The sequence below is a fragment of the Stenotrophomonas sp. CASM101 genome (assembly GCF_049384845.1).
In the GTDB taxonomy this organism is placed as follows: Bacteria; Pseudomonadota; Gammaproteobacteria; order Xanthomonadales; family Xanthomonadaceae; genus Stenotrophomonas; species Stenotrophomonas hibiscicola.
This window is the reverse complement of sequence record NZ_JBMRFR010000021.1, coordinates 1-57,671: the sequence shown is the minus strand read 5'-3', so window position 1 is coordinate 57,671 and position 57,671 is coordinate 1. Positions and strand designations below refer to the sequence as shown.

Here is a 57,671-nt window from a genome sequence, read left to right as displayed (position 1 = left end):
GGTGGCCAGCAGCAGACCGGTCGCGCCCTGGATGTGATGGTCAACGGCCGCGGCTTCTTCGAAGTGCAGATGCCCGACGGCAGCTCGGCCTACACCCGTGATGGCTCGTTCAAGATCAACCAGGACAGCGAGCTGGTCACCAACAGCGGCTACCCGGTGCAACCGGGCATCCAGATTCCCGAGGGCGCGCAGTCGGTCACCATCGGCAGCGACGGCACCATCAGCGTGAAGATGGCCGACAACGCCGCGTCGGTGGAAGTCGGTGCGCTGACCCTGACCGACTTCGTCAATCCGGCCGGCCTGCAGGCGCGCGGCGAGAACCTGTTCCTGGAAACCACGGCCTCGGGCCCGGCCCAGAACGGTAATCCCGGCCTGAACGGCCTCGGCACCGTGGTGCAGGGGGCGCTGGAAGGCAGCAACGTCAATGTGGTGGAAGAGCTGGTGTCGATGATCGAAACCCAGCGCGCCTACGAAATGAATGCCAAGGCGATCTCCACCACCGACTCGATGCTCGGCTATCTCAACAACAAGATCTGACCGGCCCAACCGGGAAACCGCCATGTCGCCCATTTCCAACTTTTCCCGCACTGCCCTCGCCTGCACCGTGGCCGCCCTGCTCGGTGGCTGCGTGATCGCGGGCGACGTGCGCCCCTACCCGGCGATGGCGCCGATCCAGCCGATCATGCCGCCGCAGGCCGCGCCCACCGCCGGGGCGATCTATGCCGCCGGCCCGACCCTGCAGCTGTATTCAGACCGCCGCGCACGCGATGTCGGCGACCTGCTGACCATCACCCTGCTGGAAAGCACCACCGCGCAGACCAGTGCAAACACCGCCACCAACAAGGAGTCCAACCTGAGCCTGGGCAGCCCGAGCATCTTTGGCGCGCCGGTCACCCTGGGCGGCAAGGACATCCTCGGCGCCAGTGCGGAAGGCAAGCGTGATTTCACCGGCAAGGGCAACAGCGCGCAGAGCAACCGCCTGCAGGGCAGCGTTACGGTCACCGTGATCCAGCGCCTGCCCAACGGCAACCTGGTGGTGCAGGGGCAGAAGAACCTGCGGCTCAACCAGGGCGATGAACTGGTGCAGGTGCAGGGCATCGTGCGCCCTGGCGACATCAGCCAGGACAACACCATTCCCTCCAGCCGCGTAGCCGAGGCCCGCATCGTCTACGGCGGCCGCGGACCGGTCGCGCAGTCCAACGCGATGGGCTGGCTGAGCCGCTTCTTCAATTCCGGCCTGACGCCGTTCTGAGTATGGCCATGAAACTCCTCCCCTCTTCTTCCTGGCAGCGCCGCGTGGCGTCGTTCGTCGCGCTGATGCTGATGGTCGTGGCAGCCCCGGCCAGCGCCGAGCGCATCAAGGACCTGGCCCAGGTCGGCGGCGTGCGTGGCAATGCCCTGGTGGGCTACGGCCTGGTGGTCGGCCTGGATGGCAGCGGCGACCGCACCAGCCAGGCGCCCTTTACCGTGCAGAGCCTGAAGAACCTGCTCGGCGAGCTGGGCGTGAACGTGCCGCCGAACGTCAACCCGCAGCTGAAGAACGTGGCCGCCGTTGCGATCCATGCCGAGCTGCCGCCGTTCGCCAAGCCCGGCCAGCCGATCGACATCACGGTGTCCTCGATCGGCAACGCGGTGTCGCTGCGCGGCGGCTCGCTGCTGATGGCCCCGCTGCGCGGGGCCGACGGGCAGATCTACGCCATCGCCCAGGGCAACCTGATCGTGGGTGGCTTCGGTGCGCAGGGCAAGGATGGTTCCCGTGTCTCGGTGAACGTGCCCAGCGTCGGTCGTATCCCCAACGGCGCCACCGTGGAGCGTGCCCTGCCCGATCCGCTGGCCAACGGCGGCGACATCACCTTGAACCTGCACAACAACGATTTCACCACGGTCTCGCGCATGGTCGCCGCGCTCAACAACGCCTTCGGCGAAGGTGCGGCTCGCGCGATCGATGGCGTGACCGTCGCGGTCACCGCGCCGACCGACCCGGGCGCACGCGTCGGCCTGCTGGCGCGCATCGAGAACCTGGAACTGACCCCGGGCAGCGCCCCGGCCAAGGTGGTGGTCAATTCGCGCACCGGCACCGTGGTCATCGGCCAGCAGGTGCGCGTGGGACCGGCGGCGATCTCGCACGGTTCGCTGACCGTGACCATCCAGGAAAACACCAACGTCAGCCAGCCCAATGCCCTGTCCGGCGGCCGCACCGTGGCCAGCCCGCAGTCCACCATCACCGCCACCAACGACGGCAGCCGCATGTTCAAGTTCAGCGGCGGCACCACCCTGGACGAGATCGTGCATGCGGTGAACGCCGTAGGTGCGGCACCGGGCGACCTGATCGCGATCCTGGAAGCCCTGAAGCAGGCCGGCGCATTGAGTGCCGAGCTCGAGGTGATCTGACATGCGCATCAATCCCGCATTCGACCTGCACCCGGCGCAACAGAACGATCCGGCAAGGATCGACAAGGTGGCGCGCCAGCTGGAAGGCCAGTTCGCGCAGATGCTGGTCAAGAGCATGCGTGACGCCAGCTTCGGCGACTCGCTGTTTCCCGGCGAGAACAAGATGTTCCGCGAGATGTACGACCAGAAGATTGCCGAGGCGATGACCCGCGGCAAAGGCCTGGGACTGTCCAGCATGATCAGCCGGCAGCTGTCCGGCCAGGCCGCCGATGGCCCGGCGCTGGATACCCGCGTGGATCCGGCCAAGGCCAGCCGTGCTTACCAGCTCAATGCACCGGCCAGGCCGGCACCGTCGCTGCCACTGGAAGACGGCAGCCAGGCGGTGCGCCTGCTGCAGCAGATGGCCGCCGGTGCGCAGCACGGTGCGCAGGCGGCAGTGGCGCCGATGGAGCAGGCCCTGGATCTGATCGCCGGGCGCGAGAGCAGCAGCATGCACCGCTCGCTGGGCACCGACGATCCGTACATCGGCAGCCTGCAGGGCGAGGACTGGGCCGCCAACAGCGACCAGTGGTCGGCCACCGCCAGCAACCGCGGCACCGCGATCAGCCCGGCCGATGCGATGGCGACCCGCACCGCTGTCGCCCAGCTCGGCGAGCACACCCCGGAAGGCTTCGTCGCCAGCATCTGGCAGCACGCGCAGCGTGCGGCCAAGGAACTGGGCGTGGATGCCCGCGCCCTGGTCGCCCAGGCGGCGCTGGAAACCGGCTGGGGCAAGCGCCACATCAAGCATGCCGACGGCAGCACTTCGCACAACCTGTTCGGCATCAAGGCCAATGGCTGGAACGGCCAGCGCGCCGTAGCCGGCACCCATGAATATGTCGATGGCGTGCGCCGCAACGAGACCGCCAGCTTCCGCGCCTACAGTTCGCCGGCCGAGAGCTTTGCCGACTACGTGCGCCTGCTGAAGACCAGCCCGCGCTACCAGCAGGCCCTGCAGGCCGGCACCGACGTGCAGGGCTTCGCCCGTGGCCTGCAGCACGCCGGCTATGCCACCGATCCGCGCTACGCGGCCAAGATCGCCGCGATCGCCGGCGGCCCGACCATCGAGCGCGCCGTCGCCGCCGTGGCAGACGCCGGCTCGCGCCTTGGCCAGACCTTCGCCAGCACCGCGACCGCGGCGCTGGGTATCACCCGTCGTTGAGGAATCCCATGTCCAGCGTACTTTCCACCGGTACCGGTGCCCTGCTCGCCTTCCAGCGTGCGTTGGCGACCACCAGCCACAACGTGGCCAACCTCAATACGCCCGGCTACAGCCGGCAGAAGGTCAACTTCGCCACCGCCGATCCGCAGAACTATGGCTACGGCACGGTCGGCAACGGTACCCGCATCACCGACATCCGCCGCACCGCCGACCAGCTGGCCATCTCGCGCCTGCTCGACAGCAGCGGTGAACTGGCGCGCCTGAAACAGCTTTCGGGCATGGCCGACCGGGTCAACGCGCTGTTCTCTGATGCGGCCACGAATGTCTCTGGTGTGTGGTCGAACTTCTTCGACTCGGTCAGTGGCCTGTCCTCCAATGCCTCCGGCACGGCCGATCGCCAGAACATGCTCGATGGCGGCAAGGCCCTGGCCAACCGCTTCGTGCAGCTCAACACCCACCTGAACAACCTCAACAGCGAGGTCAACAACGGCCTGCTGGCCGGTGCCACCGAGGTCAACCGCCTGGCGCAGGAGATCGCGCAGATCAACGGTGCGATCGGCACCAACATCGCCACCGCCGCGCCCGACCTGCTCGATCGGCGCGACCAGCTGATCACCCAGCTGATCGGCTACACCGGCGGCACCGCGGTGATCCAGGACGGCGGCATCATGAATGTCTACACCGCCGGCGGCAACGCGCTCGTGGTGGGCACCACCGCGACCAAGGTCACCACCGTGGCCGACCCGTACCAGCCCGAGCGCCTGCAGCTGGCCCTGGAAACGCAGGGCAACACCATCCGCCTCGACCCGAAGGCAGTAGGCGGCCAGATCGGCGGCCTGATGGAGTTCCGCGACACCGTGCTGACCCCGGCCCAGGCCGAACTGGGCAAGTTGGCTGTCGGCCTGGCCGAGACCTTCAACCAGGCCCACCACCAGGGCGTGGACATGTATGGCCAGCTCGGGGGCGACTTCTTCAACATCGGCAACCCGCGCGTCACCGCCAACAACGCCAACACCGGCACCGCCAGCCTCAGCGCCACCTATGGCGACCTGGGCAAGCTGGACGCGCAGAACGTGGTGCTGCAGTTCGATGGCAGCAACTGGAAGGCCAGCCGGGCCGACACCGGCGCCAGCGTTCCGCTGGCCGGCACCGGCACCGCCGCCGATCCGCTGGTGATCAACGGCGTCACGCTGGTCGTGGGCGGCACCCCCGCTGCCAACGACCGATTCCTGCTGCAGCCCACCGCAGGCGTCGCCGGCAGCATGGAGATCGCCATCACCGATCCGTCCCGGATTGCAGCCGCTGCCGCGGTCAAGGGCGCCGCCGCGACGGCCAACACGGGCACCGGCAAGCTGAGTGGCGTGACCGTGACCGATTCGAGCAACGCCAACCTGCGCAATCCGGCCGCGATCGTGTTCACCTCGGCCACCACCTACACCATCGATGGTGGCCCGCCGCAGACCTACACGCCCGGCCAGACCATCAGCGCCAATGGCTGGAGCTTCGTGCTGGACGGTGCGCCGAAGGTCGGCGACACCTTCAACATCACCCCGACGCCGGCCGGCTCCTCCGACAACAGCAACGCCTCCAGGCTGGCCAAGGTCGAGAGCGCCAAGGCCTTCAATGCCGGCACGGTGACGCTGAACGGCGCGCTGGGTGGCCTCACCACCCAGGTGGGTGCTGCGGCCCGTTCGGCCGAGTACTCGCTGGAAGCGCAACTGGTGATCAACGACAAGGCGCAGGAAGCGCGCGATGAAGTGTCCGGCGTCAACCTGGACGAGGAAGCGGCCGACATGCTGCGCCTGCAGCAGGCCTACCAGGCCGCCTCGCAGCTGATCTCCACCGCCGACAGCATGTTCCAGACCATCCTGGGAGCCGTCCGCCGATGAGCAGCCGCATCTCCACCAGCATGATGTACAACCAGTCGGTGTCGCTGATGATGGCCAAGCAGGCCAAGCTCAGCCACCTGGAGCAGCAGATCGCCACTGGCAGCAAGATCGTCTCCGCAAAGGACGATCCGGTCGGGGCCGGCGCAGCGGTCGGACTGGACCGCAGCCTGGCCGCACTGGAACGGATGAAGCTCAACGCCGGCAACGTGCAGAACCGGCTGGGCGTGCAGGAAAACACCCTGGCCCAGGTCAATGATCTGATGGGGCGCGTCAACGACCTGACCATCCAGGCCAGCAACCCCGCCCTGAGCGCGTCCGACAAGAAGACGCTGATCACCGAACTGAATCAGATCCGCGACGGCCTGCTGTCGCTGGCCAACGCCGAGGACGGCACGGGTCGCTATGTATTCGGCGGCACCAACGACGGCGATCCGCCGTTTGCCAGGATCAATGGCAAGGTGGTCTACCGCGGTGACCAGACCCAGCGCCAGATCGAGGTCGGCCCCGATACCTACGTGCGCGATGCCCTGCCCGGCAGCGAGATCTTCATGCGCATCCCCACCGGCGATGGCTTCGTCGATGGCGGTGCCGCAGCGGGCAACACCGGTAACGGCGTGCTGACCAACATCACCCGCGATGGCAGCGACAGCTGGAACGGGCAGTCCTTCAGCATCCGCTTCACCGCTGCCGACCAGTACGAGGTGCTGGATGGCGCCGGCAACGTGACCGGCACCGGCACCTTCAAGGCAGGTGACAACGTGGAAGTGAACGGCGTGCGGCTGCAGATCACCGGTGCGCCTGCCGCAGGCGACAGCTTCAACGTGAAGCCGGCGAGCAGCCGCGACATCTTTGACACCATGGACAAGCTGATCGCCGCACTGGATGCCGACACCGGCACCACCGCGAAGATGAGCGCCCAGCAGAACGAACTGCAGAGTGCATTGCGTGACGTGGCGCGCGCGTCGGAGCGGATGATCGATTCGCGCGCGGCCGGTGGCGCGCAGCTGAAGGCACTGGACAACGCCGCCGACATGCGCGAAGCCAACAGCGTGACGCTGAAAACCACGCTGTCGCAGATGCGCGACCTGGACTACGCCGATGCGCTGAGCCAGTACCAGTTGCAGAGCACCGCGCTGCAGGCGGCACAGACGATCTTCTCGCAGATGCAGTCGATGTCGCTGTTCAACAAGATCGGCTGACAGCGCCCCCGCCTCAGCCCCGAAAGGCCGCGATGCTTGCATCGCGGCCTTTTTCGTTTCCGTGGCCCGTCGCCGCGAAGCATTCCAGACAGCGCTCGGCGGATTTTCCGTGATTACCCATCAAGCCCGGCCCCACCCCGCCGATACCTTCATCAGCGCTGGTTGGGCCTGCCCAACCGCCCCTTCCGGGGGGCGCCTTCACGCCCCTTCGGGGCTGGAAACCCCGGAAAAACAGCCTCCGGCAACGAATTACGGCTTCAACGGAATTCACGGCTAAAGGTTGTTGACAAAGCGCCGTTATTCATTTGGCAACAGCGAAGCACACAGCCACACAAAAAAACAGGCGGCGCTTCGTTTCATTCACCAACGGGTTCCATATAAGAGGAGACGACCCCATGGCACAGGTAATCAACACCAATACGATGTCGCTCAACGCTCAGCGCAACCTGAGCACCAGCGGTAACTCGCTGGCCACCACCATCCAGCGCCTCTCGTCCGGCCTGCGCATCAACAGCGCGAAGGACGACGCCGCCGGACTGGCGATCTCGGAGCGCTTCAGCACCCAGATCCGCGGCCTGGACGTGGCCATCCGCAACGCCAACGACGGCATCTCGCTGGCCCAGGTCGCCGAAGGCTCGCTGAGCGAAGTCGGCAACAACCTGCAGCGCATCCGCGAACTGGCCGTGCAGGCCTCCAACGCCACCAACTCCAGCAGCGACCGCAAGGCCCTGCAGGCCGAAGTGACCCAGCTGGTCAGCGAAATCGACCGCGTCGCCAAGCAGAGCGACTTCAACGGCACCAAGCTGCTGGATGGCTCGTTCACCAGCCAGCTGTTCCAGGTCGGCGCCAATGCCGGTCAGGCAATCGCGATCAACAGCGTGGTGGATGCAAAGGCTGAATCGCTCGGCACGACCACCTTCGTCAATGCCGGCTCGATCAACATGACCGATGCGCGCGTCGACACTGCGAAGGGCACTCTCGCGAACGTCACTGTAGGTGGCGTAAGCCTTGGCGATGTCAAGTTCGACTACACCACCCCGCCTGGCGCGCCAGCTACCGCACCTGAGATCGCTGCAGTTCGTGCAGCCAATCAGCAGAACGCAACCAAGGCGCTCGCCGCTGCCCTGAACGGGAAAATTGGTGAGACGGGCCTCCATGCTGCCACCACCACTACCGCAGGCGAGATTGCACTCACTTCGGTGAAGGCCGACAACACCACGACGGCCGTAGAGGTGACCATCAACACCGCAACCCCTGACAAGTTGAACAATCCGGCCGCCGGCACCACTGCCGCGCATGTCGCAGACATCAAGATCGACTCGGTTGCCGGCGCCCAGCAGGCGCTGGAAATCGTCGACAAGGCCCTGGAATCGGTCAACAGCGTGCGCGCCGACCTCGGCGCGATCCAGAACCGCTTCACCTCGGTGGTTGCCAACCTGCAGACCTCCTCGGAGAACCTGTCCGCCTCGCGCAGCCGTATCCGCGATACCGACTTCGCCAAGGAAACCGCCGAACTGACCCGCACCCAGATCCTGCAGCAGGCCGGTACGGCCATGCTGGCCCAGGCCAACCAGGTGCCGCAGAACGTGCTCAGCCTGTTGCAGCGCTGACATGAGCCGCCCCCGGGGCACGTCGGGGGCGTCTAACCCAACTCTCGTGCAACCGCTCAAGGACCTCTCCTCATGGCACAAGTCATCAACACCAACACGATGTCGTTGAATGCTCAGCGTAACCTGAGCACCAGCGGCAGCTCGCTGGCCACCACCATCCAGCGCCTGTCCTCCGGTTCGCGCATCAACAGCGCCAAGGACGACGCCGCTGGCCTGGCGATCTCCGAGCGCTTCGGCACCCAGATCCGCGGTACCGACGTCGCCATCCGCAATGCCAACGACGGCATTTCGCTGGCCCAGGTCGCCGAAGGTTCGCTGACCGAGATCGGCAACAACCTGCAGCGCATCCGTGAACTGGCTGTGCAGTCATCGAACGCTACCAACTCGACCAGCGACCGCAAGGCTCTGCAGGCCGAAGTAACCCAGCTGAAGTCGGAAATCGATCGCGTCGCCAAGCAGTCCGAGTTCAACGGCACCAAGCTGCTGGACGGTTCCTTCACCAGCCAGCTGTTCCAGGTCGGCGCCAATGCGGGTCAATCCATTGCCATCGACAAGGTGATCGACGCAACCGTCTCGAAGCTTGGAACCTCCAGCTACGCTGGTGGCGCACTTACCCCTGTAGCTGCCGCGCTGGCTGCTGATAGTGACCTCACGGGCACAATCAAGGTGGGAGGGAAAGACATCAAGCTTGATACCGTCGCACTGAAGAAGGATGCGACTGCAGATGAGCAGAACCAAGCCATCATTACCGCAATCAATGCCAAGATCGGTGAAACCGGTGTTCTGGCAGTCATGGACAAGACTGCCGGCAAGATCAATCTGACCCAGGTCAAGGATGGCGTCGCGATGGCGACCGCCGACATTGATGTCAAGATCGGTGCGACCGCAGTCACATTCGCTGCCGGAACGACATCGACCGAACACATCTCGGATGTTGACGTTTCAACCCTCGCCAGTGCCCAGAAGGCGCTGTCGACCATCGATAATGCTCTGGGTTCGATCAACAGCACTCGCGCCGACCTCGGTGCGATCCAGAACCGCTTCACTTCGGTGGTCGCGAACCTGCAGACCTCTTCGGAGAACATGTCGGCTTCGCGCAGCCGCATCAAGGATACGGACTTCGCCAAGGAAACCGCCGAGCTGACCCGCACCCAGATCCTGCAGCAGGCCGGCACGGCCATGCTGGCCCAGGCCAACCAGGTGCCGCAGGGCGTGCTCAGCCTCCTGCGCTGATCCTAAACCGATGATATGAGGCCGCGTGGCAACACCGGCCTCCAATCCCGGCACTTGAGTACTTAGCCAAAGGAAAAATGATCATGGCACAAGTCATCAATACCAATACGATGTCGTTGAACGCTCAGCGCAACCTGAGCACCAGTGGCAGCTCGCTTGCCACCACCATCCAGCGCCTGTCGTCGGGTTCGCGCATCAACAGCGCCAAGGACGATGCCGCCGGCCTGGCAATCTCCGAGCGCTTCGGCACCCAGATCCGTGGCACCGATGTTGCGATCCGCAATGCCAACGACGGCATTTCGCTGGCCCAGGTCGCCGAAGGTTCACTGACCGAGATCGGTAACAACCTGCAGCGTATCCGTGAACTGGCCGTGCAGTCGTCGAACGCCACCAACTCTGCCAGCGATCGCAAGGCACTGCAGTCGGAAGTCACCCAGTTGAAGGCCGAAATCGATCGCGTTGCCAAGCAATCCGAGTTCAACGGCACCAAGTTGCTGGATGGCTCGTTCACCAGCCAGCTGTTCCAGGTTGGTGCCAACGCCGGCCAGGGTATCGCGATCGACAAGATTGTCGACGCGCGCTCTACCGCGCTTGGCGCCACCGATTTTGCTTCGGGTAAGATCACGGTCGCAGCGGTTGCTACGACTGCTGCAGCCGCACCTGCCACGACCTTTGGTTACAACGAGGTCAGCATGGCCGGCCTGAAGATCAATGGCACTGATATTGGCGACGTCACCGTCGCCGCGAGCTCCACCGATGCCTATGCAAACACGGGCGACGCTGCCGCCGCTGGCAAGCTGGCAGTCGGCAATGCGCTGGCAGCATCGATCAATGCCAAGACCGGCGATCATGGTGTAACTGCAACCGTCGACAGCGCAGGTGACGTGGTGCTGGATGCCTGGAAGGAAGGCACCACAGCAATCACGGCAAACATGGCAACCGGCGCAACCTATGCTGCCAGCACTCCGGCATCCTCGCCGAAGCGCGTGGGTGACCTGGACATCAGCACCTTCGCTGGAGCCCAGCAGGCCCTCCAGATCGTCGACAACGCACTGGGTTCGATCAACAGCACCCGAGCCGACCTCGGTGCGATCCAGAACCGCTTCACCTCGGTGGTGGCTAATCTTCAGACCTCCTCGGAGAACATGTCCGCCTCGCGTAGCCGCATCAAGGACACCGACTTCGCCAAGGAAACCGCCGAGCTGACCCGCACCCAGATCCTGCAGCAGGCCGGTACGGCCATGCTGGCCCAGGCCAACCAGGTGCCGCAGGGCGTGCTCAGCCTGCTGCGCTGATCCACGGCAAGAAGGCGCCGCTACCGTCGAAGTGAATCGACGGTAGCGGCAACCTGGAAGCCATGGTGCTCGAAGGCGCGGGCCATGCCCGGCCCGGGAAACCTCCCGAACCGGCTCGGCATCGCCCGCTCCTGCGGACCTCTCTTTCAGCGCTGTACCTTTGACTGTACGTACCGGGCGGCTTCGTCTCCCCCCGATTGTCAGTAGCCTGATCCCTCCCCTGCATTGGGGGAGGGCTTTTTGCAGACCCCCGACAGCCTGCGGTGAATGTCCCCGCACCCTGCCCCAACCCTCCTGCAATCTGCGTGCCAGAACCTGCGCCAGACCATTGGCACGGCGCATGCATCAACGAAGTCCTCAAGACCCAGCGGCGCAGGCCGCTATTTTCGTTGACGACGGGCCGCCGCACGACGGCCAGGCCCGGATACCAGGAGAAACGACGTGGCAGACTTTGGATACGGTGGCATTGGCTCAGGGCTGGACATTTCCAGCATCGTCAACCAGCTGGTCGCAGCTGACCGCAAGCCCGCCGACAATGCGCTGAACCTGCAGCAGTCCAAGGCCAAGATGCAGCTGTCGTCGATCGGCACCGTTACGGCGGCCTTCGACAAGCTGAAGACCGCGCTGACGGCCCTCAAGGCCACGACGGCCTTCGATACCCGCACCGTCACCGCCACCGGCAAGGCCGGTCCGAACAATGCAGATGATGTGCTGACGGCGTCGGTCGCGTTGTACGACGTGGGCACGACCAAGGCAGCGGCCTCCAACGGCACGCACCAGGTGGAGGTGAAATCCCTCGCCACGGCACACAAGCTGATCGCCGATACCTCGGTGCCCAAGACCGACACCTTCGGTGCCGGAACCTTGACGCTGACCGTTGGCGTGGGCGACAAGGCCAAGACCATGAACGTGACGGTGGAGGACGGCGACACGCTGACCACCATCCGCAACAAGATCGATGCCGCCGGGCGCAAGGAAGGCGTGCAGGCCACGCTTATCAGCTCGGGCGACAACCAGTATCTGTCGATCGCCCAGGAAAAGACCGGTGCCGCCAACGCGATCAAGCTGGAGTATGCCGGCAGCGACCCGAAGCTGGGTGCACTGGTAGGCAGCCTGAAAGAAAACACGGCCGCTGCGGACGCCGAACTGACCATCGACGGCGTCAAAGTGGTCAGTGCCAGCAATACGGTGACCGATGCGGTACCGGGCCTGACCCTGAACCTGAAGGTTCCCGGCAAGAGTACCGTGGTGATCAGCACCGACACGGCCGCCGCGACCAAGGTCATGCAGGAATTCGTGACCGCCTACAACGCGGCGATCGCGGCGATCAACACGGAGACCAAATACGACGCCAAGACCAAGGAAGCCGCCACCCTGACGGGTGACGCGCAGATGCGCGGCGCCTCCAGCCAGCTGCGTTCGATGATGTCGAGCGTGTTGAAGGAGCTCTCGGCCGACGGCCTGGATCCGAAGGTGCTGGGCCTGCAGACCCGCGGTTATCCCAACGCCGACGGCAGCCTCGTTCTCGATACCACCAAGTTTGCCGCCGCACTGGCCAGCCAGCCTGAGAAGATCCGCTCGGCCATCACCGGCGACACCGGCGGTGCTGGCACCCTGTACACCATGGTCGACGGCTATGTCAGCACCACCGTCGGCAAGGAAGGGGCGTTCGTCGCCCGCACCAAGGGCCTGAACACCACGCTGGACAACATCGACAAGCGCCGCAAGGACCTCGACACGCGCATGAAGAACGTCGAGGAACGCTACAAGAAGCAGTTCCTGGCGCTCGACAGCCTGATGGGCAAGCTGCAGCAGAGCAACACCGCACTGCAGCAGCAACTGGCACAGCTGAACCGCTAAAGGACGGCGTGCAACGCTCAAGTTTGGCGTGGTTCGCACCGATAACGGACGCAACAGCAATCAACGCCGCACCGCCGGCCACGGTCCCCACGACCACCCGACGGCACCCAGCGCAAGGAGAATCACGAATGTACGGTTCCAGCCGTCAATATGCCGAGCAGTACCGCCAGGTAGGAGTGACCAGTGCGGTTGCCGACGCCGATCCGCACAAGCTGGTGGCGATGCTGCTGGCGGGCGCGCTGGAGCGCGTACGCCGTGCCCAGGCCAGTCTTGAGCGTGGCGACCAGGCCGGAAAGGGCAAGGCGATCGGCGAAGTCTGCGCGATTGTCGGCCACCTCAACGGCTCGCTGGATCACGAAGCCGGCGGCGAGATCGCCGGCAATCTGTCGGCACTGTACGACTACGTGTTGCAGCGCCTGACCGAGGCCAACCTGCACAACGACCGTGCCGCGCTGGATGAATCGCTGCAGTTGCTGGGCGAGATCGACAGCGCCTGGAACGCGATCCCGCACGAGCAGCGCCGGCCGGCGGCGGTGGCGCCATGAGCCTGCACGAACTGCACGCCCAGCTGGATGCCTTCGAGAAGGCCCTGGGCGAAGACGCCCTGGACCAGGCTGACAGCCTGCTCGATGGCCACGACAGCACCCTGCACGCCCTGCTCAGCCAGCCGCTGACCACGGCCGACCACGCGCCGCTCAGCGCACTGTTCGAACGCCAGCAGAATCTGCTCGGCCTGCTGAGCCAGCGCCGTGATGCGGTGGCAGCACTGATGAATGACGGTCAGCGTTCCCTTCGCGCAGCGCATGCCTACCTGCAGGCAGAATCGCTGGCATGACCCAATTGCCGACCACGTCACTGCACCACCCGGCTGAAAGCGAGCTGTTCGACGAGACGCTCAGCTGCGAGCTGGCCCTGCCGGCCGAGTTCCAGGCAGGCAGCGCGGCCGGTCGCACCAGCAGCGCCGAAGGCCTGCTGCGCAGCCTGGCGCTGGTTGAAGACAGCCGCGTTGACGAACATGACGACCGCAATGAGGCCAGCCTGCAGTTGCAGCGGCTGGAGGCCAAGCTGGATCTGGCGATGGTGCTGCTCGGCCGGCTGGTACGCCAGCAGGGCCAGGAACTGACCCTGCGCCCCGTGCGCTGGTCGCGCCGCGGCATCCGCCTGCAGCTGGGCCCACGCAGTGGCGCCAGCCCCGGCCAGGCCGGCGTGGTGCGCCTGCAGCCCAGCGATTGGCTGCCCGACCATATCGACCTGCCGGTGGAAGTGATCGCCGAAGCGGCGGACGGTGGCGGCGGTCACTACCTGTGGCTGCGTTTCCAGCGTCTTGGCGATGGCCTTGAGATGGCAATGGAGCGGCACTTGTTCCGCCTGCACCGCCGCCAGGTGGCCGAGGCGCGCCGCGCCCGCTGAAACCTGCCACCATCACGCTTTGCGGGCAAGCCTTGGCGCGCCCGTTCAGCTAAGTTAAGGTGGACTCCCCTACACGGATCTGTTGCGTGCCTGTGCGAGTTCTCATCGTCGACGATCACACCCTCGTCCGCGCCGGCCTGGCGCGGCTGCTGCAGGGGTTTGCCGACGTGCAGCTTGTTGCCGAGGCCAGCAACGCCGAGCAGGCACTGCAGCTGGCCCTGCAGCACGCACCGGATGTGGTGCTGATGGACCTCTCGCTGCCGGGCCGCACCGGCCTGGAAGCACTCAGCGACATCCGCCTGCGCGCGCCCGGTACCCGGGTGGTGATGATGACCATGCACGACGATGCCGCTCACGTGCGCGATGCGCTGGATCGGGGCGCGGTCGGGTTCGTGGTCAAGGATGCAGCACCGCAGGAGTTGGAACTGGCGCTGCGCGCCGCGCACGCCGGCCAGGTGTTCCTGAGCCCGCAGATCTCCGCCAAGATGCTGGCACCGATGCTGGGCCGCGAGAAGCCCACCGGCATCGCCGCGCTGTCGCCGCGCCAGCGCGAGATCCTGCGCCGCATCGGCAAGGGTGAGAGCAACAAGGAAATCGCCGCCGACCTCGGCATCAGCGTCAAGACGGTGGAGACCCACCGCGCACGCATGATGGAATCGCTCGGCTGCCGCCGCGCCAACGATCTGCTGCTGCTGGCCGCGCGCCACCAGCACGAGCTGGAGTAAGCGCGAGCCTCGGCGGCGCGAAACGATGGCTGGGTAGAGTGGGCTGTTGGTAGAGTCGACTGCCAGTCGACTTGCGCGCGGAGCGCGGGACTTTCCTTGGTCTGATCGGAGAGCAGTCGACTGACAGTCGACTCTACCGGTGATCGTCTCTATCGACAGCCGACGCAGCCAACCCGCACCCAGCGACGAATTCCCGTCGCCCTGACACTCCCCGACAGGAATCCGTACACGGCGCAGCCCGATCAATCCGGGCCTTGCACCGGAAATCAGCTACTTAGCAGCGATCATCGTCAACAATCCGCGTCGATGTAGGGAATACCCCTACACCCTGTCAGGACATTCACCAAGCCCCTCAGGAACCCCCCGATTCCGCCCCCGCCGGATCAAAAGCAAGATGCGTTCCACAAGGCGCCGGGGAGCGGCGCCGGGGAACCACGATGAAGGCTGCACTCTCGACCCAGCTGGGCCAACAACTTCACCTCACCCCGCAGTTGCTGCAGTCGATCCGGCTGCTGCAACTCGACGGCCTGCACCTGGAACAGGAAATCCAGCGCCTGCTGGACTCCAACCCGCTGCTCGAAATCGAAGAGGCCGAAGCGCCTGCCGCCGAAGCCACCGAGGCCAGCGCGACCACGCTGGAAACCGCCGCGTTCGACGAGTTGCCCGAGTCTTCGATGTGGGACGTGGCCGGCGCCAGCTGGCAGGACGGCGACGACGATCGCATGGCGCGCATCGCCGCCGGCGAATCGACCGACCCGCAATTGCGCGTGCTGCAGCGCCTGTCGCTGGACATGGATGACCGCGAACTGGCAGTGGCCGCGTTCTGGCTCGACCACTGCGATGAGGCCGGCTACCTGCAGGCGCCGCTGGCACAGCTGCAGCTGCTGGCCAGCGCCCAGTTCGACATCGCCGCCGCTGGCGTGGAAACCATCCGCCAGCAGCTGCTGCACGGCGAGCCCGCAGGCATGGCCGCACAGGACCTGCGCGAAGGCCTGCAGGCGCAGCTGCGCAGCCTGCACGGCGTGGTGCCGGCCCGCCATCTGGCTGCGCGCATCCTGGACGGCGCGCTCGACGCACTGGCTGCCCACGACTACCCCGCCCTCGCCCGCCAGCACGACGCCGAGATCGACGACGTGCGCGAGGCGGTGCGCCTGATCCTGTCGCTGCAGCCGCGCCCCGGCGACAGCCTGCTGCCCGAGCGCAACGCGGTGGTGGTGCCGGACGTCGTCGCCTGGCACGCCGACGGGCAGTGGAAGGTCGCCCTGAACCCGGCCACCAGCCGCCGCGTGTCGATCAACAGCCAGTACGAACAGGTGCTGGCCGAAACCAGCGACGCCGCCCCGGCGCTGCGCGAGATGCTGCAGGAGGCGCGCTGGTTCAGCCGTGGCCTGTCGATGCGCTACGACACCCTGCTGCGTACGGCGCGGGTGATCGTCGAGCGCCAGGCCGCCTTCCTGGTGCGGGGCGAAGAGGCCATGGCGCCGTTGACCCTGAAGGAAGTGGCCGAGGAAATCGGCATGCATGAGTCCACCGTCTCGCGCATCACCACCGGCAAGTTCCTGCAGACCCCGCGCGGCACCTTCGAGCTGAAGCACTTCTTCGCCGTGCGCCTGGAGGGCGCCAGCGTCTCCGGCCAGGCGGTGAAGGCCATGGTCCGCCGCCTGATCGACGCCGAACCGGCCGGCCGCCCGCTGGCCGACGAGGCCATTGCCGGCCTGCTGTCGCGCCAGGGGGTGAACATTGCCCGCCGAACCGTCGCAAAATACCGAGAACAACTGGATATCGCCCCGGCCCGGGAACGGCGCCGGCTCAGCGCCAGGCAACCCCAGCTGGCCCGGGTGGGCTGAAAAGGATGTTGGACATGAACAAGCTCACGGTCCTGCTGGTCGATGACCACGAGGGCTTCATCAACGCGGCGATGCGCCATTTCCGCAAGATCGACTGGCTGCAGATCGTCGGCAGCGCCGGCAACGGCCTGGAAGCGATCGAGCGCTCGGAAACGCTGCGCCCGCAGGTGGTGCTGATGGATCTGGCCATGCCGGAAATGGGGGGGCTGCAGGCCACCCGCCTGATCAAGTCGCAGGACGATGCGCCGTACATCGTGATCGCCAGCCACTTCGACGACGCCGAGCACCGCGAACACGCGCTGCGCGCCGGCGCCGACAACTTTGTCAGCAAGCTGTCCTACATCCAGGAAGTCATGCCGATCCTGGAAGGCCTCAGGGAGGAACAGTCGTGAGCGAATCGCGCATCCTGGTGCTGGACAACGACGCCGTGCGCGCGGAGCGCACCGTTGCCCTGCTGGAATTCATGGACTTCAACCCGCGCTGGGTGTCCGACGCAGCCGACTTCGACCTGGGCCGACAGCGCCAGAACGACTGGATGGCGGTGATCGTCGGCAGCCTGGACGACAGCCCCGCCAGCACCGCGCTGTATCACTGGCTGGGCGGCAGCAGCCTGCCGCCGCCGGTACTGCTGGCCGACGGTGATGCCGCTGCGTTCGCGCAGCAGCATGGCCTGCACGAAGCCAACATCTGGCCGCTGGAAACCCCGCTGCGCCATGCGCAGATGGAAGCGCTGCTACGCCGCGCCAGCCTCAAGCGCCTGGATGCCGAGCACCAGGCCGGTGCCGCGCAGGAGCAGGGACCGACCGGCAACGGCCCGGCGGTCACCGCGCTGCGCACCATGATCGAACAGGTGGCCGCGTTCGACACCACCGTGCTGGTGCTGGGCGAATCCGGCACCGGCAAGGAAGTGGTGTCGCGCGCGATCCACCAGCGTTCGCCGCGCCGTGATGGCCCGTTCGTGGCGATCAATTGCGGCGCCATTCCGCCTGACCTGCTGGAAAGCGAGCTGTTCGGCCACGAAAAGGGTGCCTTCACTGGCGCACTGACCGCGCGCAAGGGCCGTTTCGAAATGGCCGAAGGCGGCACCCTGCTGCTCGACGAGATCGGCGACATGAGCCTGCCGATGCAGGTGAAGCTGCTGCGCGTGCTGCAGGAACGCAGCTTCGAGCGCGTCGGTGGCAACCAGACCATCCGCTGCAACGTGCGCGTGGTGGCCGCGACCCACCGCGACCTGGAGACCCGCATCGCCGAGGGCAAGTTCCGCGAGGATCTGTTCTACCGCCTCAACGTGTTCCCGATCGAAGTGCCCGCGTTGCGCGAGCGCCGTGAGGACCTGCCGGCGCTGGTGGAAACCATCGCCGCGCAGCTGGCCCGCACCGGCCGTGGCGAAGTGCGCTTCACTCCCGAAGCGCTGCAGGCGCTGTCCAGCTACGAATGGCCGGGCAACGTGCGCGAGCTGACCAACCTGGTCGAGCGCCTGGCGGTGCTGCATCCGGGCGGTTCAGTACGCGTGCAGGACCTGCCGGCCCGCTACCGTGGCGATGCCGCACTGGCAGCGGTGGCTGCACCGGCACCGGCAGCTACGGTTGCCAACGAAGAACGACTGGACCTGCGCAGCTTCTCGTTCCACACGCCCGGCAGCGGCAACCAGCCGGCGCTGGAGCACGGCATCGCCGTCAATCGCCCGGCGGCACCGGCCGCCCTGCCCGACGAAGGCATGGACCTGCGCAACCACATGGCCAACATCGAACTGGGCCTGATCAACGAAGCACTGGAACGCACCCAGGGCGTGGTCGCCCACGCCGCCCAGCTGCTCGGCCTGCGCCGCACCACCCTGGTGGAAAAGCTGCGCAAGTATGGTATCGAACGCGAGCAGGCCGAACTGGCCGGCTGAAGCGCGCTGTCAGCATGAAGGGGGCACGAACGCCTGGGCTTGCCCAGGCGTTGGTGTTTTTGGCGCCGCTGCACGACGTCAGTAGATCCACGCCATGTGTGGATAGAGACCGTGGCCGCGCGCTGACAACGCCGCGCATTTGCACAAGTTCCTACAGACAACGTTGCCGCGTTCCGGAGGATGGAGTGAGACCTCCCAACGAGGCTCCACCATGCATCGCCTCACCCTGCTCGCCGCCCTGCTCTGCCCCGGCATTGCCGCCGCCACCGGCTGCACCCTGCCCAATCCAGATGACTGAAAGCCACCCAGCCGGTCCCGCCCACTACACCCTCGTGCTGACCTGCCAGACAGACCGCCAGGGCCCTTTCATCTACACCCGGCACGACGGCCCCATCGCCCCGCGCCAGCGCCAGAATTCCGGCCGATGGACCCTGCAGCCCTAGGCCAGAAAACCGACGCCGGTTAGATGGCGCCACGACCGGAGTCAGAGCCGGTTGCGTTACAACGGGATCCGACCCCGTGCCGACCAACGGTCGGCACCCACCACCATCAGAAGCACCATCAGAAGCACCATCAGCAGCAGGTTCCAACAGATCGCGGCCAACTGTCGAAGGCGGGGTGGGTCCGGTTGCGGGGGCGTGAGCGCCATGGATGGCGCGGCCGAGCCTACAGGGACGTATTCACGGCGTCCCCGCAACCGGACCCACCCCGCCACCCCACGGATAGCCCGATTTTGACGTTGATGTTGACGTCGCGTCGGCGGGTGCAGGGCGCAGCCCTGCCACCAAACACCCCCCACCCTCACTTCACTGAATCGAAAACCGGTTTCGGCACGGCACTTGCACTGGCTCCAGCAGACAACCCCATCCCTGTTTCTGGAACCGTTGCAGATGTCCCACTCCGTCACTTCGATCCTTTCGCAGATCCGCTCCTATCAGACCCAGATGGGACAGCCGGCGCTCAACCCGCTGGGCGAAACGCCGCGCAGCAACGCGCTGCCGGGCACGGTGCTCGATGCACCGCAGGCCCAGCCGGCCAGCTTCACCGAAACCCTGCGTGGTGCGATTGCCGGCGTCAACGATGCGCAACAGAAGTCCGGCGCCCTCGCCAAGGCCTTCGAAATGGGCGACCCCAGCGCCGACCTGGCCAAGGTGATGGTCGCCTCGCAGCAGTCCCAGATCGCCTTCCGCGCCACCGTGGAAGTCCGCAACCGTCTCGTCCAGGCTTACCAGGACGTGATGAACATGCCGCTGTAAGGAATAGAGACGCATGGCACTGACGCTCTCCAAGGACAGCCTGAACGCCGAAAAGGCCGGGCAATGGTTCGACCGCCTGCAGAGTCTGCAGATCACCCGTCGGCTGGGCCTGATGGCGATGATCGCGGTGGCGGTGGCGGCAGGCCTGTCCGTGTTCTTCTGGTCGCAGAAGCCGGGCATGGTCCCGCTGTACACCGGCCTGGACCAGAAGGCGACCGCTGAAGCGACCGACCTGCTGCGCGCCGCACAGATTCCGTTCGCACTCGACCCGGCCACGGGTGGCATCACCGTGCCGGAAAAGAACCTGCACGACGCGCGCCTGAAGCTGGCCGGCTCCGGCTTGACCGACAGCGGCAAGCTCGGCTTCGAGCTGATGGAGCGCGACCCGGGCTTCGGCGTCAGCCAGTTCGTGGAAAGCGCGCGCTACCAGCATGCGCTGGAAACCGAGCTGTCGCGCACCATCAACACGCTGCGCCCGGTGCGCGATTCGCGCGTGCACCTGGCCATTCCCAAGCCCAGCGCCTTCACCCGCCAGCGTGACGTGGCCAGCGCCTCGGTGACCCTGGAACTGCGTGGCGGCCAGCAGCTGGAACGCAGCCAGGTGGACGCCATCGTGCACATGGTCGCGGCCAGCATCCCGGATCTCGCCCCGGAACGGGTGACCGTGGTTGACCAGAGCGGGCGCATGCTCAGCGTCAGCGACCCGAACAGTGAGGCGGCGGTCAACGCTGCCCAGTTCGAACAGGTGCGCCGCCAGGAAACCTCGTTCAACCAGCGCATCCGCGAACTGCTGGAACCGATGACCGGCCCCGGCCGGGTCAACCCGGAAGTGAGCGTGGACATGGATTTCTCGGTGACCGAGGAAGCCCGTGAGCTCTACAACGGTGAACCGCAGAAGCTGCGCAGCGAGCAGATGAGCGAGAACACCACCAGCACCCCGGGCCCGCAGGGCGTGCCGGGTGCCACCAGCAACAGTCCGCCGGGCCAGCAGGCCACGCCGGCCACCGCGCAGGCCCCGACCGAAAGCAGCAAGAACGCCACCCGCAACTACGAGCTGGACCGCACCCTGCAGCACACCCGCCAGCCGGCCGGCCGCATCAAGCGCGTGTCGGTGGCGGTACTGGTGGACAACGTGCCGCGCGCCGGTGCCAACGGCAAGGTCAGCCCGCAGCCGCTGTCGGCCGCGGAACTGACCCGCGTCGAGGCGCTGGTGAAGCAGGCCGTCGGCTTCAACGCCGAGCGTGGCGACACCGTGTCGGTGATGAATGCCCCGTTCGTGCGTGACACCACGCCGGTCGAAGGGCCGGCCTGGTGGGAACTGCCATGGGTGCACGATGCCGGCCGCATGCTGCTCGGCGCGGTGGTGGTGCTGGCGTTGTTGTTCGGCGTACTGCGCCCGGCGCTGCGCGCGATCACCGGCCAGAACAGGAAGGACGACCCGCAGGCACTGGAGCCGCACACCGCGGACGTGCAGCTGGTGGATGACGATGGCATGCCGCTGCCGGCGCTGGGCGCCGACCGGGCGAGCCTGGCCGGGCCGGAGGCCCTGGCCCTGCCGGTGGATTCATATGAGGAACGACTGCGGATGGCGCGTGAAGCCGTAAAGACCGACTCCAAGCGCGTGGCCCAGGTGGTCAAGGGATGGGTGGCCAATGACTGAGGTACAACTGACCGGCGTACAGCGCGCGGCCGTGCTGCTGCTGTCCCTGGGTGAGCTGGACGCGGCCGAAGTGCTGCGCCACATGGAACCCAAGGAAGTGCAGAAGATCGGCATCGCCATGGCCACGATGACCGACATCACCCGCGAGCAGGTGGAACGGGTGATGGACCAGTTCGGCCAGGAGCTGGGCTCGAAGACCTCACTGGGCGTGGGCTCGGACGACTACATCCGCAACATGCTGGTGCAGGCGCTGGGCAGCGAGAAGGCCGGCAACCTGATCGACCGCATCCTGCTGGGCCGCAACACCACCGGCCTGGACGCGCTGAAGTGGATGGACCCGCGCGCGGTGGCCGACCTGGTGCGCAACGAGCACCCGCAGATCATCGCCATCGTGATGGCGCACCTGGAAACCGACCAGGCCGCCGACGCGTTGAAACTGCTGCCGGACCGTACCCGCGTGGACGTGCTGCTGCGCATCGCCACCCTCGACGGCATTCCGCCGAACGCCCTCAATGAACTCAACGAGATCATGGAGCGCCAGTTCGCCGGCAACCAGAACCTGAAATCGTCCAACATCGGTGGCGTGCAGTGCGCGGCCAACATCCTGAACTTCATGGACAGCGGCCAGGATCAGGCCATCCTGGGCGAGATCGCCCGCATCGATGCGCCGCTGAGCAACCGCATCCAGGACCTGATGTTCGTGTTCGACGATCTGGTCGACCTGGATGACCGCGAGATGCAGCTGGTGCTGCGCGAAGTGAGCGGCGAGCGCCTGGGCCTGGCCCTGCGCGGTGCCGACATCAAGGTGCGCGACAAGATCACCCGCAACATGTCGCAGCGCGCGGCCGAGATTCTGCTGGAAGACATGGAGGCCCGCGGACCGGTGCGCCTGTCCGACGTGGAAGGCGCCCAGCGCGAGATCCTGGCCATCGTCAAGCGCATGGCCGATGAAGGCACCGTCACCATCGGTGGCAGCGCGGAGGCCATGCTGTGAGCAACGTCGTGCGCTGGCTTGCCCCGGACCTGCTGGCCCAGCCCGAACCGGTGCTGGAGCAGGAGGATGCGTTCGAACTCACCGAGCCGGACCCCGAACACGAGCCGGAGCCGCCGCTGCAGCTGCCGACCCTGGAGGAAATCCAGGCCATCCAGGACAGCGCCGAGAAGGAAGGCTTCCAGCACGGCCATGCCGAAGGTTACGGCCAGGGCCAGGCCGAAGTGCGTCGCCTCGCCGCGCAGATCGAAGGCATCCTCGACAACTTCAGCCGACCGCTGGTGCGGCTGGAAAACGAAGTGGTCGGCGCGCTCGGCGAGCTGGCCGTACGCATCGCCGGTGCGCTGGTCGGCCGTGCCTACGAAGCTGAGCCGGCACTGCTGGCGCAGCTGGTCGGTGAGGCGATCGACGCGGTGGGTGGCAGCACCCGCGAGGTCGAAGTGCGGCTGCACCCGGACGACATCGCCGCGCTCGCCCCGCTGTTGAGCCTGCCGCCACAGCAACGCCTGGTGCCGGATACCAGTCTCAGCCGCGGCGATCTTCGCGTGCACGCCGAAGCGGTGCGCATCGACGGCACCCTGGAAGCGCGCCTGCGCGGCGCGCTGGACGCGGTGATCCGCCAGACCGGAGCCAATACATGAATCCCGATCCGCAGCCGACGCCGCCACCGGCCGACTGGGCCATGGCCCGCAACCTGCGCCTGGCCCGTCGGCTCGACGGCCTGCGCGTGGATACCGCCCATGGCCGTGGCCTGATCCGCGAAGGCGTGCTGCGCCGCGCGGTCGGACTGACCCTGGAAGCGGTCGGCTGCGAGGCGCCGCTGGGTGCCAGCTGCAAGGTGGAAGTGGTCGATGGTGGCTGGGTCGATGCCGAAGTGGTCGGCTTCGCCGGCGAGCGCACTTACCTGATGCCGAGCGCGGAACTGCACGGCCTGCTGCCCAACGCACGGGTGGTGCCGTCTGCGCGCCGTGGCGGCGTTGAAGTGGGCGAAGGGCTGCTCGGCCGCGTCATCGACAGCGATGGCGTGCCGCTGGACGGCAAGGGCCCGATCCGCGCCGAGGGCCACGTTGGCATGGCCGGCGTGTCGATCAATCCGCTGGCGCGTGAACCGATCACCCAGCCGCTGGACGTGGGCGTGCGCGCGATCAACGCGCTGCTGCCGATCGGCCGCGGCCAGCGTGTCGGCCTGTTCGCCGGCTCCGGCGTCGGCAAGTCGACGCTGCTGGGCATGATGACCCGCTATACCGCCGCCGACGTGATCGTGGTCGGCCTGATCGGTGAGCGTGGACGCGAAGTCCGCGATTTCGTCGAGACCACGCTGGGCGAGGAAGGCCTGCGCCGCGCCGTGGTGGTGGCCAGTCCCGCCGACCGGCCGCCGCTGGCGCGCCTGCACGGTGCCTACCGCGCTACCGCCATCGCCGAGTGGTTCCGCGACCAGGGCCTGAACGTGCTGCTGCTGATGGACTCTCTGACCCGCTTCGCCCAGGCGCAGCGCGAGATCGGCCTGTCGGTGGGTGAACCGCCGACCACCCGCGGCTACCCCCCGTCGGTGTTCGCCAAGCTGCCGGCACTGGTCGAACGCGCCGGCAATGGCGCCAAGGGCCGTGGCTCGATCACTGCGTTCTACACGGTGCTCACCGAAGGCGATGATCCGCAGGACCCGATCGCCGATGCGGCGCGCGCGATCCTCGACGGCCACATCCTGCTCTCGCGGCGCGTGGCCGACAGCGGTCTGTACCCGGCCATCGACGTCGAATCGTCGGTCAGCCGCGTGGTCACGGAAATCGCCGACGAGCCGTGGCGCCTGCGCATCCGCAAACTGAAACGACTGGTCTCGGCCTACTCGGCCAACCGTGACCTGATCGCCATCGGTGCCTACCAGCGCGGCAACGACGCGGCCACCGACGAAGCCCTGGAACGCTGGCCGGAAATCATGGAGTTCCTCGGCCAGGACGTTGCCAAGGCCGCAGATCTCCCGCACAGCCAGGCGGCGCTGCAGCGCCTGGTGGAACAAGAGAGTTAAGCCATGAACCAGTCCAAGCGCATCGATCCCCTGCTCAAGCGGGCCCAGGAACACGAGGACGCGGTCGCCCGCGACCTGGCCGAACGCCAGCGCGTGCTCGACACCCATCTATCGCGACTGGACGAACTGCGCCGTTATGCCGAGGAGTACGCCAACGCGCAGATGGCGGCGACCAGCCCGGCGCAGCTGCTCAACCGGCGTGCATTTCTCGACCGCCTCGACAGTGCGGTCGAGCAGCAGCAGGCCACGGTCAACGGCAACCGCGAGAAGGTGGAGGCCGAGCGCGCCCGCCTGATCCTGGCCAGCCGTGACAAGGCCGTGCTGGAACAGCTGGCGGCCAGCTACCGGGCGCAGGAGAAAGTGGTCACCGACCGCCGCGACCAGCGCGAGATGGACGACATCGGTGCGCGCCGTGCGCGTCTGGTGCAGGCCGAAGACCAGGATGGCACCGAGCAGGGAGGCCGCCCGTGATGCCCGCCCCGCTCGCCAGCAGCGCCAACGCGCAGGCACAGACTGCCGGCGGCGCCGCAGCGCGCACGCCACGCAGCGAGGCCAGCAAGGATTTCAGCCAGCTGTTGCAGGGCGGCGCGCCGGACGCGCTCGCCGGCGCCGCTACGTCACCGCCCACCTCGGCACCGAAGCCGCAGACGAGCGCCGATGGAAATGGCCAGGCGCCGGAGGAACGCAGCATGGATGCGGCGGCGACGGGAAACGAGACGTCGCCCTTGCCGCCGCAAACTCCGCCTGCGGGTGATCGGGCGACGGACAAGGACACGCCGGTGGCCACCGAGGACGCGCCGTGGCCGCCGCTGGGCCTGGCCGGCCTGGTCCTGGCGATGCCGGCCCCCTCCGATCCTGCCGCCACTGCTCCTGCTGCAACGGGTGCGGGCGCGGCGCTGCCGGCCACTGCCGGACCGGGACTGCCTGCCCCGACGCCGACCCCGGCGCCGGGCGCAGCCATCGCATCGATGGCTGACAGCACGCCCCCGGCCGCCAGCGCCGGCGATGCCACGACCCTGCCACTACCGGAGACGGTCCTGCCCGGCAGCAAGCACGGCGACCGCGACAGCAACGACGTGACCGCGATCGGCGACCGTAGCGCTGCCCCATTCCTGCACGCCCCGGCCCCGGCGGTCCTGCAGGACCTCAAGGCTGCGCTCGCCACCGGCACTGCGGTCTTCAACGGCGAACCGACGCCCAGGCCCGTGTTCGGCGACGATGGTTTCGACCAGGCCGTCGGCGCGCGCCTGGGCTGGCTGGCCGACCAGAAGATCGGTCACGCCCACATCCGCCTGAGCCCGGACGACATGGGCCCGGTGGATGTGCGCCTGCAACTGAACGGCGACAAGGTGCATGCCAGTTTCAGCAGCCCGCATGTGGACGTGCGCCAGGCACTGGAAAGCAGCCTGCCGCGCCTGCGCGAGCTGCTGGGCGAACAGGGCTTCCAGCTGGCCCACGCCGACGTCGGCCACCAGGCACCGGGCGGTGGCGGCAATGCGCCGGGCCAGCCCGGTGGCAGCGGCATCATCGGCGACGGAGAACCGACGCCGGGCGACGCCAGCGTGTCGTCGGCGCAGCTGATCCGCCAGCGCGGATTGCTGGACGCTTACGCCTGACAGGCGTGCCAACCAAGGTTGGCAGCCACCAGAGCGATGCGGCTGGCACCCCGACGGAATTCCGTCGCACCCCTCTACCCCGGCTCCGGCACACCCCTTGCATATCCCGGTGAAGCAACCCTCAGGAGCTTCACCCCGTGGCCGCAGCCGCTGACAAAACCAAGAAGAACGCCGAGAAGGACAAGGCCGCCAAGCCACGCAGTCCGATCCTGATCACCGCACTGGTGGCCGTGCTGGCCGCCGCTGCCGCCGGTGGCGGCGTATGGTTCTTCACCCAGTCCAAGCACGAAGACAAGACTGCGCAGGCGCCGAAGAAGAGCGCCACCCCGGCCCCCGCGCAGTACTTCGCGCTGGACCCGGCGTTCGTGGTCAATCTCAATGGCCCGGTCGATGGTCCGCGCTACCTGCAGCTGGAAGTACAGCTGATGACCCGTGACCCGGCTGCGCTGGAAGCGATCAAGACCCATGCACCCGCCATCCGCGCACGCCTGCTGATGCTGTTCTCGCAGGTCAGCCCGGACCAGATCGCCGATGTCGCCGGCAAGCAGAAGCTGCAGGCTGCGTCGCTGGCCGAAGTGCAGAAAGTGCTCAAGGCCGAGACCGGCAGCAATGGTGCCGACGACCTGCTGTTCACCAGCTTCGTGACCCAGTAAGGGCCCACCGATGAATGATCTGTTGTCCCAGGACGAGATCGATGCCCTGCTCCACGGCGTGGACACTGGCGCGGTCGAAACCGATCCGGAACCGCCGTCAGGCGAAGCGCGCTCGTACGACTTCGCCAGCCAGGACCGCATCATCCGCGGTCGCATGCCGACCCTGGAAATGGTCCACGAGCGTTTCGCGCGCCTGTGGCGGATCGGCCTGTTCAACCTGATCCGCCGCTCGGCCGAGCTGTCGGTGCGCGGCATCGAACTGATCAAGTTCAACGACTACATGCACTCGCTGTATGTACCGACCAACCTGAACCTGATCCGCTTCAAGCCGCTGCGCGGCACCGGCCTGATCGTGTTCGAGCCGACCCTGGTGTTCGCCATCGTCGACAACTTCTTCGGTGGCGACGGGCGCTACCCGACCCGCATCGAAGGCCGCGAGTTCACCGCCACTGAAATGCGGGTGATCCACCTGCTGCTGAAGCAGACCTTCGCCGACCTGCGCGAGGCCTGGGCGCCGGTGATGGACGTGGACTTCGAGTACATCAACTCGGAGATCAACCCGCACTTCGCCAACATCGTGACGCCACGCGAATACGTGGTGGTGTGCCGCCTGCACGTCGAACTCGATGGCGGCGGTGGCGACATCCACGTCACCCTGCCGTATTCGATGCTGGAGCCGATCCGCGAGCTGCTCGACGCCGGCATCCAGAGCGACCGCAACGATCGCGACGAAAGCTGGGGCCAGACCCTGCGTGAGCAGCTCAACATCGCCGAAGTCACCCTGTCCAGCGTACTGGCCAGCAAACGCATGACCCTGCGCGACCTGACCCAGCTGAAGGTCGGCGACATCCTGCCGATCGAACTCAGCCCGCAGGTGCCGTTGTGCGTGGAGAACATCCCGGTGTTCACCGGCGAGTTCGGCATCGCCAACGGCATGAACGCCGTGAAGATCACCGCTACCCATCCGCCGGGCACCCGCCCGCGCGTACCCGTCATCCAGGAAGACCCGCAATGAACGATATCGACGCCCTCGAACCCACCCCGGCCCAGTTCAGCAGCCTGCAGGCCGATGAGGCGAACGGCCCGGACCTGAACCTGGACGTGATCCTGGACGTACCGGTGACCCTGTCGCTGGAAGTCGGTCGCGCGCGCCTGCCGATCCGCAACCTGCTGCAGCTCAACCAGGGCTCGGTGGTGGAACTGGAACGGGGTGCCGGCGAGTCGCTGGACGTGTTCGTCAACGGTACCCTGATCGCCCACGGCGAGGTTGTGGTGATCAACGACCGCTTCGGCGTGCGCCTGACCGACGTGGTCAGCCCGAGCGAGCGGATCCGGAGACTGCGTTGAGCCTGCTGGCCTCCACCCTGCTGGCGGTCGGCAAGACCGCCGCGCCCATCGGGCCCCAGGCCGGCCAGCATGCGGCCGCCGCACCCAGCCTGTTCGGCGCGGTGCTGGCGCTGCTGGCAGTGCTCGCGCTGGTCATCGGCCTCGGCTGGCTGCTCAAGCGCATGCCCGGCAGTGGCTTCCGCCCGGCCGAAGGCATGAAGCTGGTGGCCAGCCTGAGCGTGGGCGCCAAGGAGCGCGTGGTGGTGGTCGAGGTCAACGGCCAGCAACTGCTGCTGGGCGTCACTGCCGGTGGCATCAACACCCTGCATACCCTGCCCGAACCGTTGCCGCCCCCGGCGCCGGTGCGCGTGCCGGACTTCAAGAACCTGCCGAATTTCGCCCAGTTGCTGCAGCAGCGGCTGCGCAAGGACCCCTGACATGCGTGTCACCCGTACCCGTCTTGCCACCCTGATGCCGTGGCTGCTGTTGCTTGCCCTGTGCCTGTTGCCGGCACTGGCGTTCGCCGCGCCCGGCGCCCCGAACACGCCGCTGCCGGACATCAACGTGGGCAAGATCGGCGGTGCACCGGTCAGCCTGCCGCTGCAGACCCTGCTGCTGATGACGGCGATCACCCTGATCCCGTCGATGTTGCTGGTGCTGACCTCGTTCACCCGCATCATCATCGTGCTGGGCCTGCTGCGCCAGGCGCTGGGTACCGGGCAGACCCCGTCCAACCAGGTGCTGCTGGGCCTGGCCCTGTTCCTCACCGCGATGGTAATGATGCCGACCTGGGACAAGGCCTGGAGCGCCGGCATGGCGCCGTACCTCAATGGCGAGATCGACTTCCAGACCGCCTGGACGCTGACCACCACGCCGTTGCGCGCCTTCATGCTGGCGCAGATCCGCGAGACCGACCTGATGACCTTCGCCGGCATCGCCGGGCACGGCACCTACGCCAGCCCCGATGCGATCCCGTTCCCGGTACTGGTCGCCTCGTTCGTCACCAGCGAGCTGAAAACCGCTTTCGAGATCGGCTTCCTGATCTTCATCCCGTTCGTGATCATCGACCTGGTCGTGGCCAGCGTGCTGATGTCGATGGGCATGATGATGCTGTCGCCGATGCTGGTGTCGGCACCGTTCAAGATTCTGCTGTTCGTGCTGGTCGATGGCTGGGTGCTGACCGTGGGTACGTTGGCAGCCAGCTTCAATCCGGCTTGATATCCCGCGCAAAGCGCAGTCGAGCATGGCTCGACTCTACAAGAGCAGATGGACCCCCGAATGTCTCCCGAACTTGCCCTGACTGAACTGCGTGGCGGCCTGATCACCGTGTTGTGGGTGGCTGGCCCGCTGCTGCTCACCGTGCTGGTGGTGGGCGTGGTGGTGGGCGTGGTGCAGGCCGCGACCCAGCTCAACGAACCGACCATCGCCTTCGTTGCCAAGGCGGCGGCACTGACCGCGGTGCTGTTCGCGCTGGGCAGCCTGCTGATCGGCCACCTGGTTGAATTCACCACGCTGCTGTTCCAGCGAATTCCGCACCTGATCGGCTAGGACACGCGCTTCGATGGACGCCGCCACCCAGATGGCTGCCGACGGCCTTCAGGCCTTCGGCATGATCGGCACCGTACTGTGGACCATGCTGCGCATCGGCGCTGTGGCCATGGCCATGCCGATGGTCGGGACCCGCGCCGTCCCGTCACGGGTGCGCGTGGTGTTGGCTGGCACCCTGGCCATCGCACTGGCCCCGCTGCTGCCCCCGGTGCCGGACTGGACCGGCTTCGACGCCGCCACGGTGCTGACCATCGCGCGCGAGCTGGCCATTGGCGTATCCATCGGCTTCCTGCTGCGGCTGGTGTTCGAAGCCGGTGCGATGGCGGGCGAACTGATCGCGCAGGGCACCGGCCTGGCCTTCGCGCAGATGAGCGACCCGCTGCGCGGTGGTACCTCCGGCGTGATCGGACAGTGGTTCTATCTGCTGTTCGGGCTGCTGTTCTTCACCGCCAACGGCCACCTGGCGCTGATCTCGCTGCTGGTGGACAGCTATCGCGCACTGCCTATCGGCGCTCCGCTGCCGGACCCGCACGCGTTCTTCAGCATCGCCCCGACTTTCCTGCTGACCGTGCTACGCGGCGCGCTGACCCTGGCGATCCCGCTGACGGTGGCGATGCTGGCAGTGAATCTGGCGTTCGGCGTGCTGGCCCGGGCCGCTCCGGCGCTGAACCCGATCCAGCTGGGCCTGCCGGTCTCGTTGCTGCTGGGTCTGTTCCTGCTGGCGCTGCTGGCCGGGGAAATGGGCCCGCCGGTACAGCGCCTGTTCGATGCCGCCTTCCAGGCTGCGGACGCGGTCACACACTGACCTGATCATCACGTTTTACTGCTTGCCATGCCTTTGTTTCTGTAGAGCCGAGCCCATGCTCGGCTGTCTTCGGCAGGAGCGGCAGCCGAGCATGGGCTCGGCTCTACGGGGCGCAATTTCACGTTTTACTGCTTGCCCTTCCCCCGGGTCTGCGCGTTAGAGTGAATGCGCGGCAACCGGGGGGATGCCGCACGTGGCCGCCGCCCTGCGTCGGCCTGCCTCATGCATGCCCCACCGTGGTTTCCGTCGACAGGCAGGTCCGGGAGACTGACGAATGCTGGTAGGCACGTACAACCCGTGGCTGGTCGCAATCTCGCTGCTGGTAGCCGTGATGGCTTCCTACACTGCACTGGCAATGGCCGGGCGCACGATTACCGCGCCCGGCAAGGCCGCGGCCTGGTGGTGGCGTCTCGGTGGTGGCTTCGCCATGGGCCTGGGCATCTGGTCGATGCACTTCATCGGCATGCTCGCCTTCGATCTGCCCATTCCGCTCGGCTACGACCTGCCGATCACCCTGCTCTCGCTGGCCTTGGCGATCGCTTCGTCGGTATTCGCACTGTGGCTGGTCTCGCTGCGTACTCTGCCGCATCCACGGCTGGCCGGCGGTGCCCTGCTGATGGGCACCGGCATCGCCGGCATGCACTACGTCGGCATGGCCGCAATGCGCATGCAGCCAGGCATCGACTACGACCCGGGCTGGCTGCTGCTATCACTGATGGTGGCGGTCGCCGCCTCGTGGACAGCCCTGTATGTTGCGTTCCGCCTGCGTGGGCAGCGCACCCGTATCGGCGACCGCTTGGCCGCGGCGGGGCTGCTCGGCCTGGCGATCGTCGGCATGCACTACACCGGCATGGCCGCCGCTCGCTTTCCGGAGGGCAGCATCTGCGGCGCAGCCGTCGGCGACGGCTTGCAGAGCGAATGGCTGGCCATGCTGGTGGTGGTGCTGTCCGTGGCGATCCTCGCGGTGGTGCTGGTGGTGTCCTGGCTGGACCAGCGGGTGGAGGCGCAGCTGCTGCGACTGCGCAACTCCATGCTGAGCACCTCGTTGACCGATGCGCAGCAGGAACTGACCCAGGCCGCACTGCATGATCCGCTCACCCGCCTGCCCAACCGCCTGCTGCTGCAGCGTCGAATCGTGCAGGCACTGGCCGAGGCCGAGCAGGGCGGCAGCCGTTTCGCCGTGATGTTCATGGACCTGGACGGCTTCAAGCAGGTCAACGATGCCTACGGCCACCAGGCCGGCGATGCACTGCTGGTGGCGGTGGCCGAGCGCACCCGCCAGCTGCTGCGGCCCAACGATATGCTGGCACGACTGGGCGGTGACGAGTTCGTGCTGGTGGTACGCATCGAACACGACGAGGACCTGCCCACCCTCGCCCGGCGCATCCTGCAGGCGGTGGGCAGCGGCCCGTTGCTGCCGGACAACGAACTGCAGGTAACCGCCAGCATCGGCGTGGCAATCTGCCCCGACCACGCTGCCAGCGAACGGCAGCTGATGGCGTTTGCCGATGCGGCGATGTACCAGGCCAAGGAATCCGGACGCAACGCCTTCGTGCTGTTCGCCGACTGGATGAATGACAGCGCCGAACAACAGTTCCGGCTGCTGGCCGACCTGCGCCGGGCCATTGGCAGCGAGCAGCTGTTCCTGCACTACCAGCCCAAGATCCGCGTGGCCACGCAGAAGGTGGCCGGTGCCGAAGCGCTGATCCGCTGGCACCATCCGGAGCATGGCCTGATTCCGCCCGATCGGTTCATCCGCCTGGCCGAGCGCAGCGGCGCGATCAACGAGATCGGGCGCTGGGCGCTGGACCAGGCCTGCCTGCAACTGCGGCGCTGGCACGATGCCGGTCACGAAGGCTGGTCGATGTCGGTGAACCTGTCGCCGGTGCAGTTCAGTTCGCCGCACCTGCTGCAGGATGTGCGCGCAATGATCGAACGCCACAACATCGCTCCGCGCCACCTGGTGCTGGAAATCACCGAAAGCACGGTGATGCGCGATACCGACACCAGCCTGCGCTTGCTGCAGGCGCTGTCGGCGCTGGGCGTAGGCATATCCATCGATGACTTCGGCACTGGCTATTCCAGCCTGCTGTACCTGAAGCGGCTGCCGGCCACCGAGATCAAGATCGACCATGCGTTCGTGCGCGACCTGGAACACAGTGCAGAGGACGTGGTGATCGTCTCGGCGATCGTGGCGCTGGGCCATGCGCTGGACATGGACATCGTCGCCGAAGGCGTGGAAACCACCGCCCAGCGCGCCTACCTGGAGCGCCTGGGCTGCGACTACCTGCAGGGCTACCTGCTCGGCCGCCCGGTCGACGCGGCGCGCTTCATGCAGCTGCACGACCTGCCGCGGCCGCGGATCGAGCTGAGCACCGGCTTCAAAGCGCCCGAAGGTGGGGGACGCTGAATCCACCTGGCGATGCAACAGGTGATGGCCTGCTGAGATGCGCTCGGCGCACCGACCTGATGGTCGGAGGGTGCGTTGGTTGTCTGCAAGAGTTCTGGACTCTTCTGCAGGAATACGAAATTCACGGTAACGTCGACGTTGCCATTTGCGTCATCCCTGGAGCGGCCAGGTCGAACGCTGACGTGCCGGCAAGCCATCCAGCTTCATCTTGGGGATGCTTCCTCCTGCCAGTCACCCGATGCTCAACGAGCCCTGGCCTCCCATGCCGTTGTCGCGAGCAAGATCGTCCGCTTCAGCAGGGAGGGGTAATCCTCGAGTTGTCGGAGACGGCAAACGCGACTGACTGCAACCGCTGGCAAAGTGTTGAAAGCAGGGCCATGAACTCAGAATTGGCTGCCTCAGACCATGCTCGACCGAATCGAAGAGTAAGGTGTATGGAGCTCACCGGGTCTCCATTCAGAGCGGACTCGAGCGAGTAGCGCTCACCATCCGAGAATGCACCTTGGACACATCCGGGGAACACCAACTCCAATGATGCGATTATGGCCTGGGGACATCCTATGTCCTGCACAGCCTCGACATTGGAGAGGTCTTCTTCACCGAGGTCTTCCAGCTTCAAAACGACTATGTCAAAGCTCATTGCTGCGATATCCCATCCTGCAACCCATTCAGCACCGCCCTTCTCTCTGCGTGTCTTGGCATCATGCCTCATGTAGCTGCTAGCTGCCCCCTGTACAGCAGCAGTTGAACGATCTTCCTCGCCCTCTGGATGCGATAGCGCGGCAGCGCATACAGCACTGCGAACGCTGAATGAGCAGGAGCAGACACACAGTGCTGCCGTTCGCGGCTGACGGATAGCGGCACGGTTCTTGCACGCCCTCCGGCAACCCCTGCCGCAGTGCCCGTGATGTCCGAGAACGAATCCGCCGGCGAAAAGACCGAACAACCCACCGAAAAACGCCTGCGCGACGCCCGCGAACAGGGCAACCTGCCGCGCTCGCGCGAACTGGGCACGGCCGCCGTGTTCGGCGCCGGCGTGCTGGCGGTGATGGCGATGAGCGGCTCGATCGGCCGCGGCGCCACGGCCTGGATGGAGCAGGCGCTGAGCCCGGAACAGAGCCTGCGGCAGAACCCGAAGGAACTGTTCGGCCACTTCGGCGACCTGCTGCTGCAGTTCATGCTGGTGATCGCGCCGCTGGTGCTGGTCTGCCTGCTGGCCAGCTTCGTCGCCCCGCTGGTGATGGGCGGACTGCGCTGGTCGGCCAAGGCGATGATGCCCGACCTCAACCGCATGAACCCGATGAGCGGGCTCAAGCGCCTGTATGGCCCGGAGGCCCTGGCCGAGTTCACCAAATCGCTGCTGCGCGTGGCTTTCGTCGGCGTGGCTGCCGGCCTGGTGGTGTGGACCGGCTTCGACACACTGCGCGGGCTGATCCACCGCCCGCTGGAGACCGCCATCACCGACGGCCTCGGCTTCACCCTGCGCCTGCTGCTGGCCACCGCCGGCGCGATGCTGGTGCTGGCCGCCATCGACGCGCCGTACCAGCGCTGGAACTGGATGCGCAAGCTGAAGATGACCCGGGAAGAGCTGCGCCGGGAAATGAAGGAAAGCGAGGGCAGCCCCGAGGTGAAGGGCCGCATCCGCCAGCTGCAGCAGCAGATGGCCAACCGCCGGATGATGGAAGCGGTACCGACGGCGGACGTGGTGGTGGTCAACCCCACCCACTACGCGGTGGCCCTGAAGTACGAGGGCGGCGCCATGAACGCCCCCACCGTGGTCGCCCTGGGCGTGGACGAGACCGCCCTGCGCATCCGTGAAGTGGCCGACGGCAACAAGGTCGCGATCGTCTCTGCCCCACCTTTGGCACGCGCCTTGTATCGGGAGGGCCAACTCGGAAAGGAAATCCCCGTGAGACTGTATTCGGCCGTCGCCCAGGTCCTGTCCTACGTCTACCAGCTGCGCGCGTGGCGCACTGGCCCGATGCCGGACGCCCCGCACATCCAGGTGGATGAATTCGGCAAGGGAGGCCGCCCGTGAGCGCCCAGCCCTCCACCGGCTTCAACACCCGCCGCGCCCTGGAAATGATCCGCCAGGGTCTTGGCGCGCCGCTGATCGTGCTGGCCCTGCTGGCCATGGTCGTGGTGCCGCTGGCCGCGCCGGTGCTCGATGCGCTGTTCACCTTCAACATTGCCATCTCGCTGATGGTGCTGCTGGCGGTGGTCTACGTGAAGCGCCCGCTGGATTTCACCATCTTCCCGATCGTGCTGTTGATCACCACCATGCTTCGGCTGGCGCTGAACGTGGCCTCCACCCGCGTGATCCTGCTCAATGGCCAGAACGGGCACGATGCCGCGGGCAAGGTCATCGCCGCCTTCGGTGAATTCGTGATCGGCGGCAACTACGCGGTCGGCATCGTGGTGTTCGCGATCCTGACCATCATCAACTTCGTGGTCATCACCAAGGGCGCCGGCCGCGTCTCGGAAGTGACCGCGCGCTTCATCCTGGACGCGATGCCCGGCAAGCAGATGGCGATTGACGCCGACCTCAACGCCGGTTTGCTGACGCGTGAAGAAGCCAAGCTGCGCCGCGAGGAAGTCCGCGAGGAGGCCGACTTCTACGGTGCGATGGACGGTGCCAGCAAGTTCATCCGCGGCGACGCCATCGCCGGCATCCTGATCCTGTTCATCAACATGCTCGGCGGCCTGGCCGTGGGCGTGCTGCAGCATGGCATGCCGTTCGGCGAAGCCGCCGCCACCTATACCCTGCTGTCGATCGGTGACGGCCTGGTGGCACAGCTGCCGGCGCTGCTGGTCTCCAGCGCGGTGGCGATGCTGGTCACCCGCGCCTCGCGCTCGCAGGACATGGCCCAGGCCATGACCGGGCAGGTGTTCGGCCAGTACCGGGCGCTGGCGATCACCGCCGGCATCATCGGCCTGGTGGGCCTGGTGCCGGGCATGCCCAACGTCGCTTTCCTGACGCTGGCCTCGATCCTCGGCTTCATTGCCTGGAAGCTGTACCGCAAGACCCAGGCCCCGGCCGCCGATGCCGCCGCAACGGGCAAGGACCCGGCGGCGCTCAACGCCCTCGGCCGCCCGGCCGCGCCGGCGCCCACCGCCGAACTGAGCTGGGACGAACTGCGCCCGGTCGATCCGCTGGGCCTGGAGGTCGGCTACCGGCTGATTCCGCTGGTGGACAGCAACCAGGGCGGCGAACTGATGGCGCGCATCAAGGGCGTGCGCCGCAAGCTCACCCAGGATGTCGGCTTCCTGATTCCATCGGTACACATCCGCGACAACCTGGAACTGCCCGCCAACGGCTACCGCGTGCTGGTGCACGGCGTGCCGGTGGCCACCGCCGAGATCCACCCCGACCGCGAGCTCGCGCTGGACCCGGGCAGCGCGCTTGGCACGCTGGAAGGCATCGCCGGCAAGGACCCCGCGTTCGGCCTCGATGCCACCTGGATCCAACCGCACCAGCGTGCCCAGGCCGAAACGCTGGGCTACACGGTGGTCGACCCGGCCACCGTGGTCGCCACCCACCTTTCGCACCTGATCCGCGAGCACGCACCTGAGTTGCTCGGCCATGAGGAAGTGCAACACCTGCTGGCCAACCTGGCCAAGAGCGCGCCCAAGCTCGTCGAAGATCTGACGCCGAAGGCGCTGCCGCTGTCGGCGGTGGTGCGCGTGCTGCAGAACCTGCTGGTCGAGCGCATTCCGATCCGCCAGCTGCGCAAGATCGCCGAGGCACTGGTCGAACATGCGCCCAGCAGCCAGGACCCGGCCGTGCTGACCGCCGCCGTGCGCACCGCCCTGGGCCGCTTCATCGTGCAGGAGATCGCCGGAATGTCGGCGGAGCTGCCGGTGTTCACCCTCAACCCGCAATTGGAACGTGTCTTGCAGGAGTCCACGCAGGGCAACGGCGCCGCGCTGGAACCCGGACTCGCTGAGCGACTGCACCAGAGCCTGGCCGAATGTGTCAGCAAGCAGGAAGCCCGCAACGAGCCCGCGGTCGTGCTGGTACCTGGCCCGGTGCGCGCCGCGCTGGCACGCCTGGTCCGCCACAGCGTTCCGTCGCTGTCGGTCCTGGCCTACAGCGAGGTGCCGGAGGACAAGCGCCTGAAGCTGGTCGGAACGATCAGCTGACGCCGCCCGCCGACGCGCCAGAAAACAGACACCACCTTCGAACCAACGCAACAGACAGATACCAAGGGGAACCCGCACCGTGCAGACCACCGACCACCCGAGTTCCCCGGCCGCCACTCCGCCGTCTTCGCCTCGTGACCACAGCATGAAAATCAAACGATTCGTCGCCGCCGACATGCGTTCGGCCATGAACCTGGTGCGCAAGGAACATGGTCCTGATGCCGTGATCCTGTCCAACCGCCGGATCGAGGAAGGCATCGAGATCGTCGCCGCCGCCAACTACGATGAAAGCGCCGTGCAGCGTGCGCTGGAAGCCTCGCGCCGCGACGTGGCGCCGCCGCCGGCGCCCAAGCCGCGCACCGCCGCCGATGCGGTGATCGCCGCCGTCACCCGCCGTCGCAGCGCCACCCCGGCACCGGAGCCGGTCGCCGCCACCACCTCGGCGGTGGCCGCCCTCGCCCGCGCCGCGGTCGGCGCCACCGGCCGCACCCTGGACAGCGCCGACGAGATCGTGCCGACCCGCGGCAGCACCGGCTTTGCGGCCACCCTCGCGCGTGCCGCCGTCAACGAACCGGCGCTGCCGGAACAGATCTTCGCGCCGTTCGCCGAGGCCATCGTTGCACCGGCCGCCGCCGTGCCGGCCAACCGCGCCCGCTTCCAGATCGATCCGCCGCACGAGGCGCATCACGAAAGCGTGGCTCCGGCCGTGCAGCCGCCGCCGCTGCCGACCGCTGCCGTCGCCGACGCGCAGCCGGCCAGCGCCGCCAGCGAACCGGCGTTGGCCGATGCCATTGTCGAAACCGCGCCGGCCCCCACCCTGGCTCCGGCTCCGGTGCTGACGGTGGTCGCCCAGGACGACGCCGAGATCCGCCAGTTGCGCCAGGAAGTGGCCGGCATGCGCCAGGTGATCGAGCGCGAGATGAACCGCTTCACCGACGAGCGCCTGCGCGGCTGCCCGGTGCGCGCCACCGCGTTGGACCTGATGGACGGATATGGCTTCGATGCCGGCCTGGCCCGCGACGTGGCCATGCAGATCCCGCTGGAGACCGAAGCCCATCGTGGCCGCGGCCTGATGCTGGGGCTGATCTCGCGCAAGCTGCCGATCGCCCCGGTCGACCCGCTGGAAGAAGGCGGCGTGATCGCCCTGGTCGGCCCGACCGGCGCCGGCAAGACCACCACCATCGCCAAGCTGGCCTCGCGATTCGCCGAGAAGCACGCGCCGCGTGACGTCGCCCTGGTCACCACCGATACCGCCCGCATCGGCGCCCGCGAGCAGCTCTACGGCTACGGCCGCCAGCTCGGCATCGCGGTGCACGAGGCCAACAGCGGCACCGACCTGGACCAGCTGCTGGAACGCCTGAAGGACTACAAGCTGGTGCTGATCGATACCGCCGGCCTGGGCCCGCGCGACCGCGCGCTGGCCGCCCAGCTGCAGTGGCTGCGTGCCGCCCGCCAGGTGCGCACCCTGCTGGTGCTGCCGGCCAATACCAGCTTCGGCGACATGGACGAGGTGGTCCGCCGCTTCGGCGCCGCCAACCTGCAGGGTCTGGTGCTGAGCAAGCTGGACGAGACCGGCCGCTTCGGCAACGCCCTGTCTGTGGCCGTGGACCATGCCCTGCCGATCACCTGGGTGACCGATGGCCAGGACGTCCCGGAGGACCTGCACCGGGCCAGTGCAGCCAATCTCGTACTTCGCCTTGAAGATTTGCGCCGAGCGGCCGATATGCCCTGCAACCCGGAGTTGAACCATGCCGTCGCGTGAGTACGCCAAGCTGACCAAGACCTTCCCGTTGTCGGCCACCCGCAGCGAGCCGCTCGGCCCTGTGCGCACCATCGCGGTGACCGGCGGCAAGGGCGGCGTGGGCAAGACCAACGTCTCGGCCAACCTGGCTGTGGCGCTGGCGGGCATGGGCAAGCGCACGCTGCTGCTGGACGCCGACCTGGGCCTGGCCAACATCGACGTGATCCTGGGCTTGAACCCCACCTTTACGCTGGCCGACCTGGTGGCCGGCCGCTGCTCGCTGGACGACGTCATCGTCGAAGGCCCGAACGGCGTGCTGGTGGTCCCGGCCGCTTCCGGCCGCCGGCACATGGCCGAGCTGGCCCCGGCCGAGCATGTCGGCCTGGTCAACGTGTTCTCCGAACTGGAACGCGAGCTGGACATCATGGTGGTCGATACCGCCGCCGGCATCACCGACGGCGTGCTGACCTTCTGCCAGGCCGCGCAGGACACCGTGGTGGTGGTCTGTGACGAACCGGCCTCGATCACCGACGCCTACGCACTGATCAAGGTGCTGTCGCGCGAGCGCGGCGTGGACCGCATCCAGGTGGTGGCCAACATGGTGCGCGACCCCAACGAGGGCCGCGTGCTGTACGAAAAGCTGACCCGCGTGTGCGAGAAGTTCCTCGCCGATGTCTCGCTGAACTACCTGGGCTGCGTGCCGCAGGACGACTGGCTGCGCCTGTCGGTGCAGCGCCAGCAACCGGTGGTGAAGGCCTACCCGTCCAGCCCGGCCGCGCTGGCGATCACCGAGATCGCGCGCCGCACCGCACGCTGGCAGGCGCCGACCGAACCGCGTGGCGGCGTCGAGTTCTTCCTCGAGCGCATTCTCAAGCAGCGCGGGGTGGCCGCATGAAAGGCGCAGCCCAGTACCGGGAGGTCCAGCGCTCGGCGGCCAACGAGGTCATCTCCCAGCACTCGGACCTGGTGCGGCGCATCGCCCACCACCTGGCCGCACGCCTGCCGGCGAGCGTGGAGGTGGACGACCTGATCCAGGCCGGCATGATGGGGCTGATCGAAGCGTCGCGCAGCTACGACGCCGACCAGGGCGCCTCGTTCGAGACCTACGCCTCGATCCGCATCCGCGGTTCGATGATCGACGAGATCCGCCGTGGCGACTGGGTGCCGCGCTCGGTGCATCGCCGCGCACGCGACGCCGCTGCCACCATCCGCCGCCTGGAACAGAGCACCGGCCGTGCCGCCAGCGCCACCGAAGTGGCCGCCGCGATGGAGATGCCGCTGCCCGAATACCTGCGGCTGATGGAAGACGCCGCGCGTGGCCAGGTGCTGAGCCTGGAGTCACGCATCGAGGACCAGGGCGAGCTGGACACCGTCGCCCAGGGCGGCCCGACCCCGCAGCAGGTGCTGGAGCGCGGCGAGTTCGGCCGCGAGCTGGGCAAGGCCATCGGCCACCTGCCCGAGCGCGAACAGCTGGTGCTCTCGCTCTATTACGAGCAGGAACTGAACCTGAAGGAGATCGGCGCGGTGCTCGGCGTGAGCGAGTCGCGGGTCTGCCAGATCCACGGCCAGGCCGTGCTGCGCCTGCGTGGACGATTGAAGATTTTCGAGGCGGCCGACGCCGGCCTGGAAGAGTGAACATGCCCGAGGCGGCTGCCCCCGGCCACCCGGAATGAACAACAAAGGAACTCTGCTTTGAACAAGAACATGCGCATCCTGATCGTCGACGACTTCTCGACCATGCGTCGCATCGTCAAGAACCTGCTGGGCGATCTTGGCTTCACCAATACCGCCGAAGCCGAGGACGGGCATGCCGCGCTGTCGCTGCTGCAGAGCCAGTCGTTCGATTTCGTCGTCACCGACTGGAACATGCCGGTGATGACCGGCATCGAGCTGCTCAAGGCGATCCGCGCCGATGCCAAGCTGAAGACCCTGCCAGTGCTGATGGTCACTGCCGAAGCCAAGCGCGAACAGATCATCGAAGCCGCCCAGAACGGCGTGAACGGCTACATCATCAAGCCCTTCACCGCGCAGACGCTGGAAGAAAAGCTCGGCAAGATCTTTGAACGCCTGGCGGCCAGCGCCTGATGGATACCACGGTCGACAAGAACGCCCTCGCCCTGCGCCTGCAGGAAGCCTTGGACGCACTGGAGTCCGGTGACGAAGCTGCCTGGCGGCAACGCATCGACGGACTGGTCGCGCTGCGCACGCAGCCGATGATGAGCGGCCTGTCGCGGCTGGCCCGCGAGCTGGGACAGGCGCTGGGTGAACTGCCGACCGTGCCCAGCGAGGCCGGTGAGCTGGATGACGCCTGCGCGCGCCTGGACCACGTGGTGGCGATGACCGAACAGGCCACCCACCGCACCCTGGACCTGGCCGAGGAATGCCGCAGCCTGACCGAACAGCTGCGTGCCGAAGGCCTGCAGCCGGGCCAGGACGCGCAGCTCGAGCGCATCCGCCACAACCTGACCGAGATCGCCCTGACCCAGAGCTACCAGGACCTGACCGGGCAGATCATCCGTCGCGTGGTCGGCATCGTCCGCCGCGTGCACGAGGGCTTCGGCGCACTCGGCCTGCCGCCGGAACAGCATCGCACCGACCCGGCACTGGCCGGGCCGGCACTGAAGGGACTGGACCGCCACGCGGTCTCGCAGAACGACGCCGACGACCTGTTGTCGGATCTGGGGCTGTAAGCATGAGCGCGGTATCCGACGACATCACTGCCGATTTCATCATCGAGGCGCAGGAGATCCTGGACCGCCTCGGCGAACAGCTGGTGTCGCTGGAGCAGGCACCGCAGGACAGCGACCAGCTCAATGCGGTGTTCCGCGGCTACCACACGCTCAAGGGCGGCGCCGGCTTCCTCGGCGTCACTGCCATGGTCGAGCTGTGCCACGCCGCTGAGGAGGCGCTGGGCGCGGCGCGCGCCGGCCAGGCCGTGCTGCAGGCCCACCACTTCGACGCGGCCCAGCAATCACTGGATTACCTGCAGTCGATGCTGGACGCCGTGTCGTCCGGCACCGAGCCGGGCTATGCGCCGCCGGACCTGATCGCCCAGTTCGACGTGCACGGGGGTGCCGTGGCTGCGCCCGCCGCCGCCGCAGCACCCGCCGCGGGGGGCAGCGACCTGATCACCGACGACGAATTCGAGGCGCTGCTCGACCAGCTGCACGGTGGCAATGCTCCGACTGCGATCGCGCCGGCAAAAAAAGCCGACGACGGCCTGATCAGCGAGGACGAGTTCGAAGCCCTGCTCGACCAGTTGCACGGTGGCGCCGCACCGGGTGCCAAGCCTGCTGCAGTCCTGGCACCGGCGCCGGCGCCCGCGCCGCGCCCGGTCGCTGCACCGGCACCCGTGGCCAAGCCGGCGGCCAAGCCGCTGGCCGAGGCCGAACACACGGTGCGCGTTGATACCAAACGCCTGGACGCGATCGTCAACCTGATCGGCGAACTGGTGCTGTCGCGCAATCGGCTCAAGACCCTGCGTGCACGCCTGCGCGATGAAGAGCTGGACCGCGCCGTGTCGACGCTGGATATCGCCACCGCGCGCCTGCAATCGGCGGTGATGCGCACCCGCATGCAGCCGGTGGGCAAGGTCTTCTCGCGGTTCCCCAAGGTCGCCCGCGACGTTGCCCGCTCGCTGAAGAAGGAAGTGGACCTGGAGCTGATCGGTGCCGAGACCGAGCTCGACCGCAACCTGGTCGAGGCGCTGGCCGACCCGCTGGTGCACCTGGTCCGCAACGCCATCGACCACGGTGTGGAAATGCCCGACCTGCGCGAGGCGCAGGGCAAGCCGCGGATGGGCCATGTGCGCCTGTCGGCCCAGCAGGAAGGCGATTACGTCAGCATCGAGGTGCAGGACGATGGTGCCGGCATCGACCCGGAGAAGCTGCGCGCCAAGGCGCGCGAGAAGGGCCTGATCGATCCGGAAGCCGCCGCCCGCCTGAGCAGCGAGGAGTGCCTGCACCTGGTGTTCCTGCCGGGCTTCTCGACCAAGCAGCAGGTCACCGATATCTCCGGCCGTGGCGTCGGCATGGACGTGGTGCAGTCGCGCATCCGCGAACTGAGCGGCCAGATCCAGATCCAGTCGGAACTGGGTCGTGGCAGCCGCTTCCTGATCCGCGTGCCGCTCACCCTGGCGATCCTGCCGACCCTGCTGGTGCAGGCCGGCGAGGACGTCTACGCACTACCCCTGGCACGCGTGATGGAAGTGCTGCACGCGCCGCGCACCTCGCTGGGCTGGTTCGATGGCCGCGCCGTACTTGATCGCCGCTCGCACACCCTGCCGCTGGTCGACCTGCGCCAGTGGCTGGATGTGACACCGGCCGCGTCAACCCTGCTGACCATCGTGGTGCTGCAGGCCGGCGAAGCCCGCTTCGGGCTGGTCGTGGACCAGGTGCGCGGGCGTGAGGAAGTGGTCATCAAGCCACTGCCGAAGGCCCTGCGCGGCCTGCGCGGTTATGCCGGTGCAACCTTGATCGGCGATGGTCGCATGGCCCTGATCCTGGACGTGGACGGGCTGCGTTGAACCCCGCCAGGGCCATGCCCGGCGACCCGAAAAACTGTGACTACCGTCTGTACGCGATCTACCGGTGTCTCAAGTCCCATTCATACACGCCGATACCGGAACCATGGATAGACTCAGCCTCATTGGACTCTTTCTCGCCCTGGCCTCGCTGGTCGGCGGCAGCATCCTCAAGGGCGCCGGCCTGGCGTCGTTGTGGTCGCCTGCGGCGTTCGTGATCGTCATCGTCGGCACCGTCGCCGCGATCCTGCTGCATACCTCGCCGGCGGTGTTCAAGCATGCGTTCAAGATCGTGCGCTGGGTCGTACGCCCGCCACACAGCGATCGCCGTGAACTGATCCAGCAGATCGTCGAGTGGAGCAACATCGCCCGCCGCCAGGGCCTGCTGGGCCTGGAATCGCAGGTGGAAGCGCAGCAGGACCCGTTCCTGCGCAAGGGCCTGCAGCTGCTGGTGGACGGCGTCGAGCCCGAATCGATGCGGCACATGCTGGAAATCGAACTGGGCAGCCAGGAACACCAGGACCAGGCCGGCGCCAAGGTCTTCGAAGCGATGGGCATCTACGCACCGACACTCGGCATCATCGGTGCCGTGCTCGGCCTGATCGCGGTGATGAAGAACCTGGCCGACCCGAGCAAGCTCGGCCACGGCATCGCCGCCGCGTTCACCGCCACCATCTACGGCATCGCCTCGGCCAACCTGCTGTTCCTGCCGGTGGCTGCCAAGCTCAAGAGTGTGATCTCGCACAACACCCGCGACCGCGAAATGGTCATTGAAGGCCTGATTTCGATCGCCCAGGGCGAGAACCCGCGCAACATCGAAACCAACCTTTCCGGCTTCCTGCACTGACATGGCCCGCCGCAAGCACCACGAAGAGCATGCCAACCATGAAGCATGGGCGATCCCCTATGCCGACCTGATGACGCTGCTGCTCGCCTTCTTCGTGGTCATGTACGCGATCTCCTCGGTCAACGAGGGCAAGTACCGGATCATGGCCGACGCGCTCACCGATGCCTTCGGTGGCGCACCGCGCACCATCAACCCGGTGCAGGTGGGGAACAAGCAGGTGCAGGGTGGCGGCTGGGACAGCCCTTCGGTGATCAAGTCCGGCACCAAGATCGGCCCCTCCGCGCCGGCGCCGTCGCACGACCCGACCCTGCTGCCGTCGATGGCCTCGCAGATGCGCATGCCGGTCTCCGTGCACAACCAGGAACAGATCGCCCGTGCCGAGCGCCAGCTCAACAGCATCGCCGACCGCCTCACCGCTGCATTGGCGCCGCTGATCGACCGCGGCATGATCAGCGTGCGCCGCACCGAGTTGTGGATTGAAGTGGAGATCAACAGCGACATCCTGTTCCCCACCGGCTCGGCCGCGCTGGACGTGCATGCACGGCAGACGCTGGCCAGCCTCGCCGAGGTGCTGCGTGACGTGCCCAACAGCGTGCGCGTGGAAGGCCACACCGACAACGTGCCGATCGCCACCGCCACCTTCCCTTCGAACTGGGAACTGTCGGCCGGACGCGCCGCCAGCGTGGTGCATCTGTTCGCCGACCAGGGCCTGCAGCCGTCGCGGCTGGCGATGGTCGGCTATGGCCAGTTTCGTCCGCGCGAAGAGAACGACAGCGCGCAGGGGCGCAACCGCAACCGCCGGGTGATGGTCATCATCCTGGCCGACACCTCGCATTCGGTGGATCCGCTCGGCCAGCGCCTCAATGCGGCCACCGGCGCCGTCGACAACAGCACCACCGAACAAGCCGCCGCAACTTCGGCCAGCGCCCCCACCTCCCCCATCGCACCGGTGAAGTTGCCGCCGGTGCCGGCTGGCAGCCGCGTCGGCGCCGCCGTTCCCCCGGCAATGAAGGAGTAAACCGATGCGCATCTGGGCAATCGCCAACCAGAAGGGCGGAGTCGGCAAGACCACCACCACCCTCGCCCTCGGCCGCGGCCTGGCCGCGCTGGGCCATCGCGTGCTGCTGATCGATCTCGATCCGCACGCCTCGCTCAGCCGCGCCTTCGGCGTACCGGTGGATCCGCCGCCGGCCGGCGTGCTGGAACTGTTCGGCGCTCCGCCGGCCGATCTTTCCAGCCTGTGCCATGCCAGCAGCATCCAAGGCCTGGACTATGTCTGCGCGCAGTCGGCGCTGGCCACGCTGGAGCGCCGCAGCGCCAACCAGCCCGGCCTCGGCCTGGCCCTGCAGAACGCACTGGCGCGCCACCAGGGCCAGCACGACTACATCCTGCTGGACTGTGCCCCCACCCTTGGCCTGTTGATGATCAACGCGCTGGCCGCTGCCGACCGCCTGATCATCCCCACCCAGGCCGAGCCGCTGGCCCTGCATGGCCTGGACGGCATGGTCCGCACCGGCGAGATGGTCGAGCGCTCGCGCCGCCGCCCGCTGCCGATCTCGATCCTGCCGACCCTGTTCGACCGCCGCACCCGCGCCGGCAACGAGTCGCTGCGCACCATGCAGGATCGCCATGGCACCCGCGTGTGGGAAGACGCCATTCCGATCGACACCCGCATCAGCAATGCCGCAGGCCTGACCCTGCCCAGCGTTGGTGAGGAGTACCCGGGCCGCGGCCTGGCCGCCTATCGCCGCGCACTGAACTGGATCCTCGGTGAGGATGCCCGCGCCCTGGAGCAGGCCGCATGAACAGCACCGGCGTACTGGACGACTATCTGGACGAACTGCTGGGCGAAGCGATCGCTCCGGCCGTCGTGCTTCCAACGCCTGACAGCGTCGCCCCGGCCCCGGCCCCGGCCAGCATATCGCAACCGGACCATGAGCCGACCTGGGATGACCTGCCGGCCGAGGTGATCTACGAAACCGACACCGTCGCCGCGGCGCCTGCCGCGGACAACGCCGCGCTCGAAGCCGCCTTCGAGGCCGCCGCAACGGCCGGGCGCGAACCCACCTGGGACGATCTGCCTGCCGAGGTGATCTACGAAACGGAGACTGTTGCCGTTGCACCGGCAGAGGACGACGCAACACTGGAGGCCGCCTTCGAGGCCGCCGCAATGCCGGTCGCCGCTCCCGAGCGGGAACCGACCTGGGATGATCTGCCTGACGAGGTGATCCACGAGACGGCCCCGGCCAAGGCCGGCCCGGAGCCCACCTGGGACGACCTGCCCGACGAAGTGATCTACGAGACCGACGCGGCCGACAGCCATCACCTCGCCCACACTGACAGCCCCGGCCTGCAGGCAGCGTTCGAGGCCGCTGCCGGCGGCGCGGATGTCCCCACGCCGCCCCCGGCCGTGGTAGCGCCCCCGGCGCCGCGCCCTGCGCCCGCGCCTGCCCCGGCTGCGCCCGCTGCCGTCGCGCCGCCGCCCCGCGTTGCCGTGGATGCCCCGGCCACCAACCGTCCCGGCACCTGGCAGGAACTGCAGGCACAGGCTCTCCAGCCCGCCAGCAGCCCGCATCCGCAGAACCGCCGCGCCGGCGAGCGCACCTCGCGCTGGCTGCGCCTGCGTTGCGGCACCCAGGCTTATGCGCTGGAACTGCTGAAGGTGCAGGAAGTGGTGCTGCCAGTTCCCCTGCTGCCATTGCGCGGCACCGCACCAGCGATGCTCGGCATCATGAACCTTCGGGGCCAGGTGGTACCGGTGATGGATCTCGGCCTGCACCTGGGTGCGGCCGCTGCCGAAGACGATTCGCAGACCCGCATCGTGGTGCTGGAGGAAGACGGCGAAACCATCGGCCTGCGCGTGTCGGCAGTGGAAGATGTCGCCAACCTTACCGACTCGCAGATCGAGCCGCCTGATACCGCGCGCATCTGCCAGATTTCCAACGACCTGTTCCGTGGCGTCGCCCGGGTCAGCCAGCGTCCGATGATCCTGCTCGACGCCACACGGCTGTTGAGTTGAGTCGGCGCTTTGCGCCGACGCGGTGCCTGTCGGGGACGCACCGCGTCGATTCCCCTAAAGAACCCTGCCGGGGTGCCGTTATGGATCACGGAACCGTTTGTCCGGAGCAACGATGAGCACTGTCGAACTGGGTGGGGATCTCGGCATCGAGAGCAGCACCGAGCTCAAGAACCGCCTCGCCCCGCTGGTGGCGCAGGCAGGCGAGCTGACCCTGGATGCAAGCCAGGTCGCCCGCATCCACACGGCCGCCGTGCAGGTGCTGTGTGCATTCGTGCAGGCCCGCCGCGAGGCCGGCCTGGGCACCGGCTTCCACGGTTGCACCGCAACCTTCCGTGACGCCGCGCGCCTGCTGGGCGTCACCCAGGCCCTGGGCCTGGACGCAACCCATGACAACCTGAAATCTGTGGAGAACGCTGCATGAGCGCACGTATCTTGGTGGTGGACGATTCGGCGTCGATGCGCCAGATGGTTTCCTTCGCCCTCACCTCGGCCGGTTTTGCCGTCGAAGAAGCCGAAGACGGCGCGGTCGCGCTGGGTCGCGCCAAGGGCCAGCGCTTCAACGCGGTGGTCACCGACGTCAACATGCCGAACATGGACGGCATCGCGCTGATCCGCGAACTGCGCCAGCTGCCGGACTACAAGTTCACCCCGCTGCTGATGCTGACCACCGAATCGGCCGCCGACAAGAAGTCCGAAGGCAAGGCCGCCGGTGCCACCGGCTGGCTGGTCAAGCCGTTCAATCCCGAACAGCTGGTCGCCACCGTGCAGAAAGTGCTGGGCTGATCGCCCCGCACCGCTCCCCTTCTTCGCTTCCGGACCGCCACTGCCATGAGCATGGACCTGCAACGCTTCCACGCCACCTTCTTCGAGGAGAGCCGCGAAGGCCTCGACGCGATGGAGGCTGGCCTGCTGGCCCTGGAATCGGGGCAGCAGGACGCGGAGATCATCAATTCGGTGTTCCGCGCCGCCCATTCGATCAAGGGCGGCGCCGGCACCTTCGGCTTCGATGCCATCGCCGGCCTGACCCACGTGCTGGAAACGCTGCTCGATGAGCTGCGTGCCGGCAAGCGGTCGCTGGAAGGCCATGCCGTCGACGCCATGCTGTCTTCGGTGGATGTGCTTCGCGCCCTGCTGCGCGAAGCCGAACACGGCCAGGCTGCCGACCCCGCCGCTGTCGCCGCAGTGAAGGCGCGCCTGGAAGCCGTTCTCTCCGGCCAGGCCGCATCGAGCGCTCCGGTCGCGGCAGCGGCCAAGGTGGACGATACCCCCGAAGCCTGGCAGATCGGTTTCACTCCGGCGCCGTCGCTGTTCATGAGCGGCAACGACCCGCTGCGCATCATCCGCGAGCTGGAACACCTCGGCTCGCTGCAGGTCGCCGCGCGCATGGAACGCCTGCCCGGCTTCGCCCAGCTCGACCCGCTGGAGGCCCACCTGGCGTGGGATCTGGGCCTGGTCGGCAAGGTGCCGCGCAGCAAGATCGAAGACACCTTCGCCTGGGTGCTGGACGACTGCGAACTGGACATCCGACCGGCCGCGCCGCCAAGCCTGGCCACCCAGGCCCCCGCTCCGGTGGCAGCGGCGCCGTCGGCACCTGCCGCGCCTGCCGCCAGCGGTGGTGCCAGCCAGGAAGCGGAAACCTCGATCCGCGTCAGCGTCGACAAGGTCGATGCGCTGATCAACCTGGTCGGCGAACTGGTCATCACCCAGGCCATGCTCAAGCAGGTCTCGCACGCGCTGGACCCGGTCCACGCCGAGAGCCTGTTCGCCGGCCTGGACCAGCTTGAACGCAACACCCGCGACCTGCAGGAAGCGGTGATCGGCGTGCGCATGCTGCCCGTCGATGCGGTGTTCCGCCGCTTCCCGCGCCTGGTCCGGGACCTGTCCAGCCGCCTCGGCAAGCAGGTCCGCCTGCGCACCGTCGGCGAAGGCACCGAACTGGACAAGGGCCTGATCGAGAAGATCGCCGATCCGCTGGTGCATCTGGTACGCAACTCGATCGACCACGGCCTGGAAATGCCCGACGTCCGCCGCGGTGCGGGCAAGGACGAGACCGGCACGATCACGCTGGCAGCCTCGCATCAGGGCGGCCATATCGTCATCGAAGTCAGCGACGATGGCCGTGGCCTGGACCGCGCCAAGATCCTGGCCAAGGCTCACGAACGCGGCCTGGCCGTGCCGGACAACCCGACCGATTCACAGGTCTGGGACCTGATCTTCCAGCCAGGCTTCTCCACGGCCGATGCGGTCACCGACCTGTCCGGGCGTGGTGTCGGCATGGACGTGGTCCGCCGCAACATCCAGGCACTGGGCGGCGAGGTGCAGATCGAAAGCAGCCTCGGTACCGGCACCCGCACGCTGATCCGCCTGCCGCTGACCCTGGCCATCCTCGATGGCATGACCGTGGCGGTGGCCGGCGAAACCCTGATCCTGCCCCTGGCGTACGTGCTGGAGGCGCTGCAGCCGCAGGCCGAGGACATCCGCAGCATGGCCGGCGAGGGCCGCGTGCTGCGCGTGCGTGGCGAGTACCTGCCGATCCTCTCGCTGAGCGAGTACTACGGCTACGGCAACCGCGCACCCGGCAGCGAATCGCTGGTGGTGGTGGTCGAAGGTGATGGCCAGAAGATCGCGCTGGAGGTGGACGAACTGGTCGGCCAGCAGCAGGTCGTGGTGAAGAACATCGAGAACAACTACCGCCGCATCGGCGGAGTGTCCGGCGCCACCATCCTCGGCGACGGGCGGGTCGCGCTGATCGTCGACATCGGTGGGTTGGTGCGCTCGCTGCGGATGCCGCAGGCGGCCTGATCCACGCTGCATGCGAACCATGGACCGCCGCCCTCCGGGGCGGCGGTTTTTGTTTGTGCGCGCTCTGCCAAGGGGGTCGGATCCCTTTCCGCAGGAAAGGGATCCGACCCCATCACTTCTGTGAACTCCGTCGCCATGATGGTTGCGGGCGCAACTACTTCATCCAAGCGAAACCACGCCCCTGCAAGGCTTTCGCGCTGTCATCCCTACGCAACCGAATGTGATCTGCGTCCATAAAGTCCACGCGGACGGCGCCGTTATTTCGCATTGACGGCCGTCACCGAACCCCACCGGGAACCACCGTTCGCTCTGCAACCACCCCCAAACCGGCGCACAGACGCCGGCACTCTGCCCACCTGGAGCACCCTGCATGAAGTGGTTCCAAGATCTGCCCATCGCCCGCAAGCTGGCCGTGGGGTTCACCCTCACCACCTTGATGACCGTCGTACTGGGCGCCTTCGCCCTGGTCCGCCTGTCCGAGGCCAACGCGCAGTTGAGCGCGATGGCCTCCAACGATATTCCGTCCGTGCAGTACCTCGGCGAAGTGCGCTCGCAGCTGGGTGAGTTCCGCACCTATGAGCTGGCCCAGCTGAGCATGCTGGACCAGCCCGAGAAGGTGGCCGACTACAACAAGCGCATGGATGACACCGCCGCCGTCGTGCGCGAACAGCTGGCCGCATACGCCAAGCTGCCGGCCGGCGCCAAGGAGCGCGAGCTCTACCGCGCCGTGCAGGCCGACGTTGATGGCTACTTCGCAGCCAATGCCAAGCTGCGCGAAGCGGCCACCGCCGGCGATGGCGTCGTCGCACGGCAGATCTCCGACGACCAGTCGCGCCCGCTGCGCCGCAAGGCCTTTGAAGACCTCAAGGCACTGGGCGCGTACAGCAGCTCGCTGATGCAGGGCAAGATCGACAACGCCAATGCCACCCACCGCAACAGCATGCTGGCGATCATTGCCGCCGTCGTATTGCTGGTTGTGGTCGCCGCAACACTGGCGGCGGTCATCTCGCGCGCCGTGGTCGGCCCGCTCGGCAAGGCCGTGAACGCCATCCAGGCCGTCGCACGCGGCGACCTCAGCGTCACCACCCAGAGCACCGGCAAGGACGAGGCTGGCCGCATGCTGGCAGCCACCGCCGACATGACCGCGATGCTGCGCCGCTTCAGCGAACAGACCCAATTGATGGCACAGATGCATGCCGGCCCGGACATCAGCCACCGTATTCCGGAAGACTTCCCGGGCGTCTACGGCCAGCTGGCCAGCGGCATCAACACGGTGATCTTCGAACACCTCGATGCGATCGTCGATGCCATTGAAGTGCTCAACCAATACGCCATCGGCAACCTCGCCCCGGACGCCCGCCGCCTGCCCGGCAGCCGCGCGATCCTGCACGAGTCGATGGATGCGGCCAAGGCCAGCCTGCTGGCCATCAACACGCAGATCCAGCAGCTGGCCTCGGCCGCCGCCGCCGGCGACTTCAGCCAGCGCGGTGACGCGCAGCGCTTCGATCACGACTTCCGCGTGATGATCGAGCAGCTCAACAGCATGATGCAGGTCGCCGACGGCAACCTCGGCCAGCTCTCGCAGCTGCTGCAATCGATCGCCGCCGGCGATCTGACCGCGCGCATGGACGGCCAGTTCAACGGCGTGTTCGCCCGCATGCGTGACGACGCCAACACCACCGTCGCACAGCTGACCCAGATCGTCAGCCAGATCCAGGCCAGTGCCTCCAGCATCACCCTCGCCGCTGGCGAGATTGCGTCCGGCAACAGCGACCTGTCGCGCCGTACCGAGCAGCAGGCCGCCAACCTGGAAGAGACTGCCGCCTCGATGGAGGAACTGACCTCCACCGTGCGCCAGAACGCCGAACACGCCCGCCAGGCCAACCAGCTCGCCATCGGCGCGCATGGAGTCGCCTCGCAGGGCGGTGAGGTGGTGGGCCAGGTGGTTACCACCATGTCGGCCATCGAAGCCTCGTCGAAGAAAATCGCCGAGATCATCAGCGTCATCGACGGCATCGCGTTCCAGACCAACATCCTGGCACTGAACGCCGCGGTGGAAGCCGCGCGTGCCGGTGAACAGGGTCGCGGATTCGCAGTGGTCGCCAGCGAAGTACGCACCCTCGCCCAGCGCTCGGCCGCCGCCGCCAAGGAAATCAAGGGCCTGATCGACGACTCGGTGGGCAAGGTCGCCGAAGGCTCCAGCCTGGTGCACCAGGCCGGCAGCACGATGGGCGAGATCGTCGCCTCGGTGCAGCGCGTGACCGACATCATGGCCGAGATCTCCGCCGCATCGCAGGAACAGAGCGCCGGCATCGAGCAGGTCAACCAGACCGTGGTGCAGATGGACGAAACCACCCAGCAGAACGCTGCGCTGGTGGAGGAAGCCACCGCCGCCGCGCGTGCGATGGAAGACCAGGCCGTGCAGCTGGGCGAAGCCGTGGCCCGCTTCCGGCTGGCATCGCAGGGCACGACGGCCATTCCGGCGCGTCCGCTGGCGGCGCCGGTACCACGCCAGGTCGCAGCTGCCGCACCGGCCGTGAAGGCGGCCCCGGCACGTACGCTGCGCACCGCGACAGCCCAGTCGGCGCTGGCTGCAGACGGCGACTGGCAGGAGTTCTGATGTCGCCAGGGACGGACCCTTTTCCTTCGGGAGAGGGGTCTGGCCCCTTACGCATGGAAAGTGATGCAAATCCCACTTCATAATCCGGTGCAGAGGTCGATATCCCCATCGAGCCTCGCGCCAACGCGTGCTGGCGCCCGCCCCTGACCGTAGATTCCATGTCCGACGGCAACCACACTGCAGTGCATGATGTCCACGCGGCTGATGCCGCCGACGAACGTTTCCTGGTCCGCAACCCGCGCCAGTTGCGCCAGCTGCTGCGCTCGCTGATCGACCAGCGATCACTGATCAATGCCCATATCGACGGCCGCGACCGGTCGTTCCCGACCGCACTGCTCGAACTCGAAGAGGATGAAGACTACCTGCTGCTCGATGGCAGCCCGCAGGAGGCTTCCAACCGCGCCGCCGAACAGGCCGACCATCTGCTGTGCTTCGCCCAGCTCGAGCGTGTCCTCGTGCGGTTCCGCCTGCACGCGCTGGAGCGCGTGGACAACGATGGACACGTTGCCTTCCGCGCCCCCCTTCCGGACGAACTGGTGCATCTGCAACGCCGTGAGATGTACCGGCTGGAAACCCCCGTCACCGATTCGCCCCAACTGCGGATCCCCGCCGGCGAGAGCCGCGCCGACGCCCTGTCGATGCGGGTGGTGGACATCAGTGGCGGCGGCCTGGCGGTCGCCGTGCCAACCGATTGCGCAGTGTTCAGCCTGCAGAAGCGCTACCCGGCGGTGCTGTCGTTGCCCGACGGCCCGGACCTGGAGATCGGGCTGGTTGTCTGCAACCTGTTGCCGCAGCGCCAACCCAACGGGATCGAGATCAAGCGGGTAGGCATGCGCTTTGACACCCTGCCGCGCGGCGCCGACAGCGCCATCCAGCGCTACATCTTCCGCATCGACCGCCAGCGCAAGGCACGCCGCAACGGCGAGCTCTGAGGCCCGTTCGACCGTTCCTGCCGGCCGGCGGCCGGCAACTCGCATGATGCCGTCGCCGGCCAGCGGCCGGCACTACCGAACTTCGGCGGATCCACGCCATATGCGCGTGCCGGCCGCGCCGCGGTAGATCCACGCCATGCGTGGATGCCTCTCCCCCGGCACCTAAAGTCCCCCCACGCGGCGCCGATATCGAGCCTGACACCGGGACTTCCGGCAGAACCAGGACCCCTCGATGAACGACAAGACCAACTCCGCCGCCAGCGCCGGTGGCGAATTCCTCAGCTTCACCCTTGGTGACGAGCACTACGGCGTGGACATCCTCAAGGTGCAGGAAATCCGTGGCTACGACGCCGTCACCCGGGTGCCGGATGCCCCGGACTACATCAAGGGCGTGATCAACCTGCGTGGCACCATCGTGCCGGTCATCGACCTGCGCCTGAAGCTGCGCCTGGACAATGCCCGCTACGACGCCTTCACCGTGATGATCGTGCTGAACGTCGAAGACCGCGTGGTCGGCATCGTGGTCGACAGCGTTTCGGACGTCATCCCGCTGTCGGCCGAGCAGATCCGTCCGACCCCGGAATTCGGTGCTGCCGTCGACACCCGCTTCATCTCCGGCATCGGCACCCACGACGACCGCATGCTGATCCTGCTGGACATCGAGACGCTGCTCGACAGCGCCGACATGGGGCAGAACGCCCTTGCCGAAGACGCTGCTGCCTGACCGAGCGGACCTGCTTCACGTTCCGGTCACAAAACCCTTCAGTTCTCCCCGGCAGTGCCGATAGGGGGACAGAAGCCGGTCGCGCAGGAGCGCGCAGAACCGGAACGACCATCACCATCCCCGGAGATATACCTCGATGAAGTCCCTGCTTGCGTTCGTTTCGGCCGCTGTCCTGGCCACCACCGCTTCCTCCGCGTTCGCCCAGTCGGCCGATATGATCCCGCCGGAACTGGCACCGCGCTCGGTCGGCAAGGACGGCATGGTCTGCGGCAAGGTCGAGAAGGCCCGCTACGCAGAAGGTTCCGAAGGCCAGCCGACCTTCCTTTACATGGGCGGCGCCTTCCCGCGCCACACCTTCTCGGCCCGCATCGCCGGCGAGAACCGCAGCAAGTTCTCCTTCCCGCTGGAAACCCTGGAAGGCAAGACCGTCTGCGTGATCGGCAAGATCCAGCGTGACGCCTCGCGCGCGGAAATCGAAGTCAGCTCGCCGGCTGGCCTGAAGCTGGCCAACATCAAGTAATCCGCTGTCCGTCGGACCACGCCGGTGCTGGTGCCGGCGTGGTTTCTGCTGCAACCGGGCCCGATGCCCGGGCGCGTCTGCCTTAGGAGCTCGCAACGCCCATGCCGTGGATCAACAACCTGAAACTGATGCCGAAGCTGCTGCTGACTTTCGGCGTCCTCCTGCTGGTGATGCTGTTGCAGGGCATCGTCGCCTATCGCGGCCTGCATTCGCTGAACAACGTCACCACCGAGCTGGCCGGTTCACGCATGGAGAGCATCCGCCTCGCCGGCGAGATGCGCGGCATGCTGGGCGAATACCGCAATGCCGCCTACCAGCAACTGATCCGGGCCAGCGACGACGTCAAGTCCGATGCACGCAAGCAGGGCGTCGAGCTGCGCGCGAGCATGGACAAGTCGATCAAGGAGTACCCGAAGCTGGTCGACAACGCGCAGCAGAAGAAGCTGTTCGACACCTTCGCCAAGGAGTGGAAGGACGCCCTGGCCTCCTATGACAGTGTCACCGAGATGCTGGAACTGGACCTGCCGGACGATGCCATCGATACCTTCGTCGGCGAAACCCGCACCAAGCACCGCAAGGCCGCCTCGGCACTGGAAGCGCTGATCGCCGAAGACAACCGCCTGGCCCGCGCCTCGCGCGAACAGGCCGCGTCCACCTATTCCGCCTCGGCCGTGCTGACCGTGATCGCCCTGCTGGGTGGCGCCGCGCTCGGCCTGGTGCTGGTCTGGCTGTTCGCCCGCGCACTGGTCGGCAGCGTGCGCGGCGCCGTCTCGGTCGCCAACGACGTCGCCGGTGGCAAGCTCGATGGCCATATCGACGTCAGCCGCCAGGACGAGGTAGGCGAACTGATGCAGGCCATGCAGCGCATGCAGCGCGACCTGCGCGAACGCATCGAGACCGACCAGGCGGTCGCCCGCGAGAACCTGCGCATCCGCACCGCGCTGGATTACAGCTCCACCGGCGTGTACCTGACTGATACCAGCAACACCATCGTTTACACCAATCGCGCCCTGCAGCAGACCCTGAGCCAGTACCAGGACGACGTGCGCCGCGACCTGCCGGACTTCGATGCCCAGGCCTCGCTGATCGGCAAGCCGGTCACCGTGCTTGAGCACCGTGGCGAAATGGACCAGACCCTGCTGGGCAACCTGAAGGCGCACGGTGTCGCCCGCCGCCCGATGCAGTATGGCGACGCCCAGTTTGCCCAGGTCGTCTCGACCATCCGCAATGAGGACGGTGACACTGTCGGCTACGTGGTGGAATGGCGCGACCGTACCCAGGAAGCGCAGGTTGAAGCGGAAGTGGCCCGCGTGATCGCCCAGGCCGCCGCCGGCGACCTGTCTGGCCGCATTGACGCCACCGACAAGGAAGGCTTCTTCCTGCAGCTGGCCCAGCAGATCAACGGCCTGCTGGACGCCAACGCCGGCAGCATCGAACAGATCTCCGGCCTGCTCGCCGCACTGTCGCAGGGTGACCTGACCGTGCGCATGCATGGCGACTACCAGGGTGTGTTCGCCCGTATGCGCGACGATGCCAACGCCACAGCCGCGCAGCTGAGCGAGATCGTCACCCGCATCAAGCAGTCCAGCCGCGCGATCAGCTCGGCCGCCGGCGAGATCGCCTCGGGCAACAGCGATCTGTCGCGCCGTACCGAACAGCAGGCCGCCAATCTGGAAGAAACCGCAGCCTCGATGGAGGAACTGACCTCCACCGTGCGCCAGAACGCCGAACACGCCCGCCAAGCCAACCAGCTCGCCATCGGCGCCCATGGCGTCGCCTCGCAGGGCGGTGAGGTGGTCGGCCAGGTGGTTACCACCATGTCGGCCATCGAAGCCTCGTCGAAGAAAATCGCCGAGATCATCAGCGTCATCGACGGCATCGCGTTCCAGACCAACATCCTGGCACTGAACGCCGCGGTGGAAGCCGCCCGTGCCGGCGAACAGGGCCGTGGCTTCGCCGTGGTTGCCAGCGAAGTGCGTACCCTCGCCCAGCGCTCGGCCGCCGCCGCCAAGGAAATCAAGGGCCTGATCGACGACTCGGTCGGCAAGGTCAACGATGGCTCGGCGCTGGTGCACAAGGCTGGCGCCACCATGGGCGAGATCGTCGCCTCGGTGCAGCGCGTGACCGACATCATGGCCGAGATCTCCGCCGCCTCGCAGGAACAGAGCGCCGGCATCGAGCAGGTCAACCAGACCGTAGTGCAGATGGACGAGACCACGCAGCAGAATGCTGCTCTGGTGGAGGAAGCCACCGCCGCCGCCCGCGCCATGGAAGAACAGGCCGGCCACCTCAGCGAGGCCGTGTCGATCTTCGTGGTGGACGAAGCCGAGGTCGTGGCCGCCCCGCGCGTCGTCGCTGCCCCTGCCCCGCGCGCCACGGCGCCGGTCGCTCCGGCACCGGTCGCACCGCCGGCCCGGCGCACCGCGGGTGGTCGCCCGATGGCCACCGAACTGGCCGACGGAGACTGGCAGGAGTTCTGATGCCTGCCTGACCTGACGGACGAAGACGCCCCGGCCCTGCGCTGGGGCGTTTTCGTTTACGGGGTATCTGGATATCAAGCCAACGGCGAAGCCCCTCGGGGTGGTCGGTCGAAGCGCTGGGTTACTGAGGGTTGGCCGAGAGGGTGGGCTGCGCAGGGGACGCCGTGAATACGTCCTTGTAGGCTCGATCGCCGCTTGCTCGTGTGCGCTGTCCTGCGCACACGGCAAGACCGGGGATGGGCGTCCTGCCCAACCCGCCCGAGGCATGCCTCGGGCCCATGCGGCTCACGCCCCTGCGCAGCCCACCCTCCCGGCCACGGAAAATTTCCGTGCGCGTCCACCCCGGATTGAAGAAAGAAAAGCAAAAAACAAAAGCCAGGTCACTTCCGGGGTCAGATCCGTTTTCCTGCGGAAAACGGATCTGACCCCTCTTTCCACTTGGAAACCCAACGCACATGACGTCCGACCCCCGGATAGAG

At 67.1% G+C, this 57,671-nt stretch carries 53 protein-coding genes (1 of these 53 running past the window's edge); 52 read left to right on the top strand and 1 reads right to left on the bottom strand.

The annotated features are described in order from the left end of the window. The 32 genes from flgG to VG543_RS19210 all read left to right on the top strand — a co-directional run. Positions 1-537 carry the 3' portion of a flagellar basal-body rod protein FlgG gene (flgG, locus tag VG543_RS19365; RefSeq protein ID WP_005416457.1) on the top strand. The gene continues 249 nt to the left of window position 1, outside the view, so only the last 537 of its 786 coding nucleotides appear in the window; its start codon lies beyond the left edge, outside the window; its stop codon occupies positions 535-537. 22 nt (positions 538-559) lie between these two features. Beyond that, positions 560-1,252 carry a flagellar basal body L-ring protein FlgH gene (flgH, locus tag VG543_RS19360; RefSeq protein WP_423178542.1) on the top strand — a complete coding sequence of 231 codons (693 nt, stop codon included), beginning with the start codon at positions 560-562 and terminating at the stop codon, positions 1,250-1,252. 2 nt (positions 1,253-1,254) lie between these two features. Then, the gene (locus tag VG543_RS19355; RefSeq protein ID WP_019659617.1) at positions 1,255-2,391 is read left to right on the top strand and encodes a flagellar basal body P-ring protein FlgI; all 1,137 of its coding nucleotides are present in this window, start codon (positions 1,255-1,257) and stop codon (positions 2,389-2,391) included. Between the two features lies 1 nt (position 2,392). Further along, entirely contained in the window at positions 2,393-3,592 is a 1,200-nt protein-coding gene (gene flgJ / locus VG543_RS19350) for a flagellar assembly peptidoglycan hydrolase FlgJ (protein ID WP_329847788.1), read from the top strand. An 8-nt stretch (positions 3,593-3,600) separates the two neighbouring features. Continuing rightward, positions 3,601-5,481, top strand: coding sequence for a flagellar hook-associated protein FlgK (gene flgK, locus VG543_RS19345; protein WP_021201758.1), 1,881 nt, complete (start codon positions 3,601-3,603; stop codon positions 5,479-5,481). Continuing rightward, positions 5,478-6,680: a flagellar hook-associated protein FlgL gene (gene flgL / locus VG543_RS19340; protein ID WP_111098331.1), complete on the top strand. Its 1,203-nt coding sequence runs from the start codon at positions 5,478-5,480 to the stop codon at positions 6,678-6,680. Before flgK ends, flgL begins: the two co-directional genes overlap by 4 nt. Positions 6,681-7,075: 395 nt before the next feature. Continuing rightward, positions 7,076-8,290, top strand: coding sequence for a flagellin (locus VG543_RS19335; RefSeq protein ID WP_423178541.1), 1,215 nt, complete (start codon positions 7,076-7,078; stop codon positions 8,288-8,290). 72 nt (positions 8,291-8,362) lie between these two features. After that, the gene (locus VG543_RS19330) at positions 8,363-9,523 is read left to right on the top strand and encodes a flagellin (RefSeq protein ID WP_423178540.1); all 1,161 of its coding nucleotides are present in this window, start codon (positions 8,363-8,365) and stop codon (positions 9,521-9,523) included. 83 nt (positions 9,524-9,606) lie between these two features. Beyond that, positions 9,607-10,818: a flagellin gene (locus VG543_RS19325; protein ID WP_423178539.1), complete on the top strand. Its 1,212-nt coding sequence runs from the start codon at positions 9,607-9,609 to the stop codon at positions 10,816-10,818. Between the two features lie 441 nt (positions 10,819-11,259). Then, complete coding sequence (fliD, locus tag VG543_RS19320; RefSeq protein ID WP_111104208.1) at positions 11,260-12,678, top strand: flagellar filament capping protein FliD; 1,419 nt, start codon at positions 11,260-11,262, stop codon at positions 12,676-12,678. 128 nt (positions 12,679-12,806) lie between these two features. After that, positions 12,807-13,223 (top strand): flagellar export chaperone FliS, encoded by a 417-nt coding sequence (fliS, locus tag VG543_RS19315; protein ID WP_019336597.1) that lies wholly within the window; start codon positions 12,807-12,809, stop codon positions 13,221-13,223. Next, entirely contained in the window at positions 13,220-13,513 is a 294-nt protein-coding gene (locus VG543_RS19310) for a hypothetical protein (protein WP_423178538.1), read from the top strand. Before fliS ends, VG543_RS19310 begins: the two co-directional genes overlap by 4 nt. Continuing rightward, a complete protein-coding gene (locus VG543_RS19305; RefSeq protein ID WP_019659609.1) occupies positions 13,510-14,088 on the top strand; it encodes a PilZ domain-containing protein in 579 nt (192 codons plus the stop codon). The genes VG543_RS19310 and VG543_RS19305 overlap by 4 nt, the downstream gene beginning before the upstream one ends. Positions 14,089-14,180: 92 nt before the next feature. Continuing rightward, entirely contained in the window at positions 14,181-14,813 is a 633-nt protein-coding gene (locus VG543_RS19300; RefSeq protein WP_005413261.1) for a response regulator, read from the top strand. Positions 14,814-15,250: 437 nt separating this feature from the next. Next, positions 15,251-16,660 (top strand): RNA polymerase factor sigma-54, encoded by a 1,410-nt coding sequence (gene rpoN / locus VG543_RS19295; protein WP_111098335.1) that lies wholly within the window; start codon positions 15,251-15,253, stop codon positions 16,658-16,660. A gap of 14 nt (positions 16,661-16,674) precedes the next feature. Beyond that, complete coding sequence (locus VG543_RS19290; protein WP_005409556.1) at positions 16,675-17,052, top strand: response regulator; 378 nt, start codon at positions 16,675-16,677, stop codon at positions 17,050-17,052. Then, on the top strand, positions 17,049-18,554 hold the full coding sequence (locus VG543_RS19285) for a sigma-54 dependent transcriptional regulator (RefSeq protein ID WP_088610805.1): 1,506 nt from the start codon (positions 17,049-17,051) through the stop codon (positions 18,552-18,554). The genes VG543_RS19290 and VG543_RS19285 overlap by 4 nt, the downstream gene beginning before the upstream one ends. A gap of 890 nt (positions 18,555-19,444) precedes the next feature. Beyond that, positions 19,445-19,810 carry a flagellar hook-basal body complex protein FliE gene (gene fliE, locus VG543_RS19280; RefSeq protein ID WP_005409552.1) on the top strand — a complete coding sequence of 122 codons (366 nt, stop codon included), beginning with the start codon at positions 19,445-19,447 and terminating at the stop codon, positions 19,808-19,810. Positions 19,811-19,823: 13 nt separating this feature from the next. Beyond that, entirely contained in the window at positions 19,824-21,470 is a 1,647-nt protein-coding gene (fliF, locus tag VG543_RS19275) for a flagellar basal-body MS-ring/collar protein FliF (protein ID WP_021203865.1), read from the top strand. Positions 21,471-21,477: 7 nt separating this feature from the next. Then, positions 21,478-22,464: a flagellar motor switch protein FliG gene (gene fliG / locus VG543_RS19270; RefSeq protein ID WP_024958226.1), complete on the top strand. Its 987-nt coding sequence runs from the start codon at positions 21,478-21,480 to the stop codon at positions 22,462-22,464. Then, complete coding sequence (locus VG543_RS19265; RefSeq protein WP_134735855.1) at positions 22,461-23,102, top strand: FliH/SctL family protein; 642 nt, start codon at positions 22,461-22,463, stop codon at positions 23,100-23,102. The genes fliG and VG543_RS19265 overlap by 4 nt, the downstream gene beginning before the upstream one ends. Continuing rightward, positions 23,099-24,484, top strand: coding sequence for a FliI/YscN family ATPase (locus VG543_RS19260; RefSeq protein WP_005413257.1), 1,386 nt, complete (start codon positions 23,099-23,101; stop codon positions 24,482-24,484). The genes VG543_RS19265 and VG543_RS19260 overlap by 4 nt, the downstream gene beginning before the upstream one ends. A gap of 3 nt (positions 24,485-24,487) precedes the next feature. Beyond that, on the top strand, positions 24,488-24,955 hold the full coding sequence (gene fliJ / locus VG543_RS19255) for a flagellar export protein FliJ (RefSeq protein WP_021203862.1): 468 nt from the start codon (positions 24,488-24,490) through the stop codon (positions 24,953-24,955). Then, the gene (locus VG543_RS19250) at positions 24,955-26,100 is read left to right on the top strand and encodes a flagellar hook-length control protein FliK (RefSeq protein ID WP_423178537.1); all 1,146 of its coding nucleotides are present in this window, start codon (positions 24,955-24,957) and stop codon (positions 26,098-26,100) included. The genes fliJ and VG543_RS19250 overlap by 1 nt, the downstream gene beginning before the upstream one ends. A gap of 137 nt (positions 26,101-26,237) precedes the next feature. Continuing rightward, a complete protein-coding gene (locus tag VG543_RS19245) occupies positions 26,238-26,753 on the top strand; it encodes a flagellar basal body-associated FliL family protein (RefSeq protein WP_423178536.1) in 516 nt (171 codons plus the stop codon). A 10-nt stretch (positions 26,754-26,763) separates the two neighbouring features. Then, positions 26,764-27,768, top strand: coding sequence for a flagellar motor switch protein FliM (gene fliM, locus VG543_RS19240; protein ID WP_021203860.1), 1,005 nt, complete (start codon positions 26,764-26,766; stop codon positions 27,766-27,768). Then, entirely contained in the window at positions 27,765-28,100 is a 336-nt protein-coding gene (gene fliN, locus VG543_RS19235) for a flagellar motor switch protein FliN (RefSeq protein ID WP_005409543.1), read from the top strand. Before fliM ends, fliN begins: the two co-directional genes overlap by 4 nt. Next, the gene (fliO, locus tag VG543_RS19230; RefSeq protein WP_423178535.1) at positions 28,097-28,516 is read left to right on the top strand and encodes a flagellar biosynthetic protein FliO; all 420 of its coding nucleotides are present in this window, start codon (positions 28,097-28,099) and stop codon (positions 28,514-28,516) included. Before fliN ends, fliO begins: the two co-directional genes overlap by 4 nt. 1 nt (position 28,517) lies before the next feature. Then, positions 28,518-29,297 (top strand): flagellar type III secretion system pore protein FliP, encoded by a 780-nt coding sequence (fliP, locus tag VG543_RS19225; protein ID WP_019659599.1) that lies wholly within the window; start codon positions 28,518-28,520, stop codon positions 29,295-29,297. Between the two features lie 60 nt (positions 29,298-29,357). Next, entirely contained in the window at positions 29,358-29,627 is a 270-nt protein-coding gene (locus VG543_RS19220; protein WP_005413254.1) for a flagellar biosynthetic protein FliQ, read from the top strand. Positions 29,628-29,640: 13 nt separating this feature from the next. Then, entirely contained in the window at positions 29,641-30,432 is a 792-nt protein-coding gene (fliR, locus tag VG543_RS19215; RefSeq protein WP_049397365.1) for a flagellar biosynthetic protein FliR, read from the top strand. Positions 30,433-30,706: 274 nt separating this feature from the next. Continuing rightward, positions 30,707-32,842 carry a bifunctional diguanylate cyclase/phosphodiesterase gene (locus tag VG543_RS19210; protein ID WP_207049056.1) on the top strand — a complete coding sequence of 712 codons (2,136 nt, stop codon included), beginning with the start codon at positions 30,707-30,709 and terminating at the stop codon, positions 32,840-32,842. A 292-nt stretch (positions 32,843-33,134) separates the two neighbouring features. Here VG543_RS19210 and VG543_RS19205 read toward each other — a convergent pair whose 3' ends face one another. Continuing rightward, positions 33,135-33,554, bottom strand: coding sequence for a hypothetical protein (locus VG543_RS19205; protein ID WP_235643019.1), 420 nt, complete (start codon positions 33,552-33,554; stop codon positions 33,135-33,137). A 195-nt stretch (positions 33,555-33,749) separates the two neighbouring features. Here VG543_RS19205 and flhB point away from each other — a divergent pair, with 195 nt between their 5' ends. From flhB to VG543_RS19105, 20 genes are all read left to right on the top strand, one after another. Next, positions 33,750-34,880, top strand: coding sequence for a flagellar biosynthesis protein FlhB (gene flhB / locus VG543_RS19200; protein WP_423178534.1), 1,131 nt, complete (start codon positions 33,750-33,752; stop codon positions 34,878-34,880). Between the two features lie 44 nt (positions 34,881-34,924). Then, complete coding sequence (gene flhA / locus VG543_RS19195; RefSeq protein WP_171953159.1) at positions 34,925-36,985, top strand: flagellar biosynthesis protein FlhA; 2,061 nt, start codon at positions 34,925-34,927, stop codon at positions 36,983-36,985. Positions 36,986-37,130: 145 nt separating this feature from the next. Further along, positions 37,131-38,747, top strand: a complete 1,617-nt coding sequence (gene flhF / locus VG543_RS19190; protein ID WP_423178533.1) for a flagellar biosynthesis protein FlhF — start codon at positions 37,131-37,133, stop codon at positions 38,745-38,747. Next, the gene (locus VG543_RS19185; protein WP_005409532.1) at positions 38,734-39,621 is read left to right on the top strand and encodes a MinD/ParA family ATP-binding protein; all 888 of its coding nucleotides are present in this window, start codon (positions 38,734-38,736) and stop codon (positions 39,619-39,621) included. The genes flhF and VG543_RS19185 overlap by 14 nt, the downstream gene beginning before the upstream one ends. Then, entirely contained in the window at positions 39,618-40,361 is a 744-nt protein-coding gene (locus VG543_RS19180; protein ID WP_019659593.1) for an RNA polymerase sigma factor FliA, read from the top strand. The genes VG543_RS19185 and VG543_RS19180 overlap by 4 nt, the downstream gene beginning before the upstream one ends. A 57-nt stretch (positions 40,362-40,418) precedes the next feature. Then, positions 40,419-40,811: a chemotaxis response regulator CheY gene (gene cheY / locus VG543_RS19175; protein ID WP_019659592.1), complete on the top strand. Its 393-nt coding sequence runs from the start codon at positions 40,419-40,421 to the stop codon at positions 40,809-40,811. Beyond that, positions 40,811-41,416, top strand: a complete 606-nt coding sequence (locus VG543_RS19170; protein WP_019659591.1) for a protein phosphatase CheZ — start codon at positions 40,811-40,813, stop codon at positions 41,414-41,416. Before cheY ends, VG543_RS19170 begins: the two co-directional genes overlap by 1 nt. A 2-nt stretch (positions 41,417-41,418) precedes the next feature. Next, entirely contained in the window at positions 41,419-43,251 is a 1,833-nt protein-coding gene (locus tag VG543_RS19165; protein WP_026346971.1) for a chemotaxis protein CheA, read from the top strand. A gap of 103 nt (positions 43,252-43,354) precedes the next feature. Then, the gene (locus VG543_RS19160; RefSeq protein WP_010482457.1) at positions 43,355-44,095 is read left to right on the top strand and encodes a flagellar motor protein; all 741 of its coding nucleotides are present in this window, start codon (positions 43,355-43,357) and stop codon (positions 44,093-44,095) included. A gap of 1 nt (position 44,096) precedes the next feature. After that, positions 44,097-45,113, top strand: coding sequence for a flagellar motor protein MotD (gene motD, locus VG543_RS19155; RefSeq protein WP_407073515.1), 1,017 nt, complete (start codon positions 44,097-44,099; stop codon positions 45,111-45,113). Positions 45,114-45,117: 4 nt separating this feature from the next. Next, positions 45,118-45,900, top strand: a complete 783-nt coding sequence (locus VG543_RS19150) for a ParA family protein (protein WP_019659589.1) — start codon at positions 45,118-45,120, stop codon at positions 45,898-45,900. Further along, on the top strand, positions 45,897-47,114 hold the full coding sequence (locus tag VG543_RS19145; RefSeq protein ID WP_423178532.1) for a chemotaxis protein CheW: 1,218 nt from the start codon (positions 45,897-45,899) through the stop codon (positions 47,112-47,114). The genes VG543_RS19150 and VG543_RS19145 overlap by 4 nt, the downstream gene beginning before the upstream one ends. Positions 47,115-47,226: 112 nt before the next feature. Then, positions 47,227-47,535, top strand: coding sequence for an STAS domain-containing protein (locus tag VG543_RS19140; protein WP_019659587.1), 309 nt, complete (start codon positions 47,227-47,229; stop codon positions 47,533-47,535). Then, positions 47,532-47,897, top strand: a complete 366-nt coding sequence (locus tag VG543_RS19135; protein ID WP_005409521.1) for a response regulator — start codon at positions 47,532-47,534, stop codon at positions 47,895-47,897. Before VG543_RS19140 ends, VG543_RS19135 begins: the two co-directional genes overlap by 4 nt. A 45-nt stretch (positions 47,898-47,942) precedes the next feature. After that, positions 47,943-49,916: a chemotaxis protein CheA gene (locus VG543_RS19130; RefSeq protein WP_423178531.1), complete on the top strand. Its 1,974-nt coding sequence runs from the start codon at positions 47,943-47,945 to the stop codon at positions 49,914-49,916. 370 nt (positions 49,917-50,286) lie between these two features. Continuing rightward, the gene (locus VG543_RS19125; protein WP_423178530.1) at positions 50,287-52,536 is read left to right on the top strand and encodes a methyl-accepting chemotaxis protein; all 2,250 of its coding nucleotides are present in this window, start codon (positions 50,287-50,289) and stop codon (positions 52,534-52,536) included. Positions 52,537-52,694: 158 nt separating this feature from the next. After that, the gene (locus VG543_RS19120) at positions 52,695-53,468 is read left to right on the top strand and encodes a flagellar brake protein (RefSeq protein WP_423178529.1); all 774 of its coding nucleotides are present in this window, start codon (positions 52,695-52,697) and stop codon (positions 53,466-53,468) included. Between the two features lie 232 nt (positions 53,469-53,700). Then, the gene (locus VG543_RS19115) at positions 53,701-54,192 is read left to right on the top strand and encodes a chemotaxis protein CheW (protein ID WP_019659583.1); all 492 of its coding nucleotides are present in this window, start codon (positions 53,701-53,703) and stop codon (positions 54,190-54,192) included. Positions 54,193-54,328: 136 nt separating this feature from the next. Further along, complete coding sequence (locus VG543_RS19110) at positions 54,329-54,712, top strand: hypothetical protein (protein WP_021202161.1); 384 nt, start codon at positions 54,329-54,331, stop codon at positions 54,710-54,712. Between the two features lie 101 nt (positions 54,713-54,813). Further along, a complete protein-coding gene (locus tag VG543_RS19105; protein ID WP_346475070.1) occupies positions 54,814-57,192 on the top strand; it encodes a methyl-accepting chemotaxis protein in 2,379 nt (792 codons plus the stop codon). Positions 57,193-57,671 lie beyond the last annotated feature (479 nt).

Bases quoted from the DNA above. Each gene is read 5' to 3' on its own strand.
- flgH (WP_423178542.1), top strand. From the start codon at position 560: ATGTCGCCCATTTCCAACTTTTCCCGCACTGCCCTCGCCTGCACCGTG.
- VG543_RS19355 (WP_019659617.1), top strand. From the start codon at position 1,255: ATGGCCATGAAACTCCTCCCCTCTTCTTCCTGGCAGCGCCGCGTGGCG.
- flgJ (WP_329847788.1), top strand. From the start codon at position 2,393: ATGCGCATCAATCCCGCATTCGACCTGCACCCGGCGCAACAGAACGAT.
- flgK (WP_021201758.1), top strand. From the start codon at position 3,601: ATGTCCAGCGTACTTTCCACCGGTACCGGTGCCCTGCTCGCCTTCCAG.
- flgL (WP_111098331.1), top strand. From the start codon at position 5,478: ATGAGCAGCCGCATCTCCACCAGCATGATGTACAACCAGTCGGTGTCG.
- VG543_RS19335 (WP_423178541.1), top strand. From the start codon at position 7,076: ATGGCACAGGTAATCAACACCAATACGATGTCGCTCAACGCTCAGCGC.
- VG543_RS19330 (WP_423178540.1), top strand. From the start codon at position 8,363: ATGGCACAAGTCATCAACACCAACACGATGTCGTTGAATGCTCAGCGT.
- VG543_RS19325 (WP_423178539.1), top strand. From the start codon at position 9,607: ATGGCACAAGTCATCAATACCAATACGATGTCGTTGAACGCTCAGCGC.
- fliS (WP_019336597.1), top strand. From the start codon at position 12,807: ATGTACGGTTCCAGCCGTCAATATGCCGAGCAGTACCGCCAGGTAGGA.
- VG543_RS19310 (WP_423178538.1), top strand. From the start codon at position 13,220: ATGAGCCTGCACGAACTGCACGCCCAGCTGGATGCCTTCGAGAAGGCC.
- VG543_RS19305 (WP_019659609.1), top strand. From the start codon at position 13,510: ATGACCCAATTGCCGACCACGTCACTGCACCACCCGGCTGAAAGCGAG.
- rpoN (WP_111098335.1), top strand. From the start codon at position 15,251: ATGAAGGCTGCACTCTCGACCCAGCTGGGCCAACAACTTCACCTCACC.
- VG543_RS19290 (WP_005409556.1), top strand. From the start codon at position 16,675: ATGAACAAGCTCACGGTCCTGCTGGTCGATGACCACGAGGGCTTCATC.
- fliE (WP_005409552.1), top strand. From the start codon at position 19,445: ATGTCCCACTCCGTCACTTCGATCCTTTCGCAGATCCGCTCCTATCAG.
- fliF (WP_021203865.1), top strand. From the start codon at position 19,824: ATGGCACTGACGCTCTCCAAGGACAGCCTGAACGCCGAAAAGGCCGGG.
- VG543_RS19260 (WP_005413257.1), top strand. From the start codon at position 23,099: ATGAATCCCGATCCGCAGCCGACGCCGCCACCGGCCGACTGGGCCATG.
- fliJ (WP_021203862.1), top strand. From the start codon at position 24,488: ATGAACCAGTCCAAGCGCATCGATCCCCTGCTCAAGCGGGCCCAGGAA.
- VG543_RS19250 (WP_423178537.1), top strand. From the start codon at position 24,955: ATGCCCGCCCCGCTCGCCAGCAGCGCCAACGCGCAGGCACAGACTGCC.
- fliM (WP_021203860.1), top strand. From the start codon at position 26,764: ATGAATGATCTGTTGTCCCAGGACGAGATCGATGCCCTGCTCCACGGC.
- fliN (WP_005409543.1), top strand. From the start codon at position 27,765: ATGAACGATATCGACGCCCTCGAACCCACCCCGGCCCAGTTCAGCAGC.
- fliP (WP_019659599.1), top strand. From the start codon at position 28,518: ATGCGTGTCACCCGTACCCGTCTTGCCACCCTGATGCCGTGGCTGCTG.
- VG543_RS19220 (WP_005413254.1), top strand. From the start codon at position 29,358: ATGTCTCCCGAACTTGCCCTGACTGAACTGCGTGGCGGCCTGATCACC.
- fliR (WP_049397365.1), top strand. From the start codon at position 29,641: ATGGACGCCGCCACCCAGATGGCTGCCGACGGCCTTCAGGCCTTCGGC.
- VG543_RS19210 (WP_207049056.1), top strand. From the start codon at position 30,707: ATGCTGGTAGGCACGTACAACCCGTGGCTGGTCGCAATCTCGCTGCTG.
- VG543_RS19205 (WP_235643019.1), bottom strand. From the start codon at position 33,554: ATGAGGCATGATGCCAAGACACGCAGAGAGAAGGGCGGTGCTGAATGG.
- flhB (WP_423178534.1), top strand. From the start codon at position 33,750: ATGTCCGAGAACGAATCCGCCGGCGAAAAGACCGAACAACCCACCGAA.
- flhA (WP_171953159.1), top strand. From the start codon at position 34,925: ATGATCCGCCAGGGTCTTGGCGCGCCGCTGATCGTGCTGGCCCTGCTG.
- flhF (WP_423178533.1), top strand. From the start codon at position 37,131: ATGAAAATCAAACGATTCGTCGCCGCCGACATGCGTTCGGCCATGAAC.
- VG543_RS19185 (WP_005409532.1), top strand. From the start codon at position 38,734: ATGCCGTCGCGTGAGTACGCCAAGCTGACCAAGACCTTCCCGTTGTCG.
- VG543_RS19180 (WP_019659593.1), top strand. From the start codon at position 39,618: ATGAAAGGCGCAGCCCAGTACCGGGAGGTCCAGCGCTCGGCGGCCAAC.
- VG543_RS19170 (WP_019659591.1), top strand. From the start codon at position 40,811: ATGGATACCACGGTCGACAAGAACGCCCTCGCCCTGCGCCTGCAGGAA.
- VG543_RS19165 (WP_026346971.1), top strand. From the start codon at position 41,419: ATGAGCGCGGTATCCGACGACATCACTGCCGATTTCATCATCGAGGCG.
- VG543_RS19160 (WP_010482457.1), top strand. From the start codon at position 43,355: ATGGATAGACTCAGCCTCATTGGACTCTTTCTCGCCCTGGCCTCGCTG.
- motD (WP_407073515.1), top strand. From the start codon at position 44,097: ATGGCCCGCCGCAAGCACCACGAAGAGCATGCCAACCATGAAGCATGG.
- VG543_RS19150 (WP_019659589.1), top strand. From the start codon at position 45,118: ATGCGCATCTGGGCAATCGCCAACCAGAAGGGCGGAGTCGGCAAGACC.
- VG543_RS19145 (WP_423178532.1), top strand. From the start codon at position 45,897: ATGAACAGCACCGGCGTACTGGACGACTATCTGGACGAACTGCTGGGC.
- VG543_RS19140 (WP_019659587.1), top strand. From the start codon at position 47,227: ATGAGCACTGTCGAACTGGGTGGGGATCTCGGCATCGAGAGCAGCACC.
- VG543_RS19135 (WP_005409521.1), top strand. From the start codon at position 47,532: ATGAGCGCACGTATCTTGGTGGTGGACGATTCGGCGTCGATGCGCCAG.
- VG543_RS19130 (WP_423178531.1), top strand. From the start codon at position 47,943: ATGAGCATGGACCTGCAACGCTTCCACGCCACCTTCTTCGAGGAGAGC.
- VG543_RS19125 (WP_423178530.1), top strand. From the start codon at position 50,287: ATGAAGTGGTTCCAAGATCTGCCCATCGCCCGCAAGCTGGCCGTGGGG.
- VG543_RS19120 (WP_423178529.1), top strand. From the start codon at position 52,695: ATGTCCGACGGCAACCACACTGCAGTGCATGATGTCCACGCGGCTGAT.
- VG543_RS19115 (WP_019659583.1), top strand. From the start codon at position 53,701: ATGAACGACAAGACCAACTCCGCCGCCAGCGCCGGTGGCGAATTCCTC.
- VG543_RS19110 (WP_021202161.1), top strand. From the start codon at position 54,329: ATGAAGTCCCTGCTTGCGTTCGTTTCGGCCGCTGTCCTGGCCACCACC.
- VG543_RS19105 (WP_346475070.1), top strand. From the start codon at position 54,814: ATGCCGTGGATCAACAACCTGAAACTGATGCCGAAGCTGCTGCTGACT.